The organism is Loktanella sp. M215 (assembly GCF_021735925.1).
In the GTDB taxonomy this organism is placed as follows: domain Bacteria; phylum Pseudomonadota; class Alphaproteobacteria; order Rhodobacterales; family Rhodobacteraceae; genus Loktanella.
The window spans coordinates 515,473-572,211 of sequence record NZ_WMEA01000001.1 but is presented as its reverse complement, the minus strand read 5'-3'; the positions used below and the strand labels follow the sequence as shown (position 1 = coordinate 572,211).

Annotated in this window: 56 protein-coding genes, 1 tRNA gene and 2 pseudogenes (2 of these 59 cut by a window edge); 33 read left to right on the top strand and 26 right to left on the bottom strand. The window is 60.4% G+C overall.

Annotated features, from left to right (window positions below; translation table 11 throughout):
• From GLR48_RS02785 to GLR48_RS02765, 5 genes and pseudogenes are all read right to left on the bottom strand, one after another.
• A protein-coding gene (locus GLR48_RS02785; RefSeq protein WP_237058467.1) for a VWA domain-containing protein crosses the window boundary here: on the bottom strand, positions 1-632 show its 5' portion. Its footprint begins 310 nt before the window's first position; 632 of the gene's 942 nt are visible here — the first part of the coding sequence; its start codon is at positions 630-632; the stop codon falls past the left edge of the window.
• Positions 625-984: a hypothetical protein gene (locus GLR48_RS02780; protein WP_237058465.1), complete on the bottom strand. Its 360-nt coding sequence runs from the start codon at positions 982-984 to the stop codon at positions 625-627. Before GLR48_RS02780 ends, GLR48_RS02785 begins: the two co-directional genes overlap by 8 nt.
• Positions 981-1,823: a DUF58 domain-containing protein gene (locus GLR48_RS02775; protein ID WP_237058463.1), complete on the bottom strand. Its 843-nt coding sequence runs from the start codon at positions 1,821-1,823 to the stop codon at positions 981-983. The genes GLR48_RS02780 and GLR48_RS02775 overlap by 4 nt, the downstream gene beginning before the upstream one ends.
• Positions 1,807-2,775 (bottom strand): AAA family ATPase, encoded by a 969-nt coding sequence (locus GLR48_RS02770; protein ID WP_237058461.1) that lies wholly within the window; start codon positions 2,773-2,775, stop codon positions 1,807-1,809. The genes GLR48_RS02775 and GLR48_RS02770 overlap by 17 nt, the downstream gene beginning before the upstream one ends.
• Before the next feature lie 593 nt (positions 2,776-3,368).
• Positions 3,369-4,704, bottom strand: a pseudogene (locus GLR48_RS02765) (IS5 family transposase).
• On the opposite strand from GLR48_RS02765, the gene GLR48_RS02760 reads away from it, so the two are divergent.
• The 6 genes from GLR48_RS02760 (at position 4,623) to GLR48_RS02735 (ending at position 15,357) form a co-directional block, all read left to right on the top strand.
• Entirely contained in the window at positions 4,623-5,876 is a 1,254-nt protein-coding gene (locus GLR48_RS02760) for a site-specific integrase (protein WP_272911362.1), read from the top strand. The pseudogene GLR48_RS02765 and the gene GLR48_RS02760 overlap by 82 nt on opposite strands.
• Positions 5,877-6,816: 940 nt before the next feature.
• On the top strand, positions 6,817-8,073 hold the full coding sequence (locus GLR48_RS02755) for an ankyrin repeat domain-containing protein (protein WP_237058459.1): 1,257 nt from the start codon (positions 6,817-6,819) through the stop codon (positions 8,071-8,073).
• A gap of 127 nt (positions 8,074-8,200) precedes the next feature.
• The gene (locus GLR48_RS02750) at positions 8,201-9,700 is read left to right on the top strand and encodes an ATP-binding protein (protein ID WP_237058457.1); all 1,500 of its coding nucleotides are present in this window, start codon (positions 8,201-8,203) and stop codon (positions 9,698-9,700) included.
• A gap of 12 nt (positions 9,701-9,712) precedes the next feature.
• A complete protein-coding gene (locus GLR48_RS02745) occupies positions 9,713-12,562 on the top strand; it encodes a Z1 domain-containing protein (RefSeq protein WP_237058455.1) in 2,850 nt (949 codons plus the stop codon).
• The gene (locus GLR48_RS02740; protein ID WP_336886610.1) at positions 12,504-13,556 is read left to right on the top strand and encodes a PD-(D/E)XK motif protein; all 1,053 of its coding nucleotides are present in this window, start codon (positions 12,504-12,506) and stop codon (positions 13,554-13,556) included. Before GLR48_RS02745 ends, GLR48_RS02740 begins: the two co-directional genes overlap by 59 nt.
• Before the next feature lies 1 nt (position 13,557).
• Complete coding sequence (locus GLR48_RS02735; protein ID WP_237058451.1) at positions 13,558-15,357, top strand: AIPR family protein; 1,800 nt, start codon at positions 13,558-13,560, stop codon at positions 15,355-15,357.
• A gap of 39 nt (positions 15,358-15,396) precedes the next feature.
• Here the strand turns inward: GLR48_RS02735 and GLR48_RS02730 are convergent, their stop codons facing one another.
• Positions 15,397-16,902 carry a DNA cytosine methyltransferase gene (locus tag GLR48_RS02730; protein WP_237058449.1) on the bottom strand — a complete coding sequence of 502 codons (1,506 nt, stop codon included), beginning with the start codon at positions 16,900-16,902 and terminating at the stop codon, positions 15,397-15,399.
• Between the two features lie 77 nt (positions 16,903-16,979).
• On the opposite strand from GLR48_RS02730, the gene GLR48_RS02725 reads away from it, so the two are divergent.
• Positions 16,980-17,456, top strand: a complete 477-nt coding sequence (locus tag GLR48_RS02725) for a very short patch repair endonuclease (RefSeq protein WP_237058448.1) — start codon at positions 16,980-16,982, stop codon at positions 17,454-17,456.
• 419 nt (positions 17,457-17,875) lie between these two features.
• On the opposite strand, the gene GLR48_RS02720 is transcribed toward GLR48_RS02725, so the two are convergent.
• Positions 17,876-18,487 (bottom strand): hypothetical protein, encoded by a 612-nt coding sequence (locus GLR48_RS02720; protein ID WP_237058446.1) that lies wholly within the window; start codon positions 18,485-18,487, stop codon positions 17,876-17,878.
• Between the two features lie 73 nt (positions 18,488-18,560).
• On the bottom strand, positions 18,561-19,088 hold the full coding sequence (locus tag GLR48_RS02715) for a hypothetical protein (RefSeq protein ID WP_237058445.1): 528 nt from the start codon (positions 19,086-19,088) through the stop codon (positions 18,561-18,563).
• A 426-nt stretch (positions 19,089-19,514) separates the two neighbouring features.
• Here GLR48_RS02715 and GLR48_RS02710 point away from each other — a divergent pair.
• Positions 19,515-19,841: pseudogene (locus GLR48_RS02710) on the top strand (transposase); the annotation flags it as partial.
• Positions 19,842-20,805: 964 nt separating this feature from the next.
• Here GLR48_RS02710 and GLR48_RS02705 read toward each other — a convergent pair.
• A complete protein-coding gene (locus GLR48_RS02705) occupies positions 20,806-21,864 on the bottom strand; it encodes a hypothetical protein (protein WP_237058443.1) in 1,059 nt (352 codons plus the stop codon).
• An 862-nt stretch (positions 21,865-22,726) separates the two neighbouring features.
• Here GLR48_RS02705 and GLR48_RS02700 point away from each other — a divergent pair.
• Positions 22,727-23,227, top strand: a complete 501-nt coding sequence (locus GLR48_RS02700; RefSeq protein ID WP_237058441.1) for a hypothetical protein — start codon at positions 22,727-22,729, stop codon at positions 23,225-23,227.
• Positions 23,228-23,286: 59 nt separating this feature from the next.
• Here the strand turns inward: GLR48_RS02700 and GLR48_RS02695 are convergent, their stop codons facing one another.
• The gene (locus GLR48_RS02695) at positions 23,287-23,655 is read right to left on the bottom strand and encodes a DUF3768 domain-containing protein (RefSeq protein WP_237058439.1); all 369 of its coding nucleotides are present in this window, start codon (positions 23,653-23,655) and stop codon (positions 23,287-23,289) included.
• A 309-nt stretch (positions 23,656-23,964) separates the two neighbouring features.
• A tRNA-Lys gene (locus tag GLR48_RS02690) sits at positions 23,965-24,040 on the bottom strand.
• A gap of 98 nt (positions 24,041-24,138) precedes the next feature.
• On the opposite strand from GLR48_RS02690, the gene dapF reads away from it, so the two are divergent.
• From dapF to pheT, 5 genes are all read left to right on the top strand, one after another.
• Positions 24,139-24,954, top strand: a complete 816-nt coding sequence (dapF, locus tag GLR48_RS02685) for a diaminopimelate epimerase (RefSeq protein WP_237058437.1) — start codon at positions 24,139-24,141, stop codon at positions 24,952-24,954.
• Entirely contained in the window at positions 24,947-26,224 is a 1,278-nt protein-coding gene (gene mtaB, locus GLR48_RS02680) for a tRNA (N(6)-L-threonylcarbamoyladenosine(37)-C(2))-methylthiotransferase MtaB (protein WP_237058435.1), read from the top strand. Before dapF ends, mtaB begins: the two co-directional genes overlap by 8 nt.
• Positions 26,225-26,265: 41 nt before the next feature.
• A complete protein-coding gene (locus GLR48_RS02675; protein ID WP_237058433.1) occupies positions 26,266-27,459 on the top strand; it encodes a glutathionylspermidine synthase family protein in 1,194 nt (397 codons plus the stop codon).
• A 51-nt stretch (positions 27,460-27,510) separates the two neighbouring features.
• Positions 27,511-28,104, top strand: coding sequence for a DUF1190 domain-containing protein (locus GLR48_RS02670; protein ID WP_237058431.1), 594 nt, complete (start codon positions 27,511-27,513; stop codon positions 28,102-28,104).
• Positions 28,105-28,186: 82 nt separating this feature from the next.
• Complete coding sequence (gene pheT / locus GLR48_RS02665; protein ID WP_237058429.1) at positions 28,187-30,583, top strand: phenylalanine--tRNA ligase subunit beta; 2,397 nt, start codon at positions 28,187-28,189, stop codon at positions 30,581-30,583.
• Between the two features lie 60 nt (positions 30,584-30,643).
• Here the strand turns inward: pheT and GLR48_RS02660 are convergent, their stop codons facing one another.
• On the bottom strand, positions 30,644-31,342 hold the full coding sequence (locus GLR48_RS02660; RefSeq protein ID WP_237058427.1) for a glutathione S-transferase family protein: 699 nt from the start codon (positions 31,340-31,342) through the stop codon (positions 30,644-30,646).
• 130 nt (positions 31,343-31,472) lie between these two features.
• On the opposite strand from GLR48_RS02660, the gene mscL reads away from it, so the two are divergent.
• On the top strand, positions 31,473-31,901 hold the full coding sequence (mscL, locus tag GLR48_RS02655) for a large conductance mechanosensitive channel protein MscL (protein ID WP_237058425.1): 429 nt from the start codon (positions 31,473-31,475) through the stop codon (positions 31,899-31,901).
• 305 nt (positions 31,902-32,206) lie between these two features.
• Here mscL and GLR48_RS02650 read toward each other — a convergent pair whose 3' ends face one another.
• The 3 genes from GLR48_RS02650 to GLR48_RS02640 are packed head-to-tail and all read right to left on the bottom strand — an operon-like array spanning position 32,207 to position 34,658.
• Positions 32,207-33,946: a sensor histidine kinase gene (locus GLR48_RS02650; RefSeq protein ID WP_237058423.1), complete on the bottom strand. Its 1,740-nt coding sequence runs from the start codon at positions 33,944-33,946 to the stop codon at positions 32,207-32,209.
• Positions 33,946-34,500 (bottom strand): RNA polymerase sigma factor, encoded by a 555-nt coding sequence (locus tag GLR48_RS02645; protein WP_237058421.1) that lies wholly within the window; start codon positions 34,498-34,500, stop codon positions 33,946-33,948. Before GLR48_RS02645 ends, GLR48_RS02650 begins: the two co-directional genes overlap by 1 nt.
• Positions 34,497-34,658: a NepR family anti-sigma factor gene (locus tag GLR48_RS02640; RefSeq protein WP_237058420.1), complete on the bottom strand. Its 162-nt coding sequence runs from the start codon at positions 34,656-34,658 to the stop codon at positions 34,497-34,499. Before GLR48_RS02640 ends, GLR48_RS02645 begins: the two co-directional genes overlap by 4 nt.
• A 104-nt stretch (positions 34,659-34,762) precedes the next feature.
• On the opposite strand from GLR48_RS02640, the gene GLR48_RS02635 reads away from it, so the two are divergent.
• Both GLR48_RS02635 and GLR48_RS02630 read left to right on the top strand, forming a co-directional pair.
• On the top strand, positions 34,763-35,578 hold the full coding sequence (locus GLR48_RS02635) for a response regulator (protein WP_237058419.1): 816 nt from the start codon (positions 34,763-34,765) through the stop codon (positions 35,576-35,578).
• A 154-nt stretch (positions 35,579-35,732) separates the two neighbouring features.
• Positions 35,733-36,461, top strand: coding sequence for a Crp/Fnr family transcriptional regulator (locus tag GLR48_RS02630; protein ID WP_442915739.1), 729 nt, complete (start codon positions 35,733-35,735; stop codon positions 36,459-36,461).
• A gap of 19 nt (positions 36,462-36,480) precedes the next feature.
• On the opposite strand, the gene GLR48_RS02625 is transcribed toward GLR48_RS02630, so the two are convergent.
• Complete coding sequence (locus GLR48_RS02625; protein WP_237058417.1) at positions 36,481-37,488, bottom strand: DNA topoisomerase IB; 1,008 nt, start codon at positions 37,486-37,488, stop codon at positions 36,481-36,483.
• The gene (locus tag GLR48_RS02620) at positions 37,489-37,704 is read right to left on the bottom strand and encodes a DUF2945 domain-containing protein (RefSeq protein WP_237058416.1); all 216 of its coding nucleotides are present in this window, start codon (positions 37,702-37,704) and stop codon (positions 37,489-37,491) included.
• 529 nt (positions 37,705-38,233) lie between these two features.
• Between GLR48_RS02620 and GLR48_RS02615 the strand changes: the two genes are divergently transcribed.
• Positions 38,234-39,469, top strand: coding sequence for a DUF2254 domain-containing protein (locus tag GLR48_RS02615; protein WP_237058415.1), 1,236 nt, complete (start codon positions 38,234-38,236; stop codon positions 39,467-39,469).
• 106 nt (positions 39,470-39,575) lie between these two features.
• Here the strand turns inward: GLR48_RS02615 and GLR48_RS02610 are convergent, their stop codons facing one another.
• Together GLR48_RS02610 and rpsU are read right to left on the bottom strand one after the other, a co-directional pair.
• Positions 39,576-40,352 carry an EAL domain-containing protein gene (locus GLR48_RS02610; RefSeq protein ID WP_237058413.1) on the bottom strand — a complete coding sequence of 259 codons (777 nt, stop codon included), beginning with the start codon at positions 40,350-40,352 and terminating at the stop codon, positions 39,576-39,578.
• 141 nt (positions 40,353-40,493) lie between these two features.
• Positions 40,494-40,700 (bottom strand): 30S ribosomal protein S21, encoded by a 207-nt coding sequence (gene rpsU, locus GLR48_RS02605; protein WP_072857096.1) that lies wholly within the window; start codon positions 40,698-40,700, stop codon positions 40,494-40,496.
• Between the two features lie 105 nt (positions 40,701-40,805).
• On the opposite strand from rpsU, the gene GLR48_RS02600 reads away from it, so the two are divergent.
• Positions 40,806-41,510, top strand: a complete 705-nt coding sequence (locus GLR48_RS02600; protein ID WP_237058411.1) for a COQ9 family protein — start codon at positions 40,806-40,808, stop codon at positions 41,508-41,510.
• Positions 41,507-42,475, top strand: a complete 969-nt coding sequence (locus GLR48_RS02595) for an NAD(P)H-quinone oxidoreductase (protein WP_237058409.1) — start codon at positions 41,507-41,509, stop codon at positions 42,473-42,475. The genes GLR48_RS02600 and GLR48_RS02595 overlap by 4 nt, the downstream gene beginning before the upstream one ends.
• A 79-nt stretch (positions 42,476-42,554) precedes the next feature.
• Here GLR48_RS02595 and GLR48_RS02590 read toward each other — a convergent pair whose 3' ends face one another.
• The 6 genes from GLR48_RS02590 to GLR48_RS02565 all read right to left on the bottom strand — a co-directional run bounded on the left by GLR48_RS02590 (position 42,555) and on the right by GLR48_RS02565 (position 46,721).
• On the bottom strand, positions 42,555-43,178 hold the full coding sequence (locus GLR48_RS02590; protein ID WP_237058407.1) for a trimeric intracellular cation channel family protein: 624 nt from the start codon (positions 43,176-43,178) through the stop codon (positions 42,555-42,557).
• 37 nt (positions 43,179-43,215) lie between these two features.
• Positions 43,216-43,668 carry a ribonuclease HI gene (gene rnhA, locus GLR48_RS02585; protein ID WP_237058405.1) on the bottom strand — a complete coding sequence of 151 codons (453 nt, stop codon included), beginning with the start codon at positions 43,666-43,668 and terminating at the stop codon, positions 43,216-43,218.
• Positions 43,661-44,257 (bottom strand): class I SAM-dependent DNA methyltransferase, encoded by a 597-nt coding sequence (locus GLR48_RS02580; protein WP_237058403.1) that lies wholly within the window; start codon positions 44,255-44,257, stop codon positions 43,661-43,663. The genes rnhA and GLR48_RS02580 overlap by 8 nt, the downstream gene beginning before the upstream one ends.
• Positions 44,254-44,700 (bottom strand): DUF3429 domain-containing protein, encoded by a 447-nt coding sequence (locus tag GLR48_RS02575; RefSeq protein ID WP_237058401.1) that lies wholly within the window; start codon positions 44,698-44,700, stop codon positions 44,254-44,256. The genes GLR48_RS02580 and GLR48_RS02575 overlap by 4 nt, the downstream gene beginning before the upstream one ends.
• Before the next feature lie 258 nt (positions 44,701-44,958).
• Complete coding sequence (gene ispH / locus GLR48_RS02570) at positions 44,959-45,909, bottom strand: 4-hydroxy-3-methylbut-2-enyl diphosphate reductase (protein WP_237058399.1); 951 nt, start codon at positions 45,907-45,909, stop codon at positions 44,959-44,961.
• 242 nt (positions 45,910-46,151) lie between these two features.
• Positions 46,152-46,721: a LabA-like NYN domain-containing protein gene (locus tag GLR48_RS02565; RefSeq protein WP_237058397.1), complete on the bottom strand. Its 570-nt coding sequence runs from the start codon at positions 46,719-46,721 to the stop codon at positions 46,152-46,154.
• Positions 46,722-46,853: 132 nt separating this feature from the next.
• Here GLR48_RS02565 and folK point away from each other — a divergent pair, with 132 nt between their 5' ends.
• The 13 genes from folK (at position 46,854) to recO (ending at position 56,397) form a co-directional block, all read left to right on the top strand.
• Positions 46,854-47,438 (top strand): 2-amino-4-hydroxy-6-hydroxymethyldihydropteridine diphosphokinase, encoded by a 585-nt coding sequence (gene folK, locus GLR48_RS02560; protein WP_237058395.1) that lies wholly within the window; start codon positions 46,854-46,856, stop codon positions 47,436-47,438.
• A gap of 99 nt (positions 47,439-47,537) precedes the next feature.
• Positions 47,538-47,891: a DNA-directed RNA polymerase subunit omega gene (rpoZ, locus tag GLR48_RS02555; protein WP_072857105.1), complete on the top strand. Its 354-nt coding sequence runs from the start codon at positions 47,538-47,540 to the stop codon at positions 47,889-47,891.
• Between the two features lie 41 nt (positions 47,892-47,932).
• Entirely contained in the window at positions 47,933-50,068 is a 2,136-nt protein-coding gene (locus GLR48_RS02550; protein WP_237058393.1) for a RelA/SpoT family protein, read from the top strand.
• 23 nt (positions 50,069-50,091) lie between these two features.
• The gene (locus GLR48_RS02545; RefSeq protein WP_237058391.1) at positions 50,092-50,739 is read left to right on the top strand and encodes a DUF2062 domain-containing protein; all 648 of its coding nucleotides are present in this window, start codon (positions 50,092-50,094) and stop codon (positions 50,737-50,739) included.
• A gap of 28 nt (positions 50,740-50,767) precedes the next feature.
• On the top strand, positions 50,768-51,520 hold the full coding sequence (locus tag GLR48_RS02540) for a pyridoxine 5'-phosphate synthase (RefSeq protein ID WP_237058389.1): 753 nt from the start codon (positions 50,768-50,770) through the stop codon (positions 51,518-51,520).
• Between the two features lies 1 nt (position 51,521).
• The gene (locus tag GLR48_RS02535; protein ID WP_237058387.1) at positions 51,522-51,989 is read left to right on the top strand and encodes a nucleoside deaminase; all 468 of its coding nucleotides are present in this window, start codon (positions 51,522-51,524) and stop codon (positions 51,987-51,989) included.
• Positions 51,986-52,285, top strand: a complete 300-nt coding sequence (locus tag GLR48_RS02530) for a Dabb family protein (RefSeq protein ID WP_237058385.1) — start codon at positions 51,986-51,988, stop codon at positions 52,283-52,285. Before GLR48_RS02535 ends, GLR48_RS02530 begins: the two co-directional genes overlap by 4 nt.
• Positions 52,282-52,680 (top strand): holo-ACP synthase, encoded by a 399-nt coding sequence (gene acpS, locus GLR48_RS02525; protein WP_237058383.1) that lies wholly within the window; start codon positions 52,282-52,284, stop codon positions 52,678-52,680. Before GLR48_RS02530 ends, acpS begins: the two co-directional genes overlap by 4 nt.
• A gap of 114 nt (positions 52,681-52,794) precedes the next feature.
• Entirely contained in the window at positions 52,795-53,631 is an 837-nt protein-coding gene (gene lepB, locus GLR48_RS02520) for a signal peptidase I (protein WP_237058382.1), read from the top strand.
• A complete protein-coding gene (gene rnc / locus GLR48_RS02515) occupies positions 53,628-54,308 on the top strand; it encodes a ribonuclease III (protein ID WP_237058381.1) in 681 nt (226 codons plus the stop codon). Before lepB ends, rnc begins: the two co-directional genes overlap by 4 nt.
• The gene (gene era, locus GLR48_RS02510) at positions 54,305-55,219 is read left to right on the top strand and encodes a GTPase Era (RefSeq protein ID WP_237058380.1); all 915 of its coding nucleotides are present in this window, start codon (positions 54,305-54,307) and stop codon (positions 55,217-55,219) included. The genes rnc and era overlap by 4 nt, the downstream gene beginning before the upstream one ends.
• On the top strand, positions 55,212-55,547 hold the full coding sequence (locus GLR48_RS02505) for a DUF1491 family protein (protein WP_237058379.1): 336 nt from the start codon (positions 55,212-55,214) through the stop codon (positions 55,545-55,547). Before era ends, GLR48_RS02505 begins: the two co-directional genes overlap by 8 nt.
• Positions 55,548-55,668: 121 nt before the next feature.
• Complete coding sequence (gene recO, locus GLR48_RS02500; protein WP_237058378.1) at positions 55,669-56,397, top strand: DNA repair protein RecO; 729 nt, start codon at positions 55,669-55,671, stop codon at positions 56,395-56,397.
• On the opposite strand, the gene GLR48_RS02495 is transcribed toward recO, so the two are convergent.
• Positions 56,394-56,739: the end of an NAD-dependent epimerase/dehydratase family protein gene (locus GLR48_RS02495; protein WP_237058377.1), read on the bottom strand. Its footprint extends 662 nt past the window's final position; only the last 346 of its 1,008 coding nucleotides appear in the window; its start codon lies beyond the right edge, outside the window — the gene reads right to left on this strand; the stop codon is at positions 56,394-56,396. The genes recO and GLR48_RS02495 overlap by 4 nt on opposite strands.

Here is a 56,739-nt window from a genome sequence, read left to right as displayed (position 1 = left end):
GCGACCTGTTCGGCGTCAAGGCGCGCGGCGGTATCGCGGCCGTCGGACAGAAGGACGATGACATTGCTGGTGGACGGCTCTGCGATGATCCGCTTCAGCGCCAACCCCAGCCCGTCGGAAATGGCGGTGGACCGACCCGTCAGGCCGATCTCGGCCTCCGCGATGGCGCGGCTGACGGCGGTCAGGTCGTGGGTCAGCGGGGCCGCGACATAGGCGCGGTCGGCAAAGATCACGAGGCCGATGCGGTCCCCGGTGCGCGCGGCGACAAAGCGCGCGGCCACGTCCTTGACCGCGGCGAGGCGGCTGACCGTCTCGCCGTTCAGGGAAAAGTCCGGCGTCGCCATGCTGCCGGACATGTCCAGCGTCAGGATGATGTCGCGCCCGGATGCGGTGCGGTCAGGCTGCAGCGTGATCCGCTGTGGCCCGGCGATGGCCAGCACCAGGGCGACCCAGATCGCGGCGGCGAGCCACGGCCCGGTGCCGCGCAGGGGGTGGGTGTCAGGCGCGGCCTGCCGTGCGATGCCCTCTGGCAGGACGAAGGCCTGATCCGTAGCCTGCTGGGGCGGAAGCAGAAGAACCAGCAGCGGCAGGGGCAGCAGCAACAAGGCCCAAGGGGTGGCGAGGTCAAACATGCGCAGCCTCGCGCGGTTTGCGCAGCAGTGCCTCGGCCCGGGCGGGGTCGTAGGGGGTGCCTGCGTAAAGCGCATGGCGGAGGTCGTCGGGCAGCGGCTGGCCGCGATCCGCCAGCAACGCAGACAAGGCGATCAGGCGCGCGTCGTCCGGCAGTCTGGCCGCAGCGGCGATGCGGTCATTCAGGCGCAGGGGTCGTCTGCGGGGCCGCAGCGCCGGTTGCAGCACAATCAGGGCCAGACCCGCGAGGATCAGCCCGACGCCGAAGGCGGCCAGCAGGTCCGGCCAGCCGAGCGAGACGAAATCTGCGGGCAGGCGCGGGGGATGCAGGTCGCGGACGATGTCTGGGGTCATGCCAGCGCCATGTCTGTCGACAGACGCTCGACCTGCAATCCGGGTCGGACCAGAGCGGCCGCGCGCCGGGTGCGGTCCTGCGCCAACCCGTGGAATCGGGCGCGTGCGGTGCCTTCGGGTGTGGCGTAAGACAGGGGCTGCGATGGCGGGGCCGTCTCGAAGGTATCCTCGGTCAGGATCAGGTGGACCCGGCACCGGTCGGTCAGGGCGGCGAGGGCCGCGTCCAGTCCGTCCCCCGGGACATCAAGGCCCGTCGCGATCGCGATCAAGGCGCCGCGCGGGGCAAGGGGCGCGGCGCGCATCAGGGCGGGCACGAGGGGTGTCACCGCAAGCTGGCTCGACAGGGCCACAAAATGCGCCCGCGCAAGGCAGCCCGCGACCAGCGCCATGCCCCGCGCCCGCGTGCGGGGACGTTCGACGTAAGGCCCGGCATCGGTCAGCGCCACGACGCCGGCTGCCCCGCCGTCCAGTACGACCTGCCAGCCGATCAGGGCCAGCGCCTCTGCCGCCGCGACCGACCGCAGTCGCCCCTTGGTGCCCCACAACATCGGACGGCGAAAGTCCGCGATCAGCAGCACCGTCTGTTCGCGGTCTTCCTGAAACGTGCGGGTCTGAAGCGCGCCGGTGCGGGCCGTGGCGGCGGCGTCCAGATGGCGGGGATCGTCACCATCCGCAAAGGGACGGATCTCGCGCACTTCCTGCCCGCGCCCCTTCTTGCGGATCGACACCGCACCGGGCCGTTCCGCCAGCGCCATCGTGCCGCGGGGCTGGCGGGCCAGCGCCTCCAGCCGCATCAGGGCGGCGGCGCTGACGCCAGCCGGATCAGTAAGGCCGGACATTGGCCAAGAGCCTTGCCACGATGTCGCGGCCCGACTGCCCGTCAGAGGTCGCGCGCCAACTGGGGATCAGGCGGTGCGACAGCGCATCCTGCGCCAGCGCCTCGACATCTTCGGGCAGGGCGTGGTCGCGCCCCAGCAGGGCTGCGCGTGCGCGGGCGGCCGCGGCCAGCGACAGCGATCCCCGCGGGGACACCGCATGCGCGATCAACCCGTCGAGGGGGCCGTCCGCCGTGTCCCGCGTCGCCATGACCAGCCGCACGATGTAATCCTTGAGCGCCGGGGCCAGATGCACCGCCGCCACGGCGGCCTGTGCCGCCTTCAGTTGCCCGGATGTCAGGCGCACCGGCAGCGCGGCAGGTGCGCCGTACCCCTCGGCCTCGACCAGATCAAGGATCGCGCGTTCGGCCTCTGCACCCGGCAGGGCAAGGTCGATATGCAGCAGGAAGCGGTCCAGCTGCGCCTCTGGCAGGGGAAAGGTGCCCTCGTTCTCGATCCCGTTCTGGGTGGCGACGACCATGAAGTGATCGGGCAGGGGGCGGGTCGTGCCACCGGCGGTGACCTGACCTTCGGCCATCGCCTCCAGCAGGGCGGATTGCACCTTGGGCGGGGCGCGGTTGATTTCGTCGACCAGAACCAGCTGGTGAAATAACGGCCCCTGCAGGAACGCGAAGTCGCCGTCGCCGGGGCGAAAGACCTGCGTGCCGATCATGTCAGAGGGCATGAGGTCCGGGGTGCACTGGATGCGGGCAAAGCTGCCTTCAAGCCCTGTGGCCAGCCGCTTGACCGCGCGGGTCTTGGCCAGGCCCGGTGGGCCTTCGATCAGCACGTGACCACCCGCCAGCAGGGCGATCATCAGCCGCTCTACCAAGGCGCCATGACCGATCAGTCCTTCGGTGACCTGCTCTGCAAGAGCGATCACCGGCCCGAGGGGCCTTTCGAGATCTTTCGCCACGTTTCTCCTCCCACGGGCCACGTGTTCATGGGGGCAGACTGACAGGGAAAGTGTGTGACAACCAGCCGTGCGTCCTCAGACTTTCGGATGACCGTCGGCAAGGGGGTTTGCGCCAAGCGCGGGCCTTGGGGCGACGCGACCAATGATGGGAAATGCGCGATCCCCATACGGGACCGAGACGTGCCTGACGTGAAGGTGATTGATGTGTGGTGAGCCGGTCGGGATCCGAACCCGAGACCTACTGATTAAAAGTTTGCGCTTCCACAGCTTCTATAGCTTGCTATGCAGTGCCACGTTTCTCCATATAACGTTGATTTAAAACAATAATATTTACATGTAACCCAAAATTTGTTACTTTGAATTGTCATGCGACAACACGCCAAGTGGTTGCTGGGTGGTTGCCATGATCAATTTTCAACAACTTCGAGGCTCCCAGTGAAACTGACAAAACGTCGGATTGATGAAGCAAAAAACGATCCAACAAAGGCGACTTACTTATGGGATAGTTCCCTTGCAGGATTTGGTGTGAAGATACTTCAATCCGGTAAGAAGCGTTACTTAGTTCACGCTGAACAACACGATCCGGCGACAAGTTAGCAGTTTGCCGGCCTGATCCTGTCCGTTGCGGCGGCGCATAATGCGGTCAGGATGAGGGACAACAAAGCCCTGAGGTGGGCCAGGATCTTGCGGATGTTGTGGCCGCAACCACAGAGCACGGCGAAGACCGCATCGCCGAACGTCCCCTTGAGCGGGCATCGCGACAGACGTCCGTCAGTTTTCATGTGTCCAATCTCTGGTTCTATGGCGCTGCGCCGCCTCAGCAGTGTCTTCAACTTTGGCGTCAGGCCCCGGCGCGTGCCGCTGATCAGCACTTTTGTCGTCGATACACCGTGGCCGCGATAGCCGCGGTCCACGACGGCCAGATCCGGAGACCGACCGGTCAGGATCGCGACCTGCTCCAGGGCTTCGGGCAAAGTATGCCCATCGTAGGGATTGCCCGGCAGGGCGCGCATGCCGACGACGAAGCCCTCGTCGATGGTAGTGGCCGAGGCTGACCTTGGTCCCGAACTCATAGCGCTTGCGGGCCTTGCCTTTGGAGATGCAGTCGACCTCGGGTTCATGCAGGGCGTAAATCTTGCCATGGCTCTTTGGGTTCTGATGCAGCAGGCGACTGACGAGCACGAGGGTGTCCAGAGCACGCTCACGGAAGGCGCCACCCGGAATTTTCTCGAGCTGACGGCGGATGTCGCGCAGGATGCGGCCGGTGTAGCCCTTCAACTTTTTCAGGGCTTTGCGCATGCGCTTGAATTGCCGGGCGTGGGCGTAGCGCCCGATCTGCATTGCGAGGCGGGGTGCCAGTCGATTGTAGTTCTGCCGCAGCGTGATCTCGCCTTCTTGGGCCAAGGCCACAAGCTGGCGACGTGCCTTTTCATACAGGCGCGCATCCGTTGGATGCGCGATGTTCTTCTCCATCACCGTCGTGTCCACGGCAATGCGCGCGAGACTGCGATCCTCCACGGCCCCGGACGTGACCCCAGCTTCAATCGTCTTGGTCAGCAGCCACTCGGCCCCTTCCTCTCCGATCAGCTGACGCCAGCGGGTCAAGCAGGACGGATCGACAGGGGGGCGGTGCTGGAAGAATGTCTCACCGGTGAAGTGCTGGTAGTAAGGGTTCTCGACCCATCGGGCGACGACGGCGTCGTCGGACAGACGATAGGCATGTTGGAGATACAGCAGCCCCGCGACCAGGCGCGGCGATGTTGCTGGCCGCCCTGTCGTGGCGGGAAAGAAACTGGCCCATTCGGTTTCGAAGAACTCCCAGTCAATCAGCTTTTCCAGTTTCGCCAATGCGTGGCGAAGATCGATCATCTCAGTCAGGCGGGGACGCAGGAGATCGTCCTGCTCGTCAGTGCGGGGATGAGGCTTCATCTCGGCTCCGGAATTTGCAAGGTTTCGCGACCCAGCATACGAAACCCTGCAATTATCTGCCACAGTTTTTACGAAATCTACGAGCAAAATCATACGCTTGTGACTTATTCAGGGCGAACTACTTATTCAAGTACCGCTCTCACGGCGGTGGCAGGCGGGCTACGTCTCGCTGGATATCCATCGGATCGCATGGCGAAATCCCACTTGAAAGTGCTCGCAACATTGCCCGTGAGTATGCAACCGCTGTTGCACGCGGCGAGGACCCACAAGGCGACAAGATGCAGCGACGACAAGAACCCAGCCTGACAGATTTATGGCTGCGCTTTGATGCTGGTGAAATGACGCGACTTAAAACGACTACAGCTCGCGATTATCGCGCACTCTGGAAGAACACACTTCAACCGATGTTTGGCCAGCGTCGCGTTGTAGACGTTTCACGCGCAGACGTGGACCGAATGCACAGCGCGATGAAGGACACCCCCTACCAGGGAAACCGCGCTGTCGCTGTTCTATCCCGGATGATGACGCTCGCTGAAATGTGGGATTGGCGGACACAAGGAACGAATCCCTGCCAATATGTGCGCCGGCATCCTGAAGGTAAGCGGGAACGCTATCTTTCGCAGCCTGAAATCCATAGACTTGGGGCGACCCTCTCCAAACTCGTCGATGATGGCATCATTTGGCCAGACATGGCCAATCTGTTTCGCTTGCTTCTGCTGATTGGGGCTCGCCGCAGTGAAATTACCTCATGTGAGTGGGACTGGATCGACTGGGATCGCCGCATCATAGCACTGCCCGACAGCAAGACTGGCGCGAAGCCATTGTTTCTTAGTAGTGAGGCTGTCGCCATCCTTAGAAATCAAAAGGTTACCTCACGGGACCATACATCCAAATTTGTGTTTCCCGGAAGGAAATTGGGCCAGTGCATTGTTAACATATCTAAGCCTTGGGCCTTAATTTGTAAGGAGGCTGAATTAGCAGACTTGCGCATCCACGACCTGCGACACACCGCAGCAAGTATCGCGGTTGGACAAGGAATCGCACTCCCCATTATCGGGCGGCTGCTTGGTCACACTCAAACGCAAACGACAGCACGATACGCGCACGTTGACACCGATCCTGCGCTTAAAGCTGTGGATGCTATTGGAAGGATAATTGGCAGTGCCATATAGAAGCGGCCAGAGCCTATCTTCGCACTGGTCCAGATCCAGAAGCGCCTCACGACAAGAAGCCACCGGCCACGTGATCTGGCGGAAACGAAGAGCGCCATAACGTCAGGCACAAAAAGCAATATCAGTGACTTAGATTGCAACGGTCCGCCAAGTGGTTAGCAGAAAGGTTAGCGAAAGCAGGTGCCGCACGCTCCCGATCCCAAGCCATATTCGTCTTGAAGTCCAGCCGTAGGTTCTCGCGCGCGTTGGCCGCAGGCCAGTCCAGTAGGATATTGACCGCCAGCACCGACAGCATTGTCCCGACAGACCAAAGACCGACGCTGCATTAGCCTTCAAACTAGACCACCTGTTGGGGGCACGCCAGTGACATAAACATGCTCGACCTCATCAACATCCGCCGAGATCTGGTTCGGACCGAGACTTGCGATACGGTCATTGCTCGCGACAACCAAGCGAAGGAAATTCTCTCAGAGTGAGACCAGTACACGCCCATTGATGCCGAAGAGCCAGTCGGGCACATCGCAATTGACATCACCGACCTCGGCGCAATCGAGACGACCTCGGTTTTTCATCATGTGGAGGAGTAATGGTCCCGCCTAGACCAGCGGTATCGTGATGGCGGTTGGAGCTGGGATGCCGAGGAAGGCTTCTGGAGCGAAAAGCGGAACGGGGAGCGCAACGATGGGCCCATTAACCTGAAAACAAAAACACCGGGCAAGTTGCAAGGCTTGGATGCTAACTTATTACGAAAGGCCCGATATCGACCTTGACTGGGGCAAGTGACTATCCCTAAGTCCACACCATCTTTCCTTGTGGGTGTCGCGTAAGCGAAGACGAATTGACTTCCTTCAGGAGCGTTGTTCAGGATCCCCCAAGAACTTCAACCCTTTTTCTCTTATCGGGAGAATACCTCTACTATTCATACAAGTCATTCTAAGGCATGGTTGGCGCAATGAAGGCATCAAGGATATTCGTAAGTGCACTAAGGCAGGTCCTGACGGGACGGCTAGCAAAGGGTGCCAACTATCCTGATGCAGTTGCCCCTCAATCGACTTTGTCAGGAAACGTTGCTTCGTCCAGTCCAGATGCCAACACTTCCGTACGAACCAACATAGAACTTCATGCTCGGGCCAGCGTGCCGCCGGCAGAAGAACTGCAGTTTCTCAAATCAAGCCTTACGGCTGCAGAGGCTGTAGCGTTGATGCGCGGCGATCGTGCGGTCGTTGCTGAAATACTGAGCGATGGCAGGATCGACGCAATTAGCTATCATGGTGACACGGCTCTGCATATCGCCGTCTCTTGTCACGACTTAGAATTGGGACGGATTTTAGTCTCACACGGAGCGAAGACACACGTCGAGAACTCGATGGGATTGACGCCTTACGAAATGGCAGCCAGAAAAGGGCATGACAATGCTTGGTCCTTTTTGCAGAACACATCTGAAGGCGATCTGATTTCGGGGTTGAGCCCCTTCGGCGCCCCAACTGTTGCCTCGGAGACAGGGAGTGAGGACTGCCTTCTGGGCAGCTTGGACGATGATCTTCTGGATTATGAGCTTGATCCCAAAAACAATCAAAACGACGTACCAATAGAAACCGAAGTGGCGGCTCCCTCCGGCCTCGGACTGATCTACACATTGCCGGACATCCACGTCGATTTTGAATTTGACGAAGAAGCACCCACATTAGCGACGTCTGGTCGAACTTGGAGCGGCGTCAATGTGGCTGCCGAAGCTGCCCATCACGTCGTTGCGGACGCAACGGAAGATTACTGGTCTTTCAGTTTCGATGAGGATGGAGAAATTGACGCGCCAGACCTGCTGGGGGTGGAGCAACATCCACCATATGAGTTACCCACTGAAAAGGTCAGCAGAAAACGCCACACAGCCCCCCCGGGCTTTGAGCTGAACGATATCAGGGTTTGGTCCATTTCGCCCGAAAGAGCTGAGGCTTGGGTCGAAAAGGTAATCGATCAAGGTGGCTGCGACGACGCGGCACTTTCCGACCTGTTGCAATCGGTCGAAGGTACCTTCCATGATCGAAAGCTGCGCTCCTCACTGAGAGATGCCATAAAAGACCGGGCTTTTTGGTGCGAGCCCGAGGATTTCATGGATTTCGTCTGGTATGGTGACGCCGAAGATTTTTTGCGTCTGATAATGTCATTTTGCAACGGACGAGAAGAGAACGTATCATATTGAATTTCAATGGTCATCTTGAAATTGAAAGCAGTGGCAAGCAACTCATGCCTACCTGCCTCCAATCATTCCCAAAAAACATGAAAATGCCGGATTTCCTTGTGACCTCTTTTTTCACTAGGTCGGCGACATGACCGGTCGAACGCGTCAGGCGCCGCCTCGTGCCGCGGCAATGGTCGAAGCGTTGAGAGGTCTCGGCTATTCTCCCTCAACGGCTATCGCCGATATCATCGACAACTCGATTTCGGCTCATGCGAGCACGGTCAACATTCACCTCCATTGGGCGGGACAGTCGAGCTGGTTGGCCATTACCGATGATGGGGTGGGTATGTCGGACATGGAACTCGAACGTGCGCTTCAGCTTGGCGCCAAGGACGCGCGCGAAACTCGAGCAGACAATGACCTCGGACGGTTCGGCATGGGGCTGAAAACTGCCAGTTTTTCTCAAGCACGACGGCTGACTGTTTCGAGTCGGAAGCATGGACACCCCCAGACCTGCCTTCGCTGGGACCTCAATCTTCTCCAGAATGAGGAGGGCGCGGAATGGTCCCTCCATGAAGGTCCAGCTGATGAAAGCGAAGCCATCTTGAAGAGCGTAAAGCCTTCCAAGAACGGGACGGTGGTGCTCTGGGAAGAACTTGACAGATTGGTGGTCGACGGTTTTACCGAGAACGACTTCCATGAACTCGCAGAAGGAATCGAAGCGCATCTCGCGATGACTTTCCACCGCCTAATCGCGGATCAATCCGTTTGTCTCATTATCAACGGGCGTGAGGTGAAAACTTGGGACCCTTTCATGACCGGCCACCCCGGCAAGGCATACGAAGGAACACTGCTGCGTATGGGCCATGGCACCGGTGTGACGGTCCAAATGCACATCCTCCCGCACAAGGATATGCTGAAGTCAGAGAGGGAAATGATAGGCGCTGCCGGGCCCGCTGGATGGGCGGCACAGCAAGGCTTCTACATATATCGCAACAGGAGACTAATTGCCCTCGGCGGCTGGCTTCGGTTGAAGGACGAGCGTGGTAGACAGCTGACGCGTGATGAACCGCACCGTCTTGCCCGGATCATGCTCGACATCCCGAACACTGCCGATGCCGCTTGGAAAGTTGACATCCTCAAATCCACCGCGACGCCACCTGTTACGCTGCGTCCGCATTTGGCCAAGATTGCGCTGGAAGCGCGAGCGCGAGCGCGCAGTGTCTTTGCGCATCGTGGACGCCTTGTGGCAGCATCCGGCAGCACAAAGGAGGGATTGCCCGCAATCTGGGAATCGATCCGCAAGCAGGACGGAACGATATATCGCATCCCACGAAGTCATCCGCTTGTGGAATCCGTGCTGCGCAGCGCGGGAACGCACCGACGGGAGGTAGAAGCCCTGCTGAAGCTAGTAGAGGGTACAGTGCCGGTTCAACGGATCTGGCTCGACACCACCGAGCGCGACGAACCGCCTCGCAGCAGCTTGCTCGACGAAAGGGACGCAGAAATTCTAGAGGTCATGCGGGAACTTTTCGCTGCCTTTGTCGAGGACCGGGGCATGCCCGAGGAAGAGGCAATCGCCCGACTGGGTCGCACTCCTCCATTCGACGAAAAGCCGGAGCTTGTCACTTTGCTCCTCAACGACTGAACGGGACCGGACATGCAGAATGTATTCCAAGATGTGCTCAAGATGGCGCAGACGCTCCTCGACCGACACGTAAGGAAGACGGGTGACGACGTTACGCCGGCATTGATCGAGCTACAGCTCGCCAAGGTCGAAGTGCTGTTGGAAGACGCCTTCGAAGCTGTTGATCGAGAAGAGGTTACGCTTGAATTGATCCGAAGGTTCAGCCGCAGCGCAGGGCAGAGTGCGACGCTGAAGAATGGCGAGGACCATGAAGACTGGCTGAACGCAGAGCGCAAGAAGGGCTGGAAATACTGGCCGCGATATTCGGACCACCTTGAAGGGCGACTACCAATTTCGGCAGTCGAGGGGCTGGATCGCGATACTGACGACATCTTGGGCAATCTCGAGGATCCGAAACGCCCCGGCGCATGGGATCGACGCGGATTAGTCGTAGGGCATGTCCAGTCCGGGAAGACAGGCAACTACACCGGTCTGATCTGCAAGGCGGCGGATGCAGGATACAAAATCATCATCGTGCTTGCCGGGTTGCACAACAACTTGCGCGCCCAAACCCAAATCCGACTCGATGAAGGTTTCTTGGGCTATGCGACACTCGTCAACGTGGACGAACTGCCGCGTGTGGGCGTCGGGTTGCTGGACAGCGATCTGGACATTCGCCCTAATTGTGCAACCAATCGCAGCGACAAGGGTGATTTCACTAAGCAACGCGCGAACAGCCTAGCTATCAGCCCCGAGCAGAAGCCTTGGCTTTTCGTGGTTAAGAAAAACAAGACTGTTCTAGAGCGCTTGCAGTACTGGATCGACAACCACGCTTGGGACACCGAGGAGACGGATACGAAACGGCGGCTCGTATCAAAACTGCCTCTTTTGGTCATCGACGACGAGTCCGACCAAGGTTCAGTCGATACCGGCGAAAAGCCTGTCGACGATCTGGGCAATGTGGACACCGAACACGATCCGACAACGATTAACCGGCTGATCCGTCGCATCTTACACAGCTTCACCCGCAAGGCGTACGTGGGCTACACCGCAACGCCCTTCGCCAACATCTTCATCCATGACAAGGGGCGGACAGAGGCACATGGACCGGACTTGTTCCCGGCCGCCTTCATCAACAACCTTGCGGCATCCTCGAACTACGTCGGCCCAGGAAGGGTCTTCGGAACGTCGCGCTCCACCGCTGAGGAATTACCACTCGTGCAAGGTCTCAAGCTGGAAGACTTTTCCGAATGGATCCCGATGGGCCACAAGAATGGCTACCACCCGATGATCGGCGGCCAAGCTCGACTTCCCGACAGCCTCGAGGAAGCGATTCGCTCCTTCGTCTATGCCTGCGCGATCCGCAAGCTAAGGGGGCAAGGTGCCAAGCATACCTCCATGCTGGTTCACGTCTCGCGCTTCACATCTGTCCAGAAGGACGTCGTGGCGCAGGTTGCTGCGTACCACCGCCAGCTGGAGCGGCGTTGGAAACGCGGGATCGGGCTGGAAGAAGCAGAGCCGATGATGCGAGACGAATACGAGCGCAAGTTCAGCGCCGACATGGCAGAAATCAGGGAAGCATTCCTGGACGAGGCAAAGAACCGAACATTCTCGTGGGATGAGGTGCGGGAGGTGCTACCTGACGTACTTGAAGACATTGAGGTACGCGAGATCAACGGGTCAGCCAAGGAAGCCCTCGACTACGCCGACAACGAGCACACCGGCCTGAAGGTAATCGCCGTGGGCGGTGACAAACTGGCTCGGGGCCTCACGCTGGAGGGGCTTTGCACGAGCTATTTCCTGCGCTCGGCGCGTATGTACGATACGCTGATGCAAATGGGGCGCTGGTTCGGCTATCGAGACGGATATCTCGATGTGTGCCGCCTCTATACGACGGACGAGATGATCCAGTGGTTCGGCCATATCGCAGAGGCCTCGGAAGAGCTGCGCGAGGAGTTCGATAACATGGCGGCCATGGGGGCAACGCCCCGCGAGTTCGGGCTCCGTGTCAAATCGCATTCCACGATGACGATCACCTCCCGCGCCAAAATGAAGAGCGCCAAGCCCATATTTCTGAGCTATTCAGGTGATCTGCTCCAGACCATCACCTTTGCGAAGTCCCTCGACATCCTTCAGGTAAATCTCGATGCCGGACACCGCCTCGTGTGCGCAATGGGTGATGGGATGGATCTGGGTTGCCCATCGTTCCATACGGGAGGACATAACTGGACCGGTCGGTGGTGGCAGGGTGTGCGCTCAAATCATATTATCGAGTTCCTGCGGGAGTACCGGACGCATCCGGCATCCTTCCGTGTCGTCTCCCCATTAATTGCGGATTTCATCGACGCTGTGAACAGAGACGGGGAGTTGATGCAGTGGACAGTCGCGCTGGTCGGGACTGGAGATGGTCCGCCGGAAACGAACCTAGGCGGACATGACATCCGTATGATTAAGCGTAGCTTCACCGGACGTGAGGAAGGAAGGCATTCTATCAAGACGCTCATCTCCTCTTGGGACGAGGCCATCGGGCTAACAAACCCCGAGTGGAGCGCCGCTTTGGAGCACACGCGGAAGGTATGGAGGGACGATATCGAACGCGGACAGGACCGAATGGAGCCGACAGAGCCGCGCGGGACTGCAATACGGTTTGTTCTCGGGCCAGAGGGGAGGAGATACGGGCTGAAGCCCAACGGCAATCGAGGCCAGCTGAACCTCTATCTGATCGACCCCGTCCGCAGCGGTGGCATGGCCTTCGATGGGCACCCGCCACTTCTCGCTTGGGCAATCAGCTTCCCCGGCACGGCCTCGCGCCGGACCGTCAGCAATGCCGACTACATGGCGACTTCCGTGGCTTGGGGGGCAATCAATGCCAACGTGGACTGAACTCGATCTCGCTCGGATCTGGAAAGCCCTCTCAGGCCTTGACGAAAACTTGCAGTGGCGAGTTTCCGTTTTGGCTAATCTGCCGGAGGCCCGACTACTCGCGGGGCGTGCGGCACCTGGGAATCGTGAGGGCATCTTGATCCGCGTTCATTCGGACTTGCTGCCGCCGACGCTCAAGCTGCCCAAGGGCACCGGTTTTGATATGTTGCGCATCTCCGAGTGGCAGCTGGAAGGCGGTGCGCCGATGCTAGCCTTGGTACGGGCACCAGGAGGAGCATCCGACCTCTTCACCATGATGGCTGTTGACGTGCTCCGTCATGTCGAAATGCATGCACATGGGCGCGCGCCCGAATTGCTCGATGCCTTCCTGAGCCGCGTGACCGATTGGCAGGTCTTCATGTCCGCCGATCGCTCGAAACCTCTATCACCTGAGAAGCAGGCGGGATTGCAGGGCGAGCTATGCTTCCTCGAGACACTGTTAAACGGCACCGGGGATGCTCAGATGGCTCTGGGCATGTGGCAGGGACCGTTCCGAGCGGCACAGGACTTCCATGTCGCAGTTGGTGCCGTGGAAGTGAAGGCGACGGCTTCGACCCGCACCTTTAGAGCGAAGATCAACAGCATAGAGCAACTCGACAGCGACCGCGAGCCGCTGTTCCTCGTCGCCGTGCGTTTTTCCGAGGATCCGAAGGGGGAGGCACTGCGCGATCTCGTGGCGCGCTTGAAGATAAGAATGCTTGACAGTGGCGCGGCGCAACGATTTCAAGCCATACTCTTCGCCTGCCGATACTTCGCGGAACACGAAGCCTCGTACGACCGCCCGCTCGCTATCGCAGAACAGTCATGTTTCTTGGTGGAGGAAAATTTCCCATGCCTACGCCGCGATTCGCTACCGCCGCAGATCATGGCAGCCAGCTACGATCTTGACCTAGCAACTATCGAAACTGCGTGCCGGACGGAAGCGGAGATGCTCCGGACGCTGGGGGTGAACTGAAATGGAAATGGAAGAGTTTCACGCCAATCTCATGGAAAGGGTTCGGATAGCCGTGACCCAGCGGATCGAAGATCCTGACTTGAACTATCCGTCGGAAGACCTCGTCTTCAGCGAACTGGTTATGACCGACATTTCAGAAGCGGGGCTCACCGGGCAACCGGAGACCTGTCATTGGACCGGCAAGATCGGCAATGCGACGCTACGCATTTCCGGATATGCCCTCTCCGACGATCAGACTCGGATAGATCTATTTGTCACGCATTACCTAGGAATCGATACCCTTACTGATGCCTCTGGAGCAGAAATTACGGCGGTCGCGAAGCAAACCCTGAACTTCGCGATCAGCGCCGCGCGCGGAAAGCTACTCAACCGGCTCGATCCCTCCAGCGAGATCTTGGGCCTCGTCCAAGTACTAGAGACGGATTGGCCAAAGTTGGATCAGTTCCGCATCTTCGTTCTCACGGACGGTCTCACGAAGGCCAAACGGTTGAAGCCCCAAGATGTCGAGGGGCGAATAGTCCAAGTCGAGTTGATCGATGTCGAGCGCTTGTACCGCCACTCGTCAGGAAAACCGCGCGACGAGATCGCTTTGAACTTCGAGCAGATCCTCGGCATGCCACTGCCCTGCGTGCACATACCAGCGCCGGAACTGGACTACGACTATGCCCTCGCAGCAATTCCCGGTGAGGTCATCCGCAGCCTTTACGAGCGCTACAATACTATGCTGCTAGAGAAAAACGTCCGCTCATTCCTCGGCGGGAGAAGCAAGGTAAACAAGGGAATTGCGGCGACCTTAGCTGAAGAGCCGGGGCACTTCATGGCCTTCAACAACGGTCTCGTGATCGTCTGCGACGATGCACAGTTGATCCAAAGAGAGGACGGCACGACAGGTGTCGCGAGTATGCGTGGCCTGCAGATCGTGAATGGCGGTCAGACAAGTTCCTCCATCTACTTCGCGACACGTGACAACAAGGGGATCGACCTCTCAAAAGTCAGTGTACCTGCGAAAATCATCATCCTGAAGAATGATGAAGCAGAGGGGAGGGAAAAGCTGATCGGCAACATTTCCCGTTACGCCAACAGCCAAAATGCGGTGAAGACCTCGGACCTCTCTGCGAACCGCCAAATTCATGTTGAGCTGGAGAAGTTATCTAAGGCGACTTGGTGCCCTGACGGGACCGGACGCTGGTTCTACGAACGAGCGGCCGGTTCATATCAGGTGGAAATTCTCAGGCGCGGTCGGACGCCTGCGCAGAAGAGGGACATGCTGAATGAGATTCCTTCGAAGCGAAAACTGACCAAGAACGATGTTGCCAAGTATCTCGAGGCATGGCGCGGGCTGCCATACCAAGTGGCACTCGGTGGAGAGAAGAACTTTGCCGCATTCATGGCGGCGCTGGATGAGGACCCTTCGATTGTGCCGCGGCCGCTGAACGAGATATGGTTCAAAGAAATGATTGCTAAGGTCCTGCTGCTCAAGGCCATCGAAGCGATAATTCGCAAGAAGGACATGAAGCATACCTTCCAGCAAGGGTACATCTACATTGCGACTTATACAGTGTCGCTGCTGGCGGAGCAGCTTGGTGATCGTGTCGACCTGCAACGGATTTGGTTACAGCAAGGCATTTCGAAGCAACTGCTGGATGTGTGTATGGAATGCGCAATCGAAGTGAACGCAGCCTTCAGGAAGTGGGGACGTGGGCGGCAGTTCTCAGAGATAGCAAAGGGTGCAGACTTCTGGGAAAAGGTTCGCAGCATCCACATACGAACGCCTCTGCGCGGTGTCCCGGAGTTAAAGTGATCAAGCAGCCGACACCTTTCAGGTGACGGCTGTCTGCCGTCAACCATTGACCAGATCGCGTACGACCCGAGCGATCTGCAGTGCTAAGTAAGGAGGAACGGCATTGCCGACCTGATGGTATTGCTTGGTCCTGTTTCCACAGAAGAAGTAGTTGTCCGGGAAAGTCTGGAGACGCGCGGCTTCACGGACCGTCAAGGCCCGGACCTGTGCGGGATCCGGGTGGATGAAATAATGTCCATCCTTCGAGATGTGACTTGTCACGGTGCTCGATGGACGGCTTCCGATCTGTACACGGAAACGATCCACGAACTTCCCGCTGTCCCTGTTCTTGTGCTCCGGAAGGAGGAAGGATGGGAAATCACCCAGTTTCGGCGACTTGTCGCGTTCCTGCGCGAAAAGCGAAGCGTAAAGGTATCGTCCTAGGTCGCCCGGAATGTGTGCTCGCGTCTCGTGGCCCATGATGCGGTCCAACGAGGCGTCACGAAGCCAGTCGTCAAGCGCAGACTGCCTCTCGGCAATGTTTCCCGCGCTCCGCGTCGAGCTGCGCTGAGTTACAGTGGCGAGCCCTTTATCCTTGAGCTTCCGCATCGCGGCTCGAATATCGTCGGGAACCTCGTTGCTGGCGATAATGCGATCGGCGTGGTCATGTATGATCGACTGCCAGCGGTCAAAATCGTCACCACCTCGGCTTAGACCGCTGCGCAGGCGAGGCATCGTGGCGATAACCGAATAGACGTCGGCACGCTCGGCGTGATCGACCTTCTGAAGCAGCGGCTCGGTCCCCTCTGGTATTGCGATGTCGCTCCGGATACCAACAATGAAGACCCGGTGTCGCGCCTGAGGCACACCATGCTCATCCGCCCGGACGATGAAGTCGGTCGCGGCAAAAACGTCTGACACCCGCGGGGCGGCCAATGGGAGCAACGTGTATCCATCCCCAGCAACGCGGAGATCGTCCAGCACGCGCTGGAAAATATCGCCACCACCTACCTTGCTTGAAATCATGCCCTTCACGTTTTCCAGGACAAAGGCGGCGGGCCGCAGCCTGTTCAGGATCGCGACATATTCGCGGTAGAGGAAATGGCGATTGTCCTCTTCAGGGACATACCCGGCCTTGCCGGCGTTCCGGGACCTGCCCGCAAGGGAATAGGCCTGACAGGGAGGGCCGCCGATCAGGATCGTGTCGCCGTGGCAGCCTTCGCGCGCCTCATCCAGCACCTCCGTGATTTTCTCGAACACGCCGGGCCGCCCTAATTCCAGCTGGCGAACTTCATTTTCCGCCCGCGCCCATTCGAAGGGGTTTAGGATGCCCCAGTCGGGCATGGCGAGGTCGTTGTTCAGTACTTCGTAGTAGCGTGCAGGAAACCCGTCCTCGAAATTGCGAAGGAATGAGCGAAGACGGAGCGTCCTGATCTCGGTCGCCTCCTTCTCGATGGATAGGTGAATTTTCATCGAGATGTCAGTTTCGCGGCCCGCAACTGAAAACCCTTCGCCAAGTCCTCCTGGACCCGCGAAGAGATCGATGATGCCGAATTGCCTGCTCATGCGTTTTTCCTTTACTGCAAGCTCTTCTAACCTCGAAATGTCGGCACATACCAGGTCCAGCATACGGAAGGAACAAAATGGTCGATGTCGTATCGCCCGATGTTCGCTCGCGAATGATGGCGGCCATAGGCCGCAGGGATACCAAACCCGAAATTGTAGTACGACAGGCGCTGCATGCAGGCGGATTTCGCTTTCGCCTAGATGTCCGGGCCCTTCCGGGATCTCCGGACATCGTTCTTACCAAATGGCGCACGGCGATCTTTGTGCATGGCTGTTTCTGGCACCGGCACTCCGGCTGCGCACGTACGACGACTGTGTCTACGAGGCCCGAATTTTGGCAAAGGAAGTTTGATGCCAACGTCGCAAGGGATGCAAGAGCACAGCAGGCATTAAAAGAAGCAGGCTGGAAGGTTGCGGTCGTCTGGGAGTGCGCTCTCGGCAAAGGGGCGGCCGAGCAAAGCCTCCGGTCGTTGGCCGACTTCATACGTACACCTGAAACTGCTCTGAAACGCATCGAGATCCCTGCCATCCCCGTCTTCCCGGCGAGGTCTTGATACAGCTCGACATGACAACTCTCAGGACCTGCTACATTTGTCCCTGAGGTGCTCCCCATTCCTTGGACAGTATCTGGCGGCGGCTGTTTGAGGCGGTCATAGGGAATGACCTCATGGTAAACTGCTGCGGCGTACTGCCCAGCGATGTGATCCACGCCAACCGCGCCCCAAAGATGCGCGAACTAGAGGCGCAGCTTTGCGGCCTATTTGTCGCCTGCGCGGCGATCTAAGATGTTCAGGCTGACGACTTCGAGGAATTCACGGATAACCATGTCGCAGCGTTGATGCGTCTCAGCGACGAGCATGCGACGAAGCTTGAAGATAGGATTGCAAAGGCGAAGACGCGACATAGTCTGGAAGGCAAAAAAAGAGTGATCGCTGCACGAAGAATATATAACAGCTCAACGCACATAACGCAGTCAGTTAGTTTTGTTCTTGAACAGAAAGTTTCGACTATATCCGCGTTTAAGCTTCTTAGAAATTGAATAGTATCCAATATCAACTCCGAATAGATCCGTCACCCGCCTAAGGTTTTCCTTGAGTTCCGGATGCTTCATCGCAGAACCATTTTGAGAAAGCATCATATGGTATATTGCCGGCCAAAATACTGCTGCAGTTGCAAACTCAATATCTTCGCTAGGACCCACAACAGAATAACATCCAGTCTTCGGTATGATCGCCTTAGCCATATCATCATGTACCATTGCGCAAGCTGATAGAAATAGACGCTTTCCCTTCAAGTGTGGCGTAAGTAGGTCCGATAGTTCACCATAAGCTATCTCTTCATCGTTTGTAGTAACCATCCCACCTGAATTTGCATGAGCCGAGATATGCAAATAACGATACCCCGATACCCCAAAATCGTTTAGAGCGCTCTCAAAGCACTTTCGAGTCCGAACGTATCTATACCTTGGCATTTTCCCGTGAAGTCGGAGTAGATGCGAAATACTACTCCCTTCGAAACGACCATTACCTTCATCATCGGGGTTAAGAGTCTCAATGATAAAAACATCTGCAATGGTTTTCGCCATTTCGGCCCCAAACTCTGAGAAATTTGACCTCTTATATACAAATATAGGTAATGGATCAAGCCACCATAATATTTTATCTTGGCAAATCTACCTTTTGCGCATCGAGAGCCGCTTGTGCTTTTTGCAATGCCACGATTCTACACTTATTTTTGGTCATAAATTTCTGTAATTCCTCAAAGGTTTCCGGACTAGATATAGCCTCCTCCAAAACGACATGCCATTTTGGCGCATTCTGTATAACTGCTAAAGAATCGCATAACTTTAGACGAATAACATCACGACTGACTTTTGGTACTAGCCCCTTATTTAGGGCCACTGCGTAGATTTCCAGAAAATTCATGAGTTCTATAAACGCCTTTCGTCCATCACCTAGATTATCCGACATTAAGGCATTTTCGCAATCCTTGGCATCCTTCAAGAACGCCTGAAGCGTTGTAAAGTCAGAAGTTTTCCGCGCTTGCCTTATCTGCCAACCAATGAACCCCAAGCCGATTACAGCAGCTAGCGCAGATAAAATAGCAGCAAAAGCGGAAAGCAATGCAGCGCAAGCCGATATGACAACATCATCTGTCATCATCGCTTCAACGACATTACTTGTCACCGTTCTGCGTATTATTTGAGGGTCCCTGATTCTGACCCGTATCTGATGGTTGACCACGAGACGGAGCTGGCGGTTTACTCAGCGCTGATTGAAGATTCGCAGAGCTTAGGCCTTTCTTAAGATTTTCAGAACTCAAACCTTCATTAATAGATTTACGCCTTTCGTCTTTTGACATGAAGATAACCCTAATATTCGTGTGAGACTCTTATCCCTTAGCGATAGAGTCACCATGACGTTTCGCTATCTGTAGTCATAGCGCCCATTTGTAGTTCTGCAAAGGTCGTCACATCGACAAACCAACGCTTGGATAGTGCCTCGGGGCGTGGTGTAATTCCGACGGTAGCGCGGGCGGAGTTGAGCCTCGGGTAGCTGAGGCGAAGCCCGCGCGGGTTCTGAGCGGCCATGGACGTTCTCCGGTAGGGTTGAGTTCCGAAACTGACCTACCGATCGAGGAAGGGGTCATATTTTCTGGAGTTTCTTGAGCCCCGTCGGGCCTCGAAAAAGGCGATGACAGCTGTGATCCAAGAAGCCTACATTTGGGGCGTTTCTAGTCGTTCAGTCGATGATCTGGTGGAAGCGATAGGCATGACCGGCGCCTCCAAGAGCCAGGTCTCGCGCCTATGCGTCGAGATCGACGAACGTGTTGACGCTTTCCTCAACAGACCGCTGGAGGGCGAGTGGCCCTACCTCTGGCTGGACGCCACCTACATCAAGGTTCGCCGCTCAGGGCGGATCGTCAGCGTCGCGGCCATAAAGCGTTACTCAGGATCGGAGTTAAGCCGGTCCCGCTTCATATCGGCACTGTTGGATAGCGTGCCTGAAGGTCAGCAGATCTAACAGGGTGCTGAAGAACCACTTGGGGCAGCCCCTCTCGTCGACTAGATTGATACCAGCCAAGATTAGCATTCATCAGTTCGATGAGAGAGCCCGGAAATCAGTCTATTTGGGATCAACCGTTGTGATGGACGACTTTTTAAGTACCCAGTCAAGACGGGTTCGCCCCGCAAGTCACTGAAGCTCCCCCAGATGAATCGGCTTAACTATCGATTTACGCGCGCGAGATTTTGCACCCAGTCAACGGTTGGAGCAACCGAATTAAAAGTAAAGACTTTCACTTAAGTGCGTGCATAACTGAAAATTTCGCTTCAGCCGGTGATAGCACTCACAGGATTAACTAAATCTCCTATTGGCATCCGGCAAAAAGCGTTTAACATCACCCTATCACTGAATGAAAAGGCTGTTCGAAATGGAAGATCCTGAGACTGGCGAGGGCATGTGCGAAGAGTGCGGCGCACAGCTTGAAGAAGATGAAGATGACGAGGGGGTGATGATCTGTAGTGCGAGATATTGCCAGACGCATTTCGACCGGCAAGACCCTTAAACTCGATTTCCGGTAAATAGGCTAAACGGCAAGCAGGAAACGTATAGCAACGCAATTATCGTGCTTCTAGGGCCACAGCGAGGTTTTCGTGTTATGAAATTCATATGTTAGCCTTCATGGTGTTATAAGTAGCTTGTTGGCATAAAGGTGTGCTATAATATAATGACCAACAACGAACTTTCTCTTGTGACGAACCGCATTCGTCACAAGAGAAAATCTGTCCCCAAATACAATCAAGATTTAGAGCTTTACACCTCCCAAAACTTGATTTTTAGTAGCCATAAACTCTGGTAAGTCATAACGCACTTTTGACAATACATTAGGCGATTCTTTTATCTATTCCTCTCGATCCCGTAAGAGCTTTGAGAAAGCCTTTGAAACCCGTGCTGGTGTCGGATCAGGCTTCGCCTGAAAAAGGGTCTCAACTTTAGCCGTTAAAGCATCCGCTCCCGAGGCCTTAACGGAACTTCCCTCTCCGACCGCAAACACAATATCGTCTATCTGTTGCTGCCCGAGCATCCGTGCTGTCCTGAGGGCATCTAAATCGGTATAGTTTTTGGGATGCGATGCTTTCATGCGCCCTCGGCTATCTAGATTATAAGATTTTTCCGAATTTTGCACCGGTGAAAAAGACTTTCCTGTATCTGGGAGCTTAGTCGCATAAAAAAATCTAGTCGATAGCGCGTTTGGATGAGATTTTTTAACTAGCATCAAGGTTACGCCCTTTGAGTGCCCGATCCCTTGGAACTTCTGGTTCAGAGTATTTTGCAGACGCCGAACACCTACTCCTTTAGAGCCTCGCTTCCATAGGAAGCCATGAAGGTGCGCAAGGAACTTGACCTTGCCCAAGTTAGCTACAGCCTGAATTTCCAAGAAAAGTATGGCATCCCAACCCATCTCTTTAAGGGCACCTTCAGTCCGGGCCTGCATTGACGCAATATCCACAGTCTTCGCACCCTTCGGCAGACACCAATCTCGGTCAATAAAAGTAGCAAAGTACATAGAGGCAGATGGATGCTGCCAGTTTTGCTCAAGTTGGCTGTAGACCCCATCGAAGAAGATGTTACGGGCGTACGGGTTGGATGCGACGCAAGAAAATGTTTGGCGTAATCGCGTCTGACGATAGCGATCACCTCCGGTCACTAAGTTAACCACCTCACGTTCAGACTTCGTCAATGCAGACTTACCCTGGTCGCGTCTGTCAACAGCATTAGCGCATTTCTTCATAAAGATATCAATTCGGGATTGTCTCAGTCTTCTAGCTTCCAACTCGTCTAGTAAACGATGTTCGTCTGTGTGATTAACTACCTTCTGTCTCTGTTCACTCGATAGCTTACCTAACTGATCCGGTAGCAATAAACTGTTGGTTGATACGTCTGTATGGGTGTTTGCCATTTTATGTTCACTTATTCAAAGCAAGTAGCTTGTTTGTGGTTATTTAGCTGAAATCTTACAGCTGAGCTATTTTCTTCACCGGCTCGGCATAACCGAGAAGTGGGGAAAGCTTGCGGTTCTTTTTCCTTTATAAGACCGCTTGGGTTCTACGGAGCTTGACCTTAATCAGGATGGCGCACCTCACCGGTGAAGCGGCGGCATGATTTTTCTGCGTAGGACTCCAGATCCCTGATTGGATACCGGATTGCATGTTCGAATTTCACCCAACAGGGGCCAGAACCGTTAGCTCGGCACTTCCTCAACCACTGGACTGACATGTTAAGGTAAGAGGCTGCCTGCTTCTCCGCGAGGAAAGCTGTCTGAACAGCACCCTTTCGGTGATCTGATACAGCTTCGGGCGGATAAGTTTTAGATGACATTTTTCTTCTCCTAGAATGGTTATCGCCGCCTCGCCCCACATCCTTCCGCAACTGAGCCGTGCATCAACACTAGAGGCCTCGTTGCTTCTCATCCGCGGTCGAAGCAACTTGATCTTACCACGGATGACGCCATCACTCCAGAAAATCGCAACTTATACAAAGGGTTATAAGATCTCATCTAAGGTAAGGATCCGATGAATGGCCTTGCATTGGTATCTCTGGTAAAATACTAGATTATTGAAGTCGAAAACGGCATGGAGAATTCACTGATGAGACCGTCCAAGCGAATCAGGCCGGGGCAAAGAGCTAAGATCGTTGTCCGGAAGAGACCGCCCAAACAAAACGCCCACGGGCAGGGACCTAGGATCACTGCGCTGAGGGGGCCGCTCCAACGACACAGGCATGGGCAAGGGCCCGATATTCTTAATCACAGAGGCGAGGTGGTGCGAGAACTTGGAGAGCGTAAGCACGACTTCATCTGGGATTTGGAACAACTTGCGGAAAAAGGGGGCAAGATATTCGACAAACTTCTGAAGCCGCCCGCGTTGGAGCAGCCTCCCTTTTGGAAGCCGGCCAACGTACTAAAAAGGAGCGTTTACCGGATCGGCCAGCAGATAGCGGACCGCCAAGAGGAGGCGTTTTTAGCTGAGTTTGTTCAGAATTATATGTCGGATTGGAAAAACCCGTTAGTCCGGAAATCAGCGCCACATCCTGAGGAGAATCCATTTTTTTGGTGTTATCACCTGTTAGCTGGTGGATGTCCGCACATTTCTCGCGACCAACGTTCAAAGTCCGCTCGTCAGCTAGTCTATGCCTACCGGCACAATATCCCTACGGAACTTGTCATCGGATTTATAATGCAGTGCAAGCATACGGAAGCGTCGCGGGGTCCTGATGATGGCCTGCGCGAAAGTTGGTTTTTAACCGACCATCAGATCACCTGATCATGCAGGCCCGCGTATACGGGCCTGACAGATATGCGATGTGCGTTTCTTCTAGAATGTCAGACCTCGCTATCTAGCATCAACGTCATGAATCGCTTGGTCTGCTCAGGGTTAGTCGGATCAGGCGACAAATCATTAAGGTCATTGTCATAGCAATTGATCTCCCAGTAGATCAGGCGGTTGCTGACTGTGATCTCGCCGCATTCGTGATCGCTGTCGGCTGCGCAACTGTTGTCTCCGTCCGGCCCGCTAAGCCGCTTCATGATGATTTCTACTTCCGCCCGGCCAAGCAAGTGGATGCCCATGGAGATTGTGACGACGCCGCCTTTCGCAGTTTTCCGAAAGCCGTCGTTCAGTGCGCGGTTCTTTTGCATTGGAGACATTGTTGATGTCAGCTTGACATGATCTGAGTATGCGTTGCCCGTCATGGTACGCTCCTTGTTATAAAATTAAGGGGATGTTCTGCGGTCAGGGCAATGCCTTGGAACGCACGACAGAGAGCAACGCTACTACTACTGCGTGCTTTGTCGATAGCGACATATTATCACGAATCTGGTAGATTGTCAAATTTACCGTAATATTTCAATGGCTTGCCTATAATTTAACTAACTTAGGCGATGCATCGGTGGTTAATACTGCTCTACATGGCGTTACGCTTTGGTATGCAGGGTGGTTGCTTGGTGGTTGCCACAAACAAATAAGGGGTTAGCAGTTTTCTGCTAACCCCTTGAATTCTGTGGTGAGCCGGTCGGGATCCGAACCCGAGACCTACTGATTAAAAGTCAGTTGCTCTACCAACTGAGCTACCGGCCCATGCCACGAGGGGCGATTTAGAAGGCGGAGCGGGTGGGGTCAACCCCGAATAGCCGCCTCCTCTGGATAAAGTTTGGCGCGGCCCGTATATGGCCCTCATGAAGGACACACAGACATCAATCCCGTTCATGAAGATGCATGGCCTCGGCAATGACTTTGTCGTCATCGATTCGCGCGGCCATGGCCGCGTCGATGCGGCGCTGGCCATGGCGATGGCGGACCGGCACCGGGGGGTCGGCTATGACCAGCTGGCCGAGATCACCACGCCACCGGGCGCCGCTGCGGACCTGCACCTGACCTTCTGGAACAGTGACGGCAGCCAGTCCGCGGCCTGCGGCAATGCGACCCGCTGCATCGCCGCGTGGGAAATGGCGCGGCGCGGGACGGACGCGCTAACCATCACGACGGACCGTGGCACACTCTTTGCCCGCGACGCCGGTGACGGCATGACCTCGGTGAACATGGGCGCCCCGCTGCTGGACTGGGCCGAGGTGCCGCTGGCAGAGGCGATGGATACGTTGCGCCTGCCGATCGAAGGCGCGCCTGTCGCGACCGGCATGGGCAATCCCCATTGCACCTTCTTCGTTGACGACGTGGCCGCCGTCGATCTTGCGACGCGCGGGGCGGCGATGGAACATCATCCGCTGTTCCCCGAACGCACAAACGTCCAGTTCGTGCAGGTGATCGGACCGGACCAGCTGCGGATGCGCGTGTGGGAAAGGGGGGCGGGCGTGACGCTGGCCTCCGGCTCTTCGTCCTGCGCGGTGGCGGTGGCGGCCGCGCGGCGGGGGCTGACGGGGCGGCGGGTGCGCATCGACCTTGACGGCGGGACGCTGGATGTCGACTGGCGCGATGACGGCGTCTGGATGACCGGACCAGTGGCCTACGTGTTTGACGGTGTCTGGCATGGCTGAGGCGCCGATCTTTTCCAACCACGGCTGTCGGCTGAACGCCTACGAAACCGCGGCGATGACCGAACTGGCCGCGGCGGCGGGTGTTACGAATGCTATCGTCGTCAACACCTGCGCCGTGACGGCAGAGGCCGTGCGCAAGGCGCGGCAGGACATCCGCAAGCTGCGCCGCGCCCATCCGGATGCGCGCCTGATCGTGACCGGCTGTGCGGCCCAGACCGAACCCGCGACATTTTCTGCCATGGCAGAGGTCGACATGGTCATCGGCAACACGGAGAAGATGCAGCCCGCAACATGGGCCGCAATGGCGCCGGACTTTACCGGCACGACAGAGCCGGTGCAGGTCGACGACATCATGTCCGTGACCGAGACGGCAGGCCATCTGATCGATGGCTTCGGCACGCGCAGCCGCGCCTATGTGCAAGTGCAGAACGGCTGCGACCACCGCTGCACCTTTTGCATCATCCCCTTCGGGCGTGGCAATTCACGGTCGGTGCCCGCGGGCGTCGTCGTTGACCAGATCAAGCGGCTGGTCGACCGAGGCTTTCAGGAGATCGTGCTGACCGGCGTGGATCTGACGTCATGGGGCGCCGATCTGCCTGCCACGCCGCGTCTGGGCGACCTGGTGTTGCGCATCCTCAAGCTCGTGCCGGATCTGCCGCGGTTGCGCATTTCATCGATCGACAGCATCGAGGTGGACGACGCGCTGATGCAGTGCATCGCGACCGAACCGCGTCTGATGCCGCACCTGCACCTGAGCCTGCAGCATGGCGACGACCTGATCCTGAAACGGATGAAGCGCCGTCATTCCCGCGACGACGCGATCCGCTTTGTCGAAGAGACGCGCAGGCTGCGCCCGGACATGACCTTCGGTGCCGACATCATCGCAGGATTTCCGACCGAGACCGAGGCGGCCTTTGCCAATTCGCTGGCGCTCGTGGCCGATTGCCATCTGACCTGGCTGCACGTTTTCCCCTATTCGCCGCGCCCCGGCACCCCGGCCGCGCGGATGCCGCAGGTGCGCGGGCCGCAGATCAAGGACCGGGCCGCGCGTCTGCGGGCCGCGGGCGACGCCGCCGTGCAGGCACATCTGGCAGCACAGGTCGGCCAGCGCCATGACATCCTGATGGAATCGCCCCGCATGGGCCGCACCGCGCAGTTCGCCGAGGTCCATCTCGACAGCGACCAGCCCGAGGGGCGTATCGTCTCTGCCCGGATCATCGGGCACCAGGGCGCGGCGCTTCTGGGCCAGGGCGACGCTGCGGCCGCCTGACCCGCCCATCTGCCTTCCCTTCATCCTCAAAGGCCTGATCCATGAAAAGAATCCCCCTCGGCGCGCGCCTCGATATGGCCGAAAAGGCCGAGGCCGCGGGCTTCAGCTTTCACACGATGTACGGCGAACCCTACTGGGACGAGGAGACGGCCTATGCCTTCACCCTGCGCCAGATCGAGGACGACATCGAGGACCCCTCCACCGCCCTGCACGCCATGTGCCGCGAAGCGGTAGCCGAAATCGTCAAGTCGGAAGAGCTGATGCAGCGGCTGGCGATCCCGCGTGAGCATTGGGATCTGGTGGCCGAATCCTGGCAAAGTGGTGCGCCGGAGCTCTATGGACGGTTCGACCTGATCTACGACGGACAAGGTCCGGCGAAGATGATCGAATACAATGCCGACACGCCCACGGCCCTATTCGAGAGCGCCTCTTTCCAGTGGGACTGGCTGGAGGACATGATCCGTAACGGCGCCCTGCCGGAAGGCACAGACCAGTTCAACGGCATCTACGAGGCCCTGACCGCGCGCTTTGCCCAGATCAGTCCGGCGGGCACCCATATCCATTTCACCGCCTTCGCAGACTCGCCCGAGGATTACGCCACGGTCGAGATGATGGCCTATGCGGCGCGGGCCGCCGACATGGGCGCACATTTCGTGAACCTGCCAGAGATCGGCGTGACCGACACCGGCCAGTTCGCCGATGCCGAGGGCCGCGTGATCGGCACCCTGTTCAAGCTTTATCCATGGGAAGACCTGCTGCGCGACGATTTCGCGACCCATCTGGCGGGGGCGCAATGCCGATACCTCGAACCCGCGTGGAAGGCCGTCGTGTCGAACAAGGGCCTCCTGCCGGTTCTGTGGCAGATGTTCGAAGGGCATCCGAACCTGCTGCCCAGCTTCTTTGCCGACGACCTGGATGCCGGGTCGGACGCCGTGACGCGGGCGGAGGATGCGCTGGCGCGCGGGGTCGTGCGAAAGCCAGTGTTCAGCCGCGAAGGTGCCAGCATCAGTATCCGGCAAGGCGACGCGGTGATCGAGGATGCGACCGTGCGCGACTACGACGCGCACCCGATGATCGCGCAGGCCTATCACGAGATGCCGGTCTTCGACGGCTTTCGTCCCGTCATCGGCACGTGGATCGTCGGCGAGACCTGCGTCGGCATGGGCCTGCGGGAAGACCGGTCCCGGATCACGCAGGATCTGAGCCGGTTCAAGCCGCATTACATTCTCGACTGATGCACCCTATCTAACGCCATGAACCCGCCCGCCTGCCAAGGAGACGCCACCGTGACCGCATCCCGCCCCCTGAAACGCACCCGCATCATGCCCGCAATCCTGCTGGGGGCCACTGCGTTTGCGTTGGCCGGCTGCAAGGACGACGCGGTCGAGGCGAACGCCTTTCCCGACAAGGCATCCTGTGAGGCCGCGGCGAATGCCGGGACGGTCGCATTCACCGTCCAGGACTGCGACGCCGCCTATCAGGATGCGCTGGTCGAATACGAACGGTCCGCCCCGCGCTACGACGATCAGGCGCTGTGCGAGGAACAGCACGGCGGCGCCTGCGTCGTGGACGAGAGAGCGGCTGGTGGCGGCGGGTCGATCTTCATGCCGCTGATGGCGGGCTACCTGATGGGCAGCATGCTGGGCGGCAACCGCGCGATGACGCAGCCGCTGTACCGCGATGCCGGGGGCAAGTTCGCGACGGCGGGGGGCGGCACGGTGCTGAACGGCAATCGCGGCAGCGCCCGGATGCAGCCATCCAGCTTTCGCGCAGCCCCTGCAGCGGCGGCACCCATGTCACGCGCCACGGTCAGCAAGACCGGCGGATTCGGGTCGTCGCGGACCAGCAGTTTCGGCAGCAGCCGCAGCTTTGGCGGCTGAGGCGGCCCGCAGACCAGTGCTTTCACCCGCGGAAGCGATGCGCTAAGAACGCGCAACTTCTGATCTGGCGAAAGTGCGCGCGATGAAATTCACCCTGTCATGGCTGAAAACCCACCTTGAGACGGATGCCTCGGTTGCAGAGATCGCCGAGACGCTGACCGATCTGGGGCTGGAGGTGGAGGGGATCGAGAACCCCGCCGAAAAGCTGCGCCCCTTCACCATCGGTTATGTCGAAACCGCCGAGAAGCATCCCGACGCGGACAAGCTGCGCGTCTGTCAGGTGCGGACCGGCAACGGGCTGGAACAGATCATCTGCGGCGCGCCCAACGCGCGGGCGGGCATCACCGTGGTCGTCGCCCATCCGGGCGTATATGTCCCCGGCATCGACACGACCATCGGCGTGGGCAAGATCCGTGGCATCGAAAGCCACGGCATGATGGCCTCGGAACGCGAGCTGGAATTGTCCGAGGAACACGACGGTATCATCGAACTGCCCGAGGGCGAGGTTGGCAGCAGCTTTGCCGATTGGCTGGCGGTGCACGCGCCTGCGCGCGTCGATCCGGTGATCGAGATCGCGATCACGCCGAACCGGGCCGACGCGCTGGGCGTGCGCGGCGTGGCGCGGGATCTGGCGGCGCGGGGACTCGGAACACTGAAGCCGCTGGAGACGCCGCAGATCGACGGCACCTTCACTTCCGATCTGGGCGTGTCGATTGATGACGACACGCGCGACGGATGCCCTGTGTTCTGCGGGCGTCTGATCCGTGGCGTCAGCAACGGACCCAGCCCGGACTGGCTGCAGGCGCGGCTGCGGGCGATCGGGCTACGGCCGATCTCGTTCCTCGTCGATGTGACGAACTTCTTCACCTACGATCTGAACCGGCCACTGCACGTCTTCGATGCCGACAAGGTGCAGGGCAATCTGCGCGTCCACCGCGCAACGGGCGGCGAACAGATCGTGGCGTTGGATGACAAGATTTATACCCTGTCGCCCGGCCAGATCGCGATTTCCGATGACGCCGGCGTGCAAAGCATTGCAGGCGTCATGGGCGGCGATGCCACGGGATGCACACCCGAGACGGTCAACGTCTTCGTCGAAAGTGCCTACTGGGACCCGGTGCAGATCGCCTACACCGGCCGCGCGCTGAAGATCAATTCCGACGCCCGCTACCGGTTCGAACGCGGGATCGACCCCGCCTTCACGCCCGACGGGCTGGACCATGCGGTCGCGCTGATCCAGTCGGTCGTGGGCGGCGAGGCGTCAGAGGTCGTGCAGGCCGGCGCCGTGCCGGATACCGACCGCGCCTACAAGCTGGACACGGACCGCGTCATCAGCCTTGTGGGCATGGACATTCCCGCCGCGACCCAGCGCGCGACGCTGGCGGCGCTGGGCTTCGTGCTGAAGGGTGACATGGCCCATGTGCCAAGCTGGCGCGGCGACGTGCAGGGCGAGGCCGATCTGGTGGAAGAGGTCGCGCGGATCGCGTCGCTGACCAAACTGGTCGGCGTGCCGATGCCGCGCACGCAGCCGGGCGTGCCAAAGCCGGTGCTGACACCCGCGCAGGTGCGGCTGACGGTGGCGCGGCGTGCAGCTGCGGCGCTGGGCTACAACGAATGCGTGACCTACAGCTTCCTCGACGAAGCCGCGGCCGGGTTGTTCGGCGGCGGCACCGATGCCACGCGGCTTGAAAACCCGATCTCGACCGAGATGTCGCATCTGCGCCCATCCTTGCTGCCGGGGCTGTTACAGGCCGCGGCGCGCAATCAGGCGCGCGGGTTCGGTGACATCGCGCTGTTCGAGGCGGGTGATGTGTTTAGCGGTGGCGAACCGGGTGATCAGCAGCCCTGCGTTGCGGGCGTGATGATCGGGCGCACCGGACCCAAGGACGTGCATGGCGCGTCGCGCGCCGTCGATGTCTTCGACGCGAAGGCGGATGCCGAAGCGTTGCTGGCTGCGATGGGCGCACCGGCCAAGGTGCAGATCCTGCGTGGGGATGACGGCTGGTGGCACCCCGGGCGGCACGGTCTGATCTGTTTGGGGCCCAAAAAGGTGCTGGGCATCTTCGGCGAGTTGCACCCGCGTGTGCTGCGCGCGCTGAATGTGAAGGGGACCGCGGTCGCCTTTACCCTGTTCCCGGCAGAGATCCCGCTGCCGCGCAACAAGACGAACACGCGTGCGGCCCTTGTGGCCACGGACTTGCAGGCCGTCGAGCGCGATTTCGCTTTCGTCGTCGATGCACAGGTCGAGGCGCTGACACTGGTCAATGCCGCCGCCGGTGCCGACAAGGCGCTGATCGCCGAAGTGAGGGTATTCGATTCCTTCACCGGCGGGTCGCTGGGCGAGGGGAAGAAGTCACTCGCGATCACCGTACGGCTACAGCCCGTGGATGCGACATTGACCGAGGCGCAGATCGAAGGGATCGGCAAGCAGATCGTGGCTAAGGTCGAAAAGGCCACGGGCGGCACGCTGCGCGGCTAGCCGCGTCCGGGTCTGCCTGTGCAGACCCGGATGCCTGTCCGTTCAGGTTAATGCGGAGTCTCAGGCCTTGGGGTCGGGGATGGATTTGGCTTTCTGGACGGCGGGTCGGGCGAAGAAACGGTCGACGTAGTCCGGCACATGCGTCAGGTCGGTGTAGCCGGTGACCTCTTTCGCGCCATAGAAATCGAGCGCATTCAGCCAAGGGGCCAAGGCGATATCCGCGATGGAGAAGTCGCCGGCGATCCACTCTTGCCCTGCGAGTGCGGCTTCGACGGCGCCGAGCAGGCGCTTCGCCTCTGTGATGTAGCGCTGTTGGGGGCGGGGATCGTCGATATCCTTGCCCGCGAATTTGTAGAAATAGCCAAGTTGGCCGAACATCGGGCCGACACCCCCCATCTGAAACATGACCCACTGGATGATCCGCGCCTTGTCGGCGGCGGTCCGGCCCAGAAGCTTGCCGGACTTTTCAGCCAGATAGATCAGGATCGCGCCGGATTCGAATAGGCCGATGGGGCCGTCCGGCCCGTTCGGATCAATGATGGCCGGGATCTTGCCGTTCGGGTTGAGGGAGGTGAAAGCGTCGGATTTCACGTCGGCATCTTTGAGGGTCACGAGATGCGGCTCGTAGGCGAACCCCATCTCTTCAAGGGCGATGGAAACCTTCACGCCGTTGGGCGTGGGATAGGAGTACAGCTGAATCACCGTCGGATCGGCGGCCGGCCAGCGTGATGTGATGGGGAAAGCTGAAAGGTCGGTCATTGCATGGTCCACATTTTGGGGCGCGTGGCGCGTTGAAACGGCTTCTTTTTTTCTACAAAGGCGATAAAGGTGGCGCGCATTGCAGGAAAGCGGCAAACCGTCGCAGTCTGAATCACAGGGGGACAAAAGCGTGCTGAACGAATTTAAGGATTTCATTGCCAAGGGCAATGTCATGGATCTTGCCGTAGGTATCATCATCGGCGCGGCCTTTACGGCCATCGTGACGTCTTTGGTGGGTGATCTGATCAACCCGATCATTGGCCTGATCCTTGGCGGGGTCGATTTCAGCAACATGTACGTCGTACTGTCTGGCACCGTACCGGATAATGCCGGTCTGCAGATTGCGCGGGATGCCGGTGCAGCCGTGTTTGCCTACGGTGCTTTCATCACGGCCTGCATCAATTTCCTCATCATCGCCTTCGTGGTGTTCATGCTGGTCAAGGCCGTCAACAGCATCAAATCACAGGCAGAGCGGCCGGATGATATCGCGCCTGATGTCCACACCGGTCCATCCGAACTGGACGTCCTGATCGAAATCCGGGATCAGCTGCGCAAATAGAAAGACTGAAAGGCCCGCCTTTTGGCGGGCCTTTTATCTTTGGTTCCGGTCGTCCCGTTGGCGTCGGTCGTTGGTCCGCACGGACTGCCGCGTTCCCCCGCTAAAGGGATCCCCCTTGCGTGTGAGGAGGAAGATCATAAGCGCCGCCAGGCCGATCGCGGCCATGCTGGCAAGAAATACATCGAAGGTCATGGTCAGTTCCATCCTAGCTTGTAACCAAACGAGCCTTGGATGGATTCGGTTCCCGGGTTTGACGTCTTGCGACCACTAACCTCGTGCTGTGGCTGATTTGCAGCGGTGCAGCGTCAATAGTCGAGGGGGTCCGGAATGTCCGTCGTGATCGGGAAAGCGACCGTGACCGTGTGCCCGTCGGCGGTTTCAGCCGTTTCGACTTTGCCACCCAACTGGACGGAAAACGCTCGGATCAACTGATGGCCGACACCCTTCCCTTTGTGATCCTGAGACAGAACGGCCGATGTGCTGCACTGGAATTGCGCCATTCCCGGCGCAACAATCAACAGGCTGAACCGCATAAAGCGTTGGGCCCCATCCGTCCGAGGTGCCGCGCCCAGTTGCTGGGTCACATTTGTTCCGACTTCACCGACCAGAAGAGCGAGGGGCACGGCCTGATCCGGCAGCAGGTGGAAATTATCGACCTTCAGATCATGTTCGATGTCATTGCCGATTTCCGAAAGCTGGGCAAAAAGCGTGCCGCAGATATCGGCCATCAAAGGCCGCGCCTCGGTGCGGGCCAGATCCTTGGATTGATAGATGTAGCGATGCACCGTCGCGAGGCCAAGGACACGGTCCTGCAGCCGTTTCAGGGCATGACGGCTTTCGTCCGATTGGGCCGTCCGGATCTGCATGTTCATGATCGACGAGATCATTTGCAGATTGTTTTTGACCCGGTGATGGACTTCTTTCAGCAACACGTTCTTTTCACGCAGGCTGTTTTCCATCCGGGCTTCATCGTCGATCAGATCGTAGGCCATGTTGACGAAGGTCTGTTCCAGGTCGAAAAGCTCTTGCGGCAGCATTTCGGTGTTCTTGGCTTTCGGCAGCGCCCGGTCAGCGGCAAAGCGGCGCATCCGGCTGCGCAGATCCTGGACCGGGCTGACCACCAGACGGTGGACGGCGAAATACGCGACCAGAAGGCTTGCCAGCCACATCAGCGCGGGCAGAAAGAACGACGGCAGCGTGATCGCGGTGCTCGCGAGGAAGCCTTCGGTCGGGGCCCACCCGGTCATGGCGTAGGCAAGGCCGGGCACCAGCGTCAGCATGACGAAGACACGCCGCTGGCCATCCGCGTTGCGCCCGACAAAGGTCGACGGGTCGGCGCCCAGCCGCAGCAAAGCCTCTTGCGACAGGTCGACGACCGGATTGACCGGCGCTTCGCCCTGCGACGCTATGATCTGGCCGTTGCGGTCAAAGATGACAAGGGACAGCGGCGGCGCGGAATTGTCGAGGTCGGGCATACCGGTCAATGTGTCGGTCGGCAAAGCCAGCACGATTTGACCGGCGACCGTCCCGTCCCGCACGATGGGTTGCAACAGAATGACACTGTTGCTTTCACCCGGTTCGGCACCCAGCCGTGTATTCAGGACCGTGTCCGCGCTGCTGGCCACCGCGCGTGCGCGGTCATCGGTGCCGATCGAAAACGGTGCACTTTCCGACGAGCAGGCGATCATGCCCGATGTCTGAAGAACACCGGCAAAGCTGATGCTGGGGTCCGAATCCCGGAAAGCCCGAAAAGCGGCGCTGCACGCTTCAGGGTCATCGGACGTCAGCCCCACGGTTGTCGCTTGGCTGCGTGCGGCACCGATTGCCCGTTGCAGGGTCTGCCGCTCGCCTGAAATCGCAAGCTCTGTCAGGGCCACCAATGACAGCGCCGTCCGGGCGCGCAGCGTCTCGTCCAGATTCTGGGTCTGCCAGATCGCGAGCAGACCGATCGGCAGCAAGGCCAGCGACAGAAATGCCACGACCCGAAACGGCAGGCTTTGCAACAACGGCCAGCGGTCGTCTTTTCCGTCCGGCGCGGACGACATCAAAATGCCGAATTGCCGTTGTTGGCGACCACGGCGATTGTGACCTTGTCCGTCAGTTCGACGGGGCCATCGGCGTCAAGGTGCATCAATTCCGCGAGCCGCTTGCGACCACGGTTTGCCCGGCTCTTGATCGTTCCGACAGCGACGTTACACATCGCGGCGGCCTCTTCATAGGAAAAGCCGGACGCCCCGACAAGGATCAGGGTTTCCCGCTGTTCGTCTGGCAGCTTGGCAAAGGCGTGACGAAAGTCGGTCATCTGCAAATGGCCGTCATGGGCGGGCTTTTCGGCCATATTCTCTGTAAAGATCCCATCAACATCGGCCACTTCCCGCTTGGCCTTGCGGCGGCTGGAATAGAACGTATTGCGCAAAATCGTGAACAACCAGGCGCGCATGTTCGTGCCGGGTTCAAATTTTTCGATGTTGGTCCAGGCCTTCACGACCGTATCCTGCACCATGTCATCGGCCGTTGACCCGTTCCGGGTCAGCGAAATGGCAAAGGCACGCAGGGCCGGCAGGTGATTGACAAGTTCGTCGCGCGGATCGGCGGTCATGCTTTTCCATCCTGACCGGCCGAGTCCTGTTCCTTGAGCTTGGCCAAAAGTTCCTTCAGACGGTCCGGCAAATCGGCCTGCTCCTGCTCACGGAAGACACGCTTAAGATTGGCGTCGATCTGATGACGCGCCTTTTCGCTCGGGGTATCGTTGGACATTTGCCCGCCTGCCATTATCTAAATTCTACACTCGGCCTAGAGGAACCCAAACGCGGCGATACGCGTTCGGTTCCCGCGATAGGGAAAGACAGGAAAAAAAGACTATGTCAAACGGCACTGCACAGCAGGATATTACCACCGCAATCGGAACCTATCTGCCCTATCTGCGCCGTTACGCGCGGGCATTGACGGGCACGCAGTCGAGTGGTGACGCCTATGCCGCCGCCACACTCGAAGCGATTCTGGAAGACCGCAGCATTTTTGACACACAGATTTCGCCGAAATCCGCGCTGTTCAAGACGCTGCACATGATGTGGATCAGCACCGATACCTCCGATCCGGGCGAGTTGCCGTTGGGCATCGAGGGGGCCGCACAGCGTCACCTCGCAAAGCTGACCGCCAACACGCGCGAGGCGCTTCTGCTGCACACCATCGAGGAATTCAGCCACGCGGAAATCGCCGACATCATGTCGATCGACGAATCCGAAGTCGTGCATCTGATCGATGTCGCACACCGTGAAATGGCGGACAGCGTTTCTGGCCGGATCCTGATCATCGAGGATGAAGCGATCATCGCGATGGATCTGGAATCGCTGGTGTCCGACATGGGTCACAAGGTGACGGGCATCGCGCGCACCCACGCCGGTGCGATTACGCTGGGACAATCCGAACGCCCCGATCTGATTCTCGCCGATATCCAGCTGGCCGATAATTCGTCGGGTATCGATGCCGTCAACGAATTACTGGGGGAATTCGGCGACATGCCGGTGATCTTCATCACCGCCTTCCCAGAGCGTCTGCTGACCGGTGACAAACCGGAACCGGCGTTCCTGATCGCCAAACCCTATACCGAGGATCAGGTGCGCTCTGCCGTGGCGCAGGCCATGTTCTTCTCGTCGACTGAGACACTGAACGTCTGATCTGACGGGCGCGATCCTGATGTCAGGATCGCGCCCGCGCTGATGAAACGGCGTGTTTGCAACGCGCCCGCCGGGCGCGGCGGAACCAGTCCGCACTCTTTTGCATTGAGTATGAGACAGCCGGGTCAAAGGGCTGTCATTGTCGGGAAGCATCATGGCGACGAAGTGTAGTCAGTGTCCGCTCCGCCGACATTCCCTGTTCAAACCGATGAATGAACAGGACGTGCTGGCGATGCAGCGGTTCAAAGTTGGTGAGTTGACGATCGAGGCTGGCACCCCCGTTCTGATCGAAGGTTCGAATTCGCCACAGCTGTTTACCGCGTTGCGCGGGATGGGGCTGCGATACAAGACGACGATGGACGGTGGCCGCCAAGTCGTGAACTTTGTCTTTCCGGGTGATTTCATCGGGTTGCAGGCGGGTGTCATGGGCGAAATGGCCCATTCCGTCGAAGCCTCGTCCAAGATGACCCTCTGCGTCTTCAACCGGTCGGAATTGTGGAATTTCTTCAAATCGCACCCAGAGCGTGGCTTTGACATCACCTGGCTTGCAGCGGTCGAAGAGCACTTTCTGGGCGAAGCCCTGACCTCGATCGGTCAGCGTTCCGCGTTCGAGGCCCTGTCGTGGGCCTTGTTGCGGACTTTCGTGCGCGCCGAAGCGATCGGGCTGGTTCAGAACCGCCGCATGAACCTGCCGTATCGTCAGCAGGATCTGGCGGACGCGCTTGGGCTGTCACTGGTGCATACCAACAAGACGCTTTCGAAGTTGCGCGATCAGCAATTGGCCGACTGGTCGGATGGGCATCTGACGATCAACGACAAGGTCAAACTTGCCGAGATCGCAAGGGTCGAACTGGATCTCGTTCCCCGCCGACCCTTGATGTGACGGCGGGACTTCGGCCGTTTCACATGCTGCGCAGGAAGGCGATCAGATCTGCCTCGCCCTGACGCAACCCCGCAGGGCTTTGCGCTGTCGACAGATTTTGCAGCCTTTCGGTCACGGCCTCCCTGTCCGTCTCGGCCAAGGCAATGACGGCCGGATGGACATAGCTGTTTCTGGCCACAGTCGGCGTATTGTGCAGCACCTCGGCTGCCGCCTCTGCCATGGCCTTGATCGTCAGGGTGTCGCCAGACTGCGCCACACCAAAAGCGGCAAGCGTCCCATTCCAAGTCCGGATCGTCTTGGCGGTGATGTCCGGCCCGCACAGGGTGTGAAGCGTCTCGTTTATCTGCTCTGACCGGACGGCATGGGCCTGTCCAGCGTCATCCATCCAGGTGATGATCTCTGCCCCTGGCAGGTCCTGACAGGCTTCCAGCACGGCCGCGAGGCGCGGGGCGTAGAAATCCTTCTCGATCTCGGCACCTCCCTTGCCGATATAGGCCAACCGCACGCGGCCGTCGGTGAAATCACCGTGCGCATTCAGCATCGTCGTGGCGCCGTAACTGCCGTTTTCCTCGGTATAGACACTGTGACCGACCCGTAACGACGCGCGGTCGATCAAGGCAAGCGTCGCCGCGACGGCCGTATCCCGGTCGCCGATGGGGCCGCGCAGCCGACTGCCGATCCACCGGCGAAGCTGCGGCAGACTCTCGGCAAAGGCCGCCAGTTTCTCGAATTTCAGCTGTGCGTGATGCTCGGTCCAGTCTGCGTGATAGCGATACTGCTTGCGCTCTCGATCATCGAGGCCCGTCGCCTGCAGGTGGCCGCGCAACAAGGGCGAGATCCAGACATCCTCGAAGGCCGGTGGGACGGCGATGGCGGCGATCCGGTCACGCTCTGCGGTGTCGTCGATCCGGGTGCCGTCGGCTGCCGTATAGCTGAAGCCACGGCCTGCCCTGCGCCGTCTGATCCCCGGCTCGCTGTCAGGATAGTAAACAAGGTCCGCAGCCTTGGCGATGTCAGAGCATGCCATTCAGGCGGCCTCGATCTCGGTCACGGATTTCAGCACCTCGTCGCCGTCGTCCTGGCGAATGCGGAATGCTGGCGCGTCCTCGCTGGCGTCACGCGTGACCTCTGTCCCCTTGATGGTCAGGGTTGTCTTGCGCGTGTAGCGCTTGACTATTTCGCCTTTCGCGGACCCGCTGCCCCAGCTCCACTTCACGCTGTCGCCTTCGTTGAAATTGCTCATCGCTGTTTCCCCAAATCGTGTTGGACCATAACTGTCCTGACGACGACCGGTTCCAGCGATGCCGCCTACGACCGTTCAACATTTGGTAGGGTGGGAGGGGGGCGACTGGCCGATCCAAGTGCCGAGGGAACAACACCGATCAGCCAGTCACACAAGACACGGGGACATGTGTCTTTCTGTCCTACCAACCCGCATGTCGCGGATCGGTTCCCATGCGGCACCGTGAAAAGAATGCGCCTGAGGTCGGAATGGTCGTGCCATCACGCTTTCGCAGGTGGACAATGGAACACGGATCGGCCGAATGTGGTGCAGGATTGCGACCGGCGCCGGACATCGCGGCACCGGACACAAACCACGAGGCAGTATGTTACGGATAGCTGTGGGGATCGGACTGTGCTGCGGCTCATTGCTTTCGTAGGCGCCAGACGGACGGGCTCTGGCCTGCACCACAGGCTTGATGTGATCACCACCTGCGGGGCCGATCCGGTCTGCCAGCATGCCCTTCCACTGTTCAGAGGGTGTGACTGAGATGGCGCTTTTCGGGTCACGCGCCCTGCTGCGCAAGCTCATCGAGGAAACGCGGTCCAGCTATTGGTTCTGGCCGTCGACGCTTGTCATCGGCGGCCTGCTGCTGGGGCGCGGGGCCATCGCGATTGATCTGCATCCGGATGTCCTGCCCTTCGATCTGCCGGACCGGTTGACGGCGATTGATCCCAGCAGTGCTAGCAATACCCTTTCGACGCTGGCCACTGCCGTGATTGGCGTCGCGGGGGTCATGTTCTCGATGACGCTCGTTGCGGTGTCATTTGCCGCCGACACCTTTGGCCCGCGCCTGATCGGCAATTTCATGCGCGACCGTGGCACCCAGATCAGTTTCGGTCTGCTGCTTGGCACGTTTGTCTTCAATGTCATCGTCCTGCGCGCGGTGCAGGACGGTGATGCGCCGTTCGTGCCTTACGTGGGGCTTGCCACGGCGATGGGACTGACGCTGATGTCGGTCTTTACGATCATCTATTACATCCACCACGTCCCCGAGACGATCAACGTGTCCAACATCGCGTCCAACCTTGGCCACACGTTCAGCGCCAGTATCCGTGGCCTGATCGACGACCGGTCCGGCCACGAGAGTGAAACCGTAAATGTCGCCGAGGAGGCAGAGAGCCATGACATCGCGCTGACGACGACCGGGTATATCCAGCAACTGGACAAGAAGACGCTTGTCGACTGCGCGCGCGACAATGACTGGGTGATTGCCGTTCGCGCGGGTCCCGGCGACTTCGTGACACCGCATCAGACCGTCATGGTGGTGACGGCGCGGGATGCGTTGACCGACAAGCAGATCAAGACCCTGCAAGATGCCTTTGCGACCGGAAACGCGCGGACAGAGGCCCAATCGACGACGTTCATCGCCGATGAATTGGTCGAAATGATCGCCCGCGCCCTGTCGCCGGGATTCAACGACCCGTTCACCGCAATGAACTGTCTGAACTGGCTGCATGCGGGACTGTTGGAGGCGCTCTTGTACGACGGTGGCCTGTCACCACACGAAACGCAGCGCGTCCGCTTTCAGCATCTGGATTTCGCGGGGCTGTTTCAGTCCAGTTTCGTTGCCGCTGCACCCTATACGGTGACCGACAAGATGTGTCGTGAACGCCATCTGGCCCTGACCAAGGACCTTCTTGACCGCGCAACCGGCGCGCGGCGCGACGCAATTGCCGACCTGCTGCCGACGCTGTCCGCAACAAGCCCGGAGCGTGCTCTGTAATCCTCTCCCGGGCCGATTGTCTTTGACTTGCGCGAGTGGATCACAGCCTGATGTTTGGCGGAGTGGAGCCGTTCATGTTAGGTGACTATCCAGGAATGGCCGTCCCTCAGGCCGCGACGGGCAGTGGTACGAGGGCGGTTTCGCATAGACGTTCGATCAACGGTTCGCGCAGATAGAAGCCCTGTACGTGCGTGACCCCGAGGCCGCGGAGCGTGTCGAATTCGCGCTGCGTCTCGACCCCCTCCGCGATGATCTTGACGCCAAGGTCATCACACAGGCCGATGATGGAGCGGACCATTCTTTGCTGTTCCTCATGGCCGTCGATCGTTCGGATCAAGGTCTTGTCCAGCTTGATCATGTCCGTCTGTACGTCACACAAGGCCCCCAGACCCGAAAACCCGGTCCCGAAATTGTCGATTGCGGTCAGAAAGCCGTGTCTGCGGTAACCGGCCATGACGGCCCGCAAGTGCTGCGGATCGCGCAGATAATGCTTTTCGTTGAATTCGAAAATCAGTTTTGCGGGATCGAATTTGTAGTGGTCCGCGGCCATCAGGGTCGCGCGAATGCAGGTGTCCGGATCCATGACGACGTCGGGCATGCAATTCACGCTTAGCCGCGAGGTCAGGCCAAGGGCGGACGCCATCGCAATGGCCTTGACGCGACATCTGCGGTCAAAGCTGTAGCGTGTCTTGCAGTTAACGTGGCGCATGACGTCGGCAGCAGGGCCACCAGCTGCACTGCGGACCAGCGCCTCATGGGCGAAGATCTTACCGCTTGCCGTGTCGAAGATCGGCTGAAACGCCATGGTAAAGCCGCCGTCGTAGGCTTGCCGGGGCGCAAAACTGCAGCCGCTGTCAGGTACGATCCGAGGAGGGTAAGTCATGACGCTTCCTTTCGAGCCAACACTCAGATACTCGCCGACAAAACTTTCCGATCGGTAAAACACGCCACCAATTTGAGATAAAAAAAACCCCCGTCTGTTGCCAGCCGGGGGTTCAACCGTGTCAATCGACGTTGATCTGTCTTACAACAGACCTTCGCGCTGGGCCTTCTTGCGCGCCAGCTTGCGCTGACGGCGGATGGCTTCGGCTTTCTCGCGCGCCTTGCGGACGGAGGGCTTCTCGAAATGCTGCTTGAGCTTCATTTCGCGGAACACGCCTTCACGCTGAAGTTTCTTCTTCAGAGCACGCAACGCCTGATCGACGTTGTTATCACGAACACTAACCTGCATGTGGTTTTCACCACCTCTCTAAGTTGGATTTGCAATAATTCGCAGGAAGTGGGCACATAGCAGCGCCGCACTAGTTTGTCCAGTGACCTGAACGAAGGACCTATCATGCCGATGACAGCCCCCGATCCTGCCAAGCTGCAACTGCTGGAGGCCGCCCTGCCGAACGTCGCATTCGACGGCTGGTCGCCCGCCACCTTCAAGGCGGCCATCGATGCGACCCAGATGGACCCCGCACAGGCGCGCGCGCTGTGCCCGCGCGGTGCCGTCGATCTGGCCGCCCTGTTTCACACCGAAGGTGACCGCGCCATGGTTGACGCCATGAAACGGGAATCGCGTGGCAACAGGCGCTACAGCGAATGGGTGGCCCATGCGTTGCGCGTCCGTCTTGACGTGATCGAGGACAAGGAAGCGGTGCGGCGTGGCACGGCCCTGTTTGCCCTGCCACATCTGGCTGCCGACGGTGCAAAGCTGATCTGGGGGACGGCGGATGCGATCTGGACGGCGCTGGGCGACACCTCTGACGATGTGAACTGGTATACGAAACGCGCGACGCTGTCGGGTGTCTGGGCCTCGGTCGTGCTGTTCTGGCTGGGCGACCAGTCCGAGGGACATGCCGAGACCGACGCCTTCATCGACCGGCGGATTGCAGAGGTGATGCAGATCGAAAAGCTGAAGGCACAGGTCAACGAGAGCCGGTTGCTGAAACCGCTGACGGCGCCACTCGGGCGGTTGATGGGGATGGTCAAGGCGCCGCGGGCCGGCGGTGACCCGCGTGTGCCCGGCATGTGGCGCATGGGAGGTGACCGATGAAGGCTGTCGAGATCACGACGCCGGGTGGCCCGGACGTCCTCAAGCTGTGCGAACGCCCCATGCCCGAGGCGGGGCCGGACCAGGTCGTCATCAAGGTCGCTTACGCCGGGGTGAACCGACCCGACGCGCTGCAGCGGGCGGGGAATTATGCGCCGCCGAAGTCTGCATCCGACCTCCCGGGGCTGGAATGTGCCGGGACCGTGCATGCGGTGGGCGCCAATGTCGCGTCGCTGAAGGTGGGTGATGCCGTCTGCGCGCTTTTGCCCGGCGGCGGTTACGCGGAATACGTCGCGACCCCCGCGGCGCATTGTCTGCCGGTGCCGGAGGGCATGGACATGAAGCATGCCGCCTGCCTGCCGGAAACCTATTTCACGGTCTGGTCCAACGTGTTCATGCGCGGCGGTCTGCAGGCCGGAGAGCGTTTTCTGGTCCACGGCGGATCGAGCGGGATCGGCACGACGGCGATTCAGCTGGCGCATGTGCTGGGTGCGCGCGTGTTCACCACGGCGAGTTCCGCCGACAAGCTGGCAGCGTGCCGTGACCTGGGGGCGGAGATCGCCATCAACTACAAGGACGATGACTTCGTTGCGGTGGTGAAGGCCGAGGGTGGCGCGGACCTGATCCTCGACATGGTGGGTGGCAGCTATATCCAGCGCAACATCAACGCCCTGGCCGACGACGGCCGCCTTGTGCAGATCGCGTTCCTGCAGGGCATGAAGGCCGAGCTGAACATGGTCCAGATGATGACCCGACGTCTGACGCTGACCGGCAGCACCCTGCGGCCGCAGAGCGATCTGGCGAAGGCGCGGATCGCGGACCAGCTGCGCGACCACGTCTGGCCGCTGCTGGCGGCGGGGCGGGTCGGGCCGGTGATGGATCAGGAATTCGCGCTTGCCGATGCCAGTGGTGCCCACGCCCGGATGGAAGCGGGGAATCATATCGGCAAGATTGTCCTGAAGGTCTGACGGGGCGCGGGGACGGCGGACGGCGCGCGTGACGCGGCTGCGCCGCCCACGACGCCCCGCCCACCGTCCCCGGCGATGATCACTGTCGGGGCGGGAAGCTCTTGTAGACCGGCAGGCGCCAGTGCCAGAGGATGCTGCCGGCCCGCAGGGCACATGTCGCCGCGGCACAGCCCAGAAGCGCCAGGGGTAGAGCACCCGTGACAGCCAGAAGGACTACCGCCACCGTGCTGCCGCAAAGGGCGCAGGTGACGTAGAGCTCTCCCTGTTTGAGAACGAGGGGGACTTCGTTACAGACCACATCCCGCATCAGGCCACCGAAGCATCCGGTCGTGATGCCCATGATCACGACGATGGAGGAGGACATGTCCATCGCGACGGCGGCACCGACGCCGGAGGGGACGGCGACGCTGAGTGCCAGCGCGTCGAGCCAGACGATGCCGCGATACCGGCTTTCCAGCAGGTGTGCTGTGAAGAAGACGATGACGGCGGCGGTCGCCGCCACGCCGATATAGACCGGGTTGGCGACCCAGAAGACCGTGTCCCGGTTCAGGATCACGTCGCGCAGGGTGCCGCCGCCGACGGCCGTGATGGACGCGATGAAGATAAAGCCGATCAAATCCAGTTGGGCGCGGCTTGCCACCAACGCGCCGGTCAGGGCGAAGACGAAGACACTGGCGTAATCGAGGGCGGTGAGGAGGGGCATTGGCAAAAGCCTCCGGCTGGCGACGTGGAACGCAGGGTTACGGCTTGAACGGGGCCATTCCGGCGCGGGCAAGCTCGTCGGCCCGCTCGTTTTCCGCGTGGCCAGCATGTCCCTTGACCCATTTCCAGGTCACGTCATGGGATTGCGTCGCGGCGTCAAGGCGCTTCCACAGATCCTCGTTCTTGACGGGCTTGTTGGCAGCGGTCTTCCAGCCGCGCTTTTTCCAGCCGTGGATCCAGCTGGTGATCCCGTCCTTCACGTAGACGCTGTCCGTCACGATGGTGATCCGGCTGGGTTTCGTCAGACTTTCGAGCGCCGAGATCGCGGCGAGAAGTTCCATCTGGTTGTTCGTGGTCAGCTTGGCCCCGCCGTTCAGGTCCCGCTGCCGGACGATGGCATCACCCTCGCGGGCGATCATCACGCAGCCCCAGCCGCCGGGGCCGGGATTTCCCGAACAGGCACCATCGGTATAGGCGAAAAGGTCAGGCATGGGGGTCTTTCCGGGCTTGGATCACGATGAAGGGGTCATCGGTGCCGGCAAGGCCCTTGTCCACCCCCGTTCGCACGTCAACCGGGGTCAGGCCGCCATCGCAGAGCAGGCCGCGCAGCTCTGCCTCGGTGACGTAGGTATAGAGCCTGTCGATCGGGTCGCGCCGCGTGCCGGTGCCGGTTTTCATGGCGATATGAAACAGGCCCCCGGGACGCAGGGCGTCGGCGATTGCGCCGATGTGGCGCGGCAGATCGGTGCGCGGGGCGTGCAGCAGACTGAAGCTGGCCCAGACGCCATCGTAGATGGCAGTGCCCGCGACGTCATCGAAACCCGCGACGCGGGCCGGGACACCGCGCGCCCGGGCCAGCGCGACCATCGCCTGTGAGGCGTCGATCGCGTCGACATGCAGGCCCGCAGTCATCATATGGGCTGCAGCGCTGCCGGGACCGCATCCTAGATCCAACACCGCGCCACCCGGCGGCAGGGCGGCGATGAAGGCCAGAAGCGACGGGCGCGGTGTGTCAGTCTCCAGCGCGGCATAGGCGTTTGCACGCGCGTCGTAGACGGCGATCGTCCGGGGATCTGTCACGAAAAGGCCAGCGGGAGGAGCGACGCCACGACGATGGCACTCAACAGCAGGCGGAGCGACATCCACCAGGCGGGTGTCACGCCGCGCTGCCAGAAATGCAGGTCCAGCAGCAGCAATCCCAGGTAACCGATGACAAGGTTCATGGCGGCCGACGTCGGGCCGCCGCCGACCATGAAGAAAGCCCAGAGGGCCGGGATCACCGAGAGGGCATAGCCGCTCCACCCGTCGTCGCGGGTGGCAAACCCCCAAAGGACGCCGGCCATGAACGACAGGATCACCGTGCCGTAGGACAGTTGCACGAAGGGCGCGGTGAACCGACCTCCCAGCGTCAGCAGGGCCCAATTGCCCAGAGACGGGATCATCAGGGTCGCCAGTCCCCAGAGAAATGGCAGCAGGCCTGCAAGACCCAGAAGCAATGGCGCGCGGGGGATGGATTTGAACATGAACAGTCCTTGAAGAATACGCCATCAATCTGACAGATCGTTTGAAGCAGTGCCACCTTTGGCAGCGCGGTGGTCACGGTGAAGATCGCGGCGATGATCCGACAAGGGGCAGCAGCAGTGTCCCGTGGCTGATCCGTCCATCAAAGGAGGAGGCGCGAATGGATCAGAACATGCTGCGCATCAGAACAGCGCAGGCTGAATGTGAAACGCCCGGCGCCTGCGCCTTGCACCCTGCAGAACGGCTGTCCGATCCGCCTGTCACGCAGGCGCGCGCAGGATCCGGGGCACCTTGAATTCGACAGTCTCGACCGCGGTTTCGACGTAGTCCACGGTGACGTCGTAGCGCTCGCCGAAGGCTGCGATGACTTCGTCGATCAGGACTTCCGGCGCCGATGCGCCGGCCGTGATACCCACGGTGGTGATGCCGTCCAGACTGCGCCAGTCGATGTCTGTGGCGCGTTGGACAAGCTGGCTGTAGGCGCAGCCGGCCTTTTCACCGACTTCGACCAGCCGCTTCGAATTGCTGGAATTCGGCGCGCCGACCACCAGCATGGCGTCGCATTTCGGTGCCATCGCCTTGACGGCTTCCTGCCGGTTGGTCGTGGCGTAGCAGATGTCTTCCTTGTGGGGGCCGATGATCGCCGGGAACCGTGCCTTGAGGGCCGCGACGATATCGATCGTGTCATCGACCGAAAGGGTGGTCTGCGTCACGAAGGCAAGCCGGTCCGGATCGCGCGGTGCTATGCTGCCCACATCCGCCACGGTTTCGACCAGCAAAACCTCGCCATCCGGCAACTGGCCCATGGTGCCGATGGTTTCCGGGTGGCCATCGTGGCCGATCATCACCATCTGTAATCCGTTATCGGCGTGGCGCTGGGCCTCGATATGGACCTTGCTGACCAGTGGGCAGGTGGCGTCGACATAGATCATATCGCGGCTTGCGGCTTTGGCCGGCACGGCCTTCGGCACGCCATGGGCCGAAAAGATGACGGGCCGATCGTCAGGACAATCGTCAAGCGATTCGACAAAGACGGCACCCTTGTCGCGCAATCCATCGACGACGAACTTGTTGTGCACGATCTCGTGGCGCACGAAGACCGGAGCGCCCCATTTTTCCAATGCCATCTCGACGATCTTGATTGCACGGTCGACACCCGCGCAAAATCCGCGTGGCGCGGCAAGATAGAGGGTCAGTGGTGGCTTGGTCATCGGTCTCTCCGCCAGTGTCGTCCTCTAGGTAATGGGGCTGCGGGTGCGCGTAAAGGCGTGCAACGGCGTTGGCTGGACCGAAGGGTTGCCTCCGGCGCGAGTTTATCCGGTTAGGTGAAGGCAGGGCAGGGTCCAGGGCTGTCCTCTGGAACAGCCTGACAGCCGCATTTGCAGTACCATGTCGGCGGGGGACGTCGGGGCCAGATACCGACGCTGCCGGTTGCCGGGCGGTGCTACGACGATCAGTCGTCCTCGGTCGATTCGGTGCTGCGGTCGACCGTGTCACGCGGCGGGCGACCGACGACATCGCGCAATTCGTCCAGTTCGATGAAGTTGTCGCACTGGCGGCGCAGTTCGTCGGCAATCATCGGGGGCTGACTGCGGATGGTCGATACGACCGAGACGCGCACGCCCTTGCGCTGCAGGGCTTCCACAAGCGGACGGAAATCGCCGTCGCCAGAGAACAGGACGACATGATCGACGTGCGGCGCAAGTTCCATCGCATCGACGGCCAGTTCGATGTCCATGTTGCCCTTGACCTTTCGGCGGCCCATCGAGTCAGTGTATTCCTTCGCGGGTTTCGTCACCATCGAAAACCCGTTGTAATGAAGCCAGTCCACCAGCGGCCGAATCGGCGAATATTCGTCATTTTCCAGCAAAGCAGTATAGTAGAAAGCACGCACCATCTTGCCACGGCGCATGAATTCCTGGCGCAGCAGTTTGTAGTCGATGTCGAATCCGAGAGCTTTTGCCGCAGCGTAAAGATTTGCGCCATCGATAAAAAGCGCGAGGCGCTCGTCGCGATAAAACATTGTGTGTCCTTTTCCGGACTGACAGTCCGGTATTTTTCTTAATCTGGATTAGGGCAGATGCAAGCTGTCTTGCCCGCGACTTGATGGTTATATGCGTGTTGAAGTAGGTCCTTGCAACCCGAAGGGGTAAACATGAGCGGCGATATTGCGCTTGTTTCATTGGGGAGTAACGCATCCGGCGTCCATAATGCCCCGACGTCATCTGTACTTTTTGGCAGGCTACATCTTGTCAGTCTGTTTGGCGATGGGGCCAGATGCAGCAGGCTGTTCAAAACGCCTGCCTTTCCGCCGGGGATTGGCCCCGATTTCATCAATGCAGCGATGGCGGTGCGGACGACGCTTGATCCAGATGCCATCTTGGCCGAACTGCATGCGATCGAACACAAGGCAGCGCGGGAGCGGTCTGTCAGGTGGGGGCCGCGGACACTTGATCTGGATCTGCTGGGGGTCGGCGAATGTGTCTTGCCCGACAGGGCGACGCAGACGCTGTGGCGCGGACTGGCCCCAGAAGACCAGCGCCATCGCTGGCCGGAAGATCTGATCCTGCCGCACCCCCGCCTGCAGGACCGCGCCTTCGTGCTGGTGCCGCTGGCCGAAGTCGCGCCGGATTGGGTGCACCCGGTCACCGGTCTGACAGTGGTCCAGATGCGCGACGCGCTGCCGCCGGCAGACGTGGCCGGCATCGTACCCCTGGATGCCGGCGAGGATGGCGCGTAAAGAGGGCTTGACAGGACGGGGAAATCGACTTGTCAACGCCACCCCGGCGCGGTATGAGCAAGGCTTGCATCCACGCCTGGACAGAATTGGAGTGTGCCGATGGCCCGCGTTACCGTCGAAGACTGTGTCGACAAGGTCCCGAACCGGTTTGAACTTGTCATGCTGGCAGCTCACCGCGCCCGCGAGATCACAGCCGGGTCGCCCGTCACGGTCGCCCGCGACAACGACAAGAACCCCGTCGTGTCCCTGCGCGAAATCGCCGAGGAAACGCAGCAGGCGGACGATCTGCGCGAGCGCATGATCGAAGCGAACCAGACCCAGATCGAGGTTGACGAGCCCGAAGAGGACTCGATGGCGCTGCTGATGGGCGCCGAGGCCGACAAGCCGGTCGAAGACGACATGAGCGAAGAAAAGCTGCTGCGCGCGCTGATGGAAGCGCAAGGACAGCGGTAAAGGCCATTTCCCGGCCCACAACAAAGAAGTGCCGGACCAGCATGACGACTGCAGACGACCTGATCGCGCTGGTCCGCACCTACAACCCCCGCACGAACGAAGCGCTGCTGCGTGATGCCTTTGCCTTTGGCGAAGAGATGCACGAGGGCCAGTTCCGTCATTCGGGCGAACCTTATTTCACGCATCCGATCGCTGTCGCCCAGATTCTGGCCGACATGCAGATGGACGATGCCACCGTCATCACCGCCCTGTTGCACGACACGATCGAGGATACGCCGGCATCCTTCAAGATCGTCACCGACCGTTTCGGCCGCGAGATCGCCGAACTGGTGGACGGCGTCACCAAGCTCACGAACCTGCAACTGACCAGCCGAGAGACGAAAGAGGCGGAGAACTTCCGCAAGCTTTTCATGGCGACCAGCAAGGACCTGCGCGTCACGCTGGTCAAGCTTGCCGACCGCCTGCACAACATGCGCACCATCAAGTCGATGAAGCCCGAAAAGCAGGCGCAGAAGGCCCGCGAGACGATGGATATCTTTGCACCATTGGCCGGTCGCATGGGCATGCAGTGGATGCGCGAGGAACTCGAGGATCTCGCGTTTCGCGTCCTGAACCCCGAGGGGCGCAACAGCATCATCCGCCGTTTCATCACGCTGCAGCGCGAGGCGGGTGACGTGGTGCCGCGCATCACCGCCGACATGCGTGTGGAACTGGACAAGGCGGGCATCCAGGCCGAGGTCATGGGCCGCGCCAAGAAGCCCTATTCGATCTGGCGCAAGATGCAGGAAAAGGACATGGGGTTCAGCCGCCTGTCCGACATCTACGGCTTTCGCATCATCACCGCGACCGAAGGCGACTGCTACCGCGTCCTTGGTGCGATCCACCAGCGCTGGCGTGCGGTGCCGGGACGGTTCAAGGACTACATCTCTCAGCCCAAGACGAACGGTTACCGGTCGATCCACACCACAGTCTCTGGCCGCGACGGCAAGCGGGTCGAGGTCCAGATTCGCACGCGCGAGATGCACGAGGTCGCCGAAACAGGTGTGGCGGCGCATTGGTCCTATCGCAACGGCGAGCGTGTGGAAAACCGCTTTGCCGTCGATCCCGTGAAATGGATTTCCAAGCTGACCGAACGGCTGGACGAGGATCAGGATCACGACGAATTCCTCGAGGCCGTGAAGCTGGAAATGTTCACCGATCAGGTGTTCTGCTTCACCCCCAAGGGCGACGTCATCAAGCTGCCGCGCGGCGCCACGCCCATCGACTTTGCCTTTGCGATCCACACCCGGATCGGCATGGCCTGCGTCGGCGCCAAGGTTGATGGCATCCGTGTGCCCCTGTGGACGCGCCTGAAGAACGGGCAAAGCGTCGAGGTCATCACCGCCGAAGGCCAGAAGCCGCAGGTGACGTGGATGGACATCGCCACGACGGGCCGTGCCAAGACCGCGATCCGGCGGTCCCTGCGCGAGGCGGACCGCGAACGGTTCGTGCGGCTGGGACGCGAACTGGCGCGGGTCGCCTTCGAAAACGTCGGCAAGCGGCTCACTGAAAAGGCCCTGCGCACCGCAGCCAAGGCGCTGGCGCTGGACGGCGTCGACGACATGCTCGCAAGCCTCGGCAGCGCCGAGATCACCGCGCGGGACATCGTGCGTGCAATCTATCCTGATCTTGCAACACGGACCGGGGACGAAATCGACGCCAATCGCGCTGTCGTCGGTCTCGCCGCCGACCAGAGCCACCAGCGCGCGGCCTGCTGCCAGCCGGTCCCGGGCGAACGCATCGTCGGCATCACCTACCGGGGCCAAGGTGTCGTCGTGCATGCCATCGACTGCGCCGCCCTTGCGGATTTCGAAGATCAGCCCGAACGCTGGGTCGATCTGCGCTGGGAGGATGGCCAGCACCGCGCGATCAACACCGTGACGTTCGACATCTCGATCACCAACGATGCCGGCGTTCTGGGCCGGATTTGCACGTTGATCGGGGAACAGAAGGCCAATATCTCTGATCTGAAGTTCATCGACCGCAAGCCCGACTACTACCGCCTGCTGATCGACATCGACCTGAGCGACGTGGAACACCTGCACCGGGTCATGACGGCGGTCGAGGCGGACAGTCACGTGTCGGGGATCAGCCGGCACCGCGACCCCGGACAATCCGGGGCGCAACGCGCGGGCTGAGGCCCGGGGAAAGGACGACACCCGTGTTCAAGCGCAGGGACAGGCGGCCGGCGTGGAAGGTCGTGACCCGCGCCCTGTATCCGCAGGGGGGCTGGCGTCGTGCCTTTTCCTACGTCAAGCACCGCGTCCGCCGCCTGCCGGACACGCCCGAAAAGATCGGGCGCGGAATCTGGGCGGGCGTCTTCACGACATTCACTCCGTTCTATGGCCTGCACTTCATCGTCGCGGCGATCATCGCCAAGCTGATGCGTGGCAACTTCCTCGCTGCCCTGATGGCCACGTTCTTCGGCAACCCGCTGACCTATCTGCCGATCGCCGCCGTCTCGCTGGGGACCGGTCATTGGCTGCTGGGGCGCAAGCCGCGGGGGCCGATGTCGTCGCTGGGCCAAAAGTTTTCCGACGCGGGCGCCGATCTTTGGCATAATGTCGTGGCGATCTTCACCCCCGAAACGATGGATTGGCACGGGCTGTCGATCTTCTATTTTGACATCTTCTATCCCTACATGATCGGTGGGATCCTGCCGGGCGTCGTGACCGCAACGGCGGCGTATTATCTGTCGGTTCCGGTCCTGCAGGCCTATCAAAAGCGGCGTCGCAACGTCCTGAAGGCGAAACTGAGCCAATTGGCCCAACCCAAGCCGCGGGATGGCGACGGCCCGGCGGCGCGCTAACTATGCGCCAAAAGAATGGAGTGACGCGATGACCGACAAACTGCGACTGGGTGTGAACATCGACCACGTCGCCACCGTGCGCAACGCGCGTGGCGGCGACAATCCCGACCCCGTCCGGGCCGCCCTGATGGCGCAGGATGCCGGCGCCGACGGCATCACCGCCCACCTGCGCGAAGACCGCCGCCATATCCGCGACGCCGACATGGCGGGCCTGAAGGCGGCGCTGCGCGTGCCCCTGAACTTTGAGATGGCCGCGACCGCCGAGATGCAGCGCATCGCGCTGGCGACCCAGCCGCACGCGGTCTGCCTCGTGCCCGAAAAACGCGAAGAGCGCACGACGGAAGGCGGGCTGGAAGTGGCGCGTCAGGCGAACGTGCTGGGCGATTACATCGCGCCTTTGCGCGATGCCGGGTGCCGGGTGTCCCTGTTCATCTCCGCCGACCGCGATCAGGTCGAGGCGAGCGCGCGCATCGGCGCCCCCGTGATCGAACTGCACGCCGGCGCCTACGCCGATGCCTGGGCCGAAGGCCGCTGGGATGACCGCGACCGCGAACTGAAGCGCCTGACAGAGGCGGCAGCCTACGGCCATTCCCTCGGCCTTGAAATCCACGTGGGCCACGGCCTGACCTACGACAGCGTCGGACCCATTGCCGCCCTGCGCGAGGTGCGCGAGCTGAACATCGGGCATTTCATCATCGGCGAGGCGATCTTTCGCGGCTTGCCGGATGCCATCGCGGAAATGCGCCGTTGCATGGATGCCGCACGAACACAGGATGCCTGACATGCGGATGACCGACACGGAACGGGACGCCATGCGCAAGGTCGCGGACCATGCGCTGGACTTGCACGCCGACGGGCGCGACATCGTCTTTACCGCGGCCATCGTGAAGGATGGCCGGATCATCGTGCAGGCCCGCAACGAAGTCGGCGACACCAATGACGTGTCCCGCCATGCAGAGGTCGTGGCGATGGCGCAGGCCGCCGACATCCTTGGCACCCGCGACCTGTCGGGCTGCACGTTGCTCGCCTCCTGCCAGCCTTGCGAGATGTGCCTGAGCGCGATGCGCTGGGCCCAGATCGACCGGGTCGTCTTCGGGGCGCAGCAGGACAATGCGGACGCGGCCTTCTTTCGCTTTCCGCAGATGCGAATCGCTGATTTCCAGCGCGCCTGCGACGGTGCCTTCTGGTTTCTGGGCGGCATCGAAGAGGATCGCATCGGCCATATCTATGCACCGGGGGCGGCGGAATGATCGACCATATCGTCTTGCTGCACCTCAAACCCGATCACGACGCGATCGCACTGGCCGCGGTCATGGACGGCCTCGCGGCACTGGTGGGCGACATCAAGGGCTTTACCGCCTTCCGCCACGGGCCGAACCGGGACTACGAAGGCCGCTCGCCGGCCTTTGCGCATGGCTTCACTGCGCAATTTCACGACAGTCTGGCGCTGGCGGTCTATGCAGACGATCCGCGCCACAAGGCGCTGGGCGCGCGGCTGATGGCGCTGTGCGAGGATATTCTGGTCGCCGACGTGGAGTCCGCATGATCCTTGGCATCGGCACGGATCTGGCCAACATCGACCGCATCGCCCGCACGCTGGACCGGTTCGGCGACCGGTTCCGCAATCGTGTGTTCACCGAAGTCGAACAGCGCAAGGCCGAGCGGCGGGCGGATACCCCCGGCACCTATGCCAAGCGCTGGGCCGCGAAGGAAGCATGTTCCAAGGCGCTGGGCACCGGCCTGCGGATGGGCATTGCCTGGAAGGACATGGCGGTCAGCAACCTGCATACCGGCCAGCCCGTGATGGAGGTGACCGGCTGGGCCAAGGCCCGTCTGGACGAGATGACACCGCCCGGGCACGCCGCGGTCATCCATGTGACGCTGACCGACGATCACCCCTGGGCGCAGGCGTTCGTGCTGATCGAGGCGCGTCCGCTGTAGGGCCCCCGATTTTTCTACGAAAAATCATCGCATCGCAGGCCGAAGCGCTCTGCCTTGACAGGGGGCACGGGTGGGATCATGTAGCCGGGCAATGCGTTGAACGGGAAATGTGTGATGGCCGAAAAGACTGGCGTGATGGGCAGCGTGATCGAGACGGTCAAGACCGTCGTCTATGCGCTGCTGATCGCAGGCGCGTTCCGCACGATCCTGTTCCAGCCCTTCTGGATCCCGTCAGGCTCGATGAAGGACACGCTGCTGATCGGCGATTTCCTTTTCGTGAACAAGATGGCCTACGGCTATTCCTACGCCTCCTGCCCGTCGATCCTGATCCCCGCGCTAAACGTCGATATCGGCGCCGACGATTTCTGCGGCATGTTCAAGGGCAAGACCGACCGCCTGTTCGGGTCGGATCCGGAGCGTGGCGACGTCGTCGTCTTCCGCCACCCGGTCACGGGCCGCGATTTCATCAAGCGGCTGATCGGCCTGCCGGGCGACCAGATCCAGATGAAGAACGGGCTGCTCTACCTCAACGGGACACCCGTCGTCGTCGCCGACGACGGTGTCTTCACCGAGACCTATGCCCCGCAGGGACCAGAGCAGTCGATGCCCGCCTGCGCCAATGCGCCGGTTGGTCCGGGTGCCGCCTGCATCAAGGAACGCTACAGCGAAACACTGCCCGAAGGCGTGACCCACGACATCCTGAACATCGGCAACCGCGGTCTGGACAACACCGGCGTCTACACGGTGCCCGCTGACAACTTCTTCTTCATGGGTGACAACCGCGACAATTCCACCGACAGCCGTGTGCCGCAGTCGCTGGGCGGCGTGGGCTTCGTGCCGCGCGAGGATATCGTGGGCCGGGCCGACCGCGTGATCTTTTCGTCCGCGGGGCGGTCGATGCTGGCATTCTGGACGTGGCGGTCCGACCGCTTCTTCAAGGGAATCGAGTGAAGCTCTCGGCCCAGCTCGCGGGCTTTGCCGCCCGGCTGGGGCATGAGTTCGCCGACCCCGCCCTCCTCGTGCGCGCGGTCACGCATTCCAGCATGTCGAGCGTGCATCGCGACGACAACCAGCGGCTGGAATTTCTGGGCGACCGGGTCCTTGGTCTGGTGATCGCAGAGGCACTGTTGCAGGCCGATCCCGGTGCACCCGAAGGGCTGCTCGCCCCCCGCTACAACGCGCTGGTACGGCGCGAGACCTGTGCCGACGTCGCCCGCCAGATCGGCATCGGCGAGGTGCTGAAACTGGGCCGGTCCGAAATGCAGTCCGGCGGTCGTCGCAAGGAAGCGCTGCTGGCGGATGCCATGGAAGCCGTGATTGCCGCGGTCTACAACGACGCGGGTTTCGATGCGGCCCGGCGCGTGATATTGAAACACTGGCAACCGCTGGTCGGTACCGTGGCCGCCGATGCCCGCGACGCCAAGACGGCGCTGCAGGAATGGGCGCAGGCGCGGGGCGCGCCACCGCCTGTCTATACCGAGGTCGCGCGGACCGGGCCGGATCACCAGCCCGTCTTTACCATTCGCGTGACGTTGGAAACGGGCGAGCACGCCGAGGCGACCGCCGGGGCCAAGCGGCAGGCGGAACAAGCGGCCGCACAGGCGCTGCTGGAAAGGGTCGGACCATGACGGAAAACACACGCGCGGGTTTCATCGCCCTGATCGGAGAGCCGAACGCCGGCAAATCCACGCTGCTGAACCGCATGGTCGGCGCCAAGGTCAGCATCGTGACGCACAAGGTCCAGACGACCCGTGCGCGGATCAGGGGTGTGGCGCAGGACGGACAAAGCCAGCTGGTCTTCGTCGATACGCCGGGCCTGTTTGCCCCCAAGCGGCGTCTTGACCGCGCCATGGTCGCCGCCGCATGGGGCGGGGCGGGCGACGCCGACGTCGTCGTGCTGCTGATCGAGGCGAACCGCGGCATCACCGCAGGGGTCAAGGGCATCCTTGATGTTCTGGCCTCTCGCGTCGGCAAGGCTAAGGTCGCCTTGGCGATCAACAAGATCGACCGGGTGAAGTCAGAGGCGCTGCTGCAACTGTCGCAGCAGATGAACGAGGCCTATGCGTTTGAAGAAACCTTCATGATCTCGGCCGAGCGCGGTCATGGCTGCGAGACGCTGAAGCATTGGCTGGCGGGTGCGGTGCCCGCTGGTCCGTGGCTTTATCCCGATGACGAAATCTCTGACTCGCCGCTGCGCAACATCGCGGCAGAGATGACGCGCGAAAAGCTGACCCTGCGCCTTCATCAGGAACTGCCCTACCAGCTGACGGTCGAGACCGAAAACTGGGAAGAGCGGCCAGACGGGTCCGCGAAGATCGACCAGCTGATCTATGTGATCCGCGACGGCCACAAGGGGATCGTCCTTGGCAACAAGGGCGAGACGATCAAGGCCGTGGGACAGGCGGCGCGCGTCGAGATGGAGGAACTGCTGGGCCGCAAGGTGCATCTGTTCCTGCAGGTCAAGGTCCGCGCCAACTGGCTGGAGGACAAGGAGCGCTACGACGAGATGGGGCTCGACTTCAAGGATGGCGATGCCTGAGCCGCGCCTGACGGCGGAGATCTGGGTCAGTGCCTACCTTGCGCGACTGCGCGTGATGGATATCCCGGCCTTCGTCGTGGCGCGGGGCGACGGAACGGCGGGGGCGGTGCTGGTCAAGCTGAACACGTTGGACGGACGGGCGACGGCCTTTACGCGGTCCTTCGACATACTCAGCGGTGAGCGGGTCTGGGTGACGCTGTCAGAGGGCGCCGAGCGCGAGGTCGATGCCTCGATCGCGCGGCAGCGCGGTTTTGACAGCGACCTGTGGGTGATCGAGGTCGAGGACCGGCAGGGCCGGCACCTGCTGGATCAGCCAGGACTGACCTGAATTGGCCGCCTGCGGCGCCCAAGCCTCCGGCGGGGATATTTGAAAAACAGAGAGAGGCGGGCGGTTTGCGCAGCCGCTGCACAGGATGGCTTTGGCCGGCGCGCGCTGGGAGGATCGGGGCATGATCAGCTGGCAGGATGAAGGTGCGGTCTTGCGGGTACGCCCGCATGGCGAGACCTCGGCGATCATCGAGGTCTTCACGCCTGGGCACGGGCGCCATGCGGGCGTCGTGCGGGGCGGTGTCAGCCGCAGGATCGCGCCGATGCTGCAGCCGGGCGCGCAGGTAGCGCTGACGTGGAAGGCGCGGCTGGACGAGCATCTGGGTGCCTTTACCGTCGAGCCGTTGCGCAGCCGGTCCGCGCAGGCGATGGGCGACCGGCTGGCGCTGGCGGGCCTGAACGCGGTCTGCGCCTTGCTGGCCGTCGTCTTGCCGGAACGCGAAGCCCATCTGCCGCTTTACGACCGGACCGTGCAACTGCTGGACTTGCTGGGGCAGGGCGACGTCTGGCCGCTGGCCTACCTGCAATGGGAACAGGCGCTGCTTGAGGCCATGGGGTTTGGTCTGGACCTGAGTGCCTGCGCCGTGCGTGGAGTGAACGAGGATCTGGCTTTCGTCTCTCCCCGGTCCGGTCGGGCGGTCAGCCGTCAGGCGGCCGGCGATTGGGCTGACCGGTTGTTGCCGCTGCCGCCTGTGCTGGCAGGGAAGGGCGACGCAAGTGCTGCCGAGATCGTGCTGGCCCTTGGGACCACCGGGTATTTCATCGAACGCCGCTTGCTGCGCTCGCTGGGTGGGGCAGAGATGCCCGGCGCCCGCGCCCGCCTGCTGGAGGCGATCGGGCGCGCCGGCTAGGCGTTCAGCGCGCACACCGTCGCGGCAACCGCCCCTGCCGGGGGCGTGAAGGCGATACCAAGCAGATCGCGGGCCGGCGCGTTGTCGATGTGCAGCGTCTTGTCGATCAGCGGCACCAGGCTGCGCACCTGCGGCGAGACGAGGCCGATGGCGCGGGCCACCAGCCGTGGCACCGCGACGCGGGGCAGGCGGGCCTGTGGTGCCGCGTCCCGCAGCATCGCGACCAGATCGCGCGCCATGACGTAGTCCGACACCAGCAGGATGCGCTTACCGATGCTGTGGGGCGCTTTGAGGGCCGCGACGTGGGCCTGCGCCACGTCGGTCACATCGACAAGGGCCAAA

Excerpts from the sequence above, each read along its gene's own strand:
- GLR48_RS02505 (WP_237058379.1), top strand. The coding sequence starts at position 55,212 with ATGCCTGAGCCGCGCCTGACGGCGGAGATCTGGGTCAGTGCCTACCTT.
- mtaB (WP_237058435.1), top strand. The coding sequence starts at position 24,947 with ATGGCTGAGGCGCCGATCTTTTCCAACCACGGCTGTCGGCTGAACGCC.
- GLR48_RS02660 (WP_237058427.1), bottom strand. The coding sequence starts at position 31,342 with ATGACCGACCTTTCAGCTTTCCCCATCACATCACGCTGGCCGGCCGCC.
- GLR48_RS02565 (WP_237058397.1), bottom strand. The coding sequence starts at position 46,721 with ATGTTTTATCGCGACGAGCGCCTCGCGCTTTTTATCGATGGCGCAAAT.
- GLR48_RS02590 (WP_237058407.1), bottom strand. The coding sequence starts at position 43,178 with ATGCCCCTCCTCACCGCCCTCGATTACGCCAGTGTCTTCGTCTTCGCC.
- rpsU (WP_072857096.1), bottom strand. The coding sequence starts at position 40,700 with ATGCAGGTTAGTGTTCGTGATAACAACGTCGATCAGGCGTTGCGTGCT.
- dapF (WP_237058437.1), top strand. The coding sequence starts at position 24,139 with ATGAAGGACACACAGACATCAATCCCGTTCATGAAGATGCATGGCCTC.
- GLR48_RS02730 (WP_237058449.1), bottom strand. The coding sequence starts at position 16,902 with ATGAGCAGGCAATTCGGCATCATCGATCTCTTCGCGGGTCCAGGAGGA.
- GLR48_RS02735 (WP_237058451.1), top strand. The coding sequence starts at position 13,558 with ATGGAAATGGAAGAGTTTCACGCCAATCTCATGGAAAGGGTTCGGATA.
- GLR48_RS02615 (WP_237058415.1), top strand. The coding sequence starts at position 38,234 with ATGGCGCTTTTCGGGTCACGCGCCCTGCTGCGCAAGCTCATCGAGGAA.
- pheT (WP_237058429.1), top strand. The coding sequence starts at position 28,187 with ATGAAATTCACCCTGTCATGGCTGAAAACCCACCTTGAGACGGATGCC.
- GLR48_RS02530 (WP_237058385.1), top strand. The coding sequence starts at position 51,986 with ATGATCGACCATATCGTCTTGCTGCACCTCAAACCCGATCACGACGCG.
- era (WP_237058380.1), top strand. The coding sequence starts at position 54,305 with ATGACGGAAAACACACGCGCGGGTTTCATCGCCCTGATCGGAGAGCCG.
- GLR48_RS02595 (WP_237058409.1), top strand. The coding sequence starts at position 41,507 with ATGAAGGCTGTCGAGATCACGACGCCGGGTGGCCCGGACGTCCTCAAG.
- ispH (WP_237058399.1), bottom strand. The coding sequence starts at position 45,909 with ATGACCAAGCCACCACTGACCCTCTATCTTGCCGCGCCACGCGGATTT.
- GLR48_RS02635 (WP_237058419.1), top strand. The coding sequence starts at position 34,763 with ATGTCAAACGGCACTGCACAGCAGGATATTACCACCGCAATCGGAACC.
- GLR48_RS02535 (WP_237058387.1), top strand. The coding sequence starts at position 51,522 with ATGCGGATGACCGACACGGAACGGGACGCCATGCGCAAGGTCGCGGAC.
- GLR48_RS02760 (WP_272911362.1), top strand. The coding sequence starts at position 4,623 with ATGCGTGGCGAAGATCGATCATCTCAGTCAGGCGGGGACGCAGGAGAT.
- GLR48_RS02695 (WP_237058439.1), bottom strand. The coding sequence starts at position 23,655 with ATGACGGGCAACGCATACTCAGATCATGTCAAGCTGACATCAACAATG.
- GLR48_RS02675 (WP_237058433.1), top strand. The coding sequence starts at position 26,266 with ATGAAAAGAATCCCCCTCGGCGCGCGCCTCGATATGGCCGAAAAGGCC.
- GLR48_RS02745 (WP_237058455.1), top strand. The coding sequence starts at position 9,713 with ATGCAGAATGTATTCCAAGATGTGCTCAAGATGGCGCAGACGCTCCTC.
- GLR48_RS02775 (WP_237058463.1), bottom strand. The coding sequence starts at position 1,823 with ATGTCCGGCCTTACTGATCCGGCTGGCGTCAGCGCCGCCGCCCTGATG.
- acpS (WP_237058383.1), top strand. The coding sequence starts at position 52,282 with ATGATCCTTGGCATCGGCACGGATCTGGCCAACATCGACCGCATCGCC.
- rnhA (WP_237058405.1), bottom strand. The coding sequence starts at position 43,668 with ATGCCTGACCTTTTCGCCTATACCGATGGTGCCTGTTCGGGAAATCCC.
- GLR48_RS02780 (WP_237058465.1), bottom strand. The coding sequence starts at position 984 with ATGACCCCAGACATCGTCCGCGACCTGCATCCCCCGCGCCTGCCCGCA.
- recO (WP_237058378.1), top strand. The coding sequence starts at position 55,669 with ATGATCAGCTGGCAGGATGAAGGTGCGGTCTTGCGGGTACGCCCGCAT.
- GLR48_RS02600 (WP_237058411.1), top strand. The coding sequence starts at position 40,806 with ATGCCGATGACAGCCCCCGATCCTGCCAAGCTGCAACTGCTGGAGGCC.
- GLR48_RS02620 (WP_237058416.1), bottom strand. The coding sequence starts at position 37,704 with ATGAGCAATTTCAACGAAGGCGACAGCGTGAAGTGGAGCTGGGGCAGC.
- GLR48_RS02645 (WP_237058421.1), bottom strand. The coding sequence starts at position 34,500 with ATGACCGCCGATCCGCGCGACGAACTTGTCAATCACCTGCCGGCCCTG.
- GLR48_RS02720 (WP_237058446.1), bottom strand. The coding sequence starts at position 18,487 with ATGGCGAAAACCATTGCAGATGTTTTTATCATTGAGACTCTTAACCCC.
- GLR48_RS02750 (WP_237058457.1), top strand. The coding sequence starts at position 8,201 with ATGACCGGTCGAACGCGTCAGGCGCCGCCTCGTGCCGCGGCAATGGTC.
- GLR48_RS02625 (WP_237058417.1), bottom strand. The coding sequence starts at position 37,488 with ATGGCATGCTCTGACATCGCCAAGGCTGCGGACCTTGTTTACTATCCT.
- GLR48_RS02575 (WP_237058401.1), bottom strand. The coding sequence starts at position 44,700 with ATGTTCAAATCCATCCCCCGCGCGCCATTGCTTCTGGGTCTTGCAGGC.
- GLR48_RS02540 (WP_237058389.1), top strand. The coding sequence starts at position 50,768 with ATGACCGACAAACTGCGACTGGGTGTGAACATCGACCACGTCGCCACC.
- GLR48_RS02705 (WP_237058443.1), bottom strand. The coding sequence starts at position 21,864 with ATGGCAAACACCCATACAGACGTATCAACCAACAGTTTATTGCTACCG.
- GLR48_RS02650 (WP_237058423.1), bottom strand. The coding sequence starts at position 33,946 with ATGTCGTCCGCGCCGGACGGAAAAGACGACCGCTGGCCGTTGTTGCAA.
- GLR48_RS02755 (WP_237058459.1), top strand. The coding sequence starts at position 6,817 with ATGGTTGGCGCAATGAAGGCATCAAGGATATTCGTAAGTGCACTAAGG.
- rpoZ (WP_072857105.1), top strand. The coding sequence starts at position 47,538 with ATGGCCCGCGTTACCGTCGAAGACTGTGTCGACAAGGTCCCGAACCGG.
- GLR48_RS02610 (WP_237058413.1), bottom strand. The coding sequence starts at position 40,352 with ATGACTTACCCTCCTCGGATCGTACCTGACAGCGGCTGCAGTTTTGCG.
- GLR48_RS02640 (WP_237058420.1), bottom strand. The coding sequence starts at position 34,658 with ATGTCCAACGATACCCCGAGCGAAAAGGCGCGTCATCAGATCGACGCC.
- GLR48_RS02740 (WP_336886610.1), top strand. The coding sequence starts at position 12,504 with ATGCCGACTACATGGCGACTTCCGTGGCTTGGGGGGCAATCAATGCCA.
- GLR48_RS02725 (WP_237058448.1), top strand. The coding sequence starts at position 16,980 with ATGGTCGATGTCGTATCGCCCGATGTTCGCTCGCGAATGATGGCGGCC.
- GLR48_RS02630 (WP_442915739.1), top strand. The coding sequence starts at position 35,733 with ATGGCGACGAAGTGTAGTCAGTGTCCGCTCCGCCGACATTCCCTGTTC.
- GLR48_RS02550 (WP_237058393.1), top strand. The coding sequence starts at position 47,933 with ATGACGACTGCAGACGACCTGATCGCGCTGGTCCGCACCTACAACCCC.
- lepB (WP_237058382.1), top strand. The coding sequence starts at position 52,795 with ATGGCCGAAAAGACTGGCGTGATGGGCAGCGTGATCGAGACGGTCAAG.
- folK (WP_237058395.1), top strand. The coding sequence starts at position 46,854 with ATGAGCGGCGATATTGCGCTTGTTTCATTGGGGAGTAACGCATCCGGC.